This is a genomic window from Billgrantia bachuensis (genome assembly GCF_011742165.1).
Classification (GTDB): Bacteria; Pseudomonadota; Gammaproteobacteria; order Pseudomonadales; family Halomonadaceae; genus Halomonas; species Halomonas bachuensis.
Genome location: NZ_JAAQTO010000003.1, coordinates 1 through 55,741 on the forward strand (window position 1 = coordinate 1; position 55,741 = coordinate 55,741).

Sequence of the window (55,741 nt, forward strand, 5' to 3'; positions counted from 1 at the left end):
CAGGTGGCCAACGCCATCATCTCCGAGGCGGCACTCTCCTTCCTGGGGCTGGGCATGCCGGAGACCCACCCATCGCTGGGCTCGCTGATCAAGTCGGGCTTCGACTACCTACAGTCGGGCTCCTGGTGGATCACTCTGATGCCCGGGGCGGTGCTGGTGCTGCTGGTATTGGTGATCAATCTGCTCGGCGACTGGCTGCGCGACGTGCTCAACCCGCGCCTGTACAAGGGCTGACGAAGGATTCTGGAGACTCCCATGTCACTTCTCGAAGTCAACAACCTCGACGTGCGCTTCGCCCTGCGCCGCGGCGACGTCCAGGCGCTGCGCGACGTCTGCTTCAGCCTGGATCGCGGCGAGCGGCTGGGTATCGTTGGCGAATCCGGCGCCGGCAAGTCGGTGGCGGCGTTCAGTCTGCTCAACCTGATTTCCAAGCCCGGCTACATCGCCGGCGGCAGCATTCGCTTCGACGGTCAGGAACTCACCGGACTCAGCGATCGTGCGCTACGCCGGATCCGTGGGCACCGCATCTCGATGATCTTTCAAGATCCGATGATGACGCTCAATCCGGTACTTACCATCGGCGAGCAGATGATCGAATGCCTCAAGGCGCATCGCCGCATCGCTCGGCGCGAGGCGCGGGCCATCGCCCTGCGCAAGCTCGAGCAGGTGCAGATCCCCTCGCCCGAGGCACGCCTCGACCAGTACCCCCACGAACTCTCCGGCGGCATGCGGCAGCGGGTGATCATTGCCATCGCCTTGCTCCTCGATCCGGACATCATCGTCGCCGACGAGCCCACCACGGCGCTCGACGTCACCATCCAGGCCGAGATCATGGCGCTTCTGCTGGAGCTATGCGAGAAGCACAACGTCGGCCTGATCCTGATCACACACGACTTGGGAGTCGTCAGCCAGGTGACCCAGCGTATGCTGGTGATGTACGCCGGCCGGGTGATCGAGCAGGGCCCGACCCGTGAGATCATCAACGACCCTCAGCATCCCTACACGCAGGGGCTGATGAACGCGCTGCCGCAGATGGCCACGCCGGGCGAGCGGCTCAACCAGATTCCCGGCAGCATGCCCTCGCTCGACAACTTGCCGAGCGGCTGCGCCTTTCATCCACGTTGCGCCTTCACTCGGCGCCCCGACGGCAGCGAGCGTCCCAGTTGCCGCTCCCAAGTGCCCGAGTTCGTCGCCTCCGGCAACTGCCAAGTGGCCTGCCACATGGTCGCCGAGATGATCGAACGCGAACGCATACCGGCCGAGGAGACAACCCGATGACAGCGACAGCAATCGCACCCTCTCACGAGGCGCCGGCCACCGACGCCGATCGCTCTTTGCTGGAGATACGCGGCCTGGAGAAGCGCTTCTCGCTCTCCGGCGACTTCCTCGAGCAGCTCAAGTTCAAGGGCGGCAGGCTGGTGCGCGAGCAGAAATTCGTGCACGCCATCAACGGCATCGACCTGGACATCCGCCGCGGCGAGGCACTTTGCGTGGTTGGCGAATCCGGGTGTGGCAAGTCCACCGTGGCACGCATCGTGATGGGCCTGATTCACCCTTCCGGTGGCGAGATCCACTACGACGGCACGCGCATCGACGACCTGTCGACCAAGTCGTTGATGCCTTACCGCCGACGTATGCAGATGATCTTTCAGAACCCCTATGCATCGCTCAATCCGCGCATGACCATTCAACAGACGCTGGAGGAGCCGATCCGCCTGCACCATCCCGACTGGAATCGTCAGCAGGTGGCTGACAAGGTCGCCGAGGTGATGCATTCGGTAGGCATCGCGCCCGACTGGGGCAAACGCTACGGCCACGAGTTCTCCGGCGGCCAGCGGCAGCGCATCGCCATCGCCCGGGCGCTGGCCGTGGACCCGGAATTCATCGTCGCCGACGAGCCGATCTCGGCGCTCGATGTATCCATCCAGGCCCAGGTGCTCAACCTGCTGATGGATGCGCAGCAGCAACGCAACCTGACCTATCTGTTCATCACTCACGACCTCGCCGTGGTGGAGCACTTCGGTACCCGCGTAGCCGTGATGTACCTGGGTCGGGTGTGCGAGGTGGCGCCCACGGCGACGCTGTTCGCCACGCCGCGCCATCCCTACACCCGTGCGCTGCTCTCGGCGATTCCACGGCTCGAGGATGACCGCCCCCAGCACATCCGTCTCAAGGGGGAAGTGCCCACGCCGGTCAACCTGCCCTCGGGGTGCGTCTTTCACGCCCGCTGCCCGCATGCCAACGCGCGCTGCCGCGAAGAGGTGCCGGCGCTGATCGCCCGCGATGGCGGCGGCCGCGTGGCCTGCCACGCCATCGAAGAGGGACGTCTCGTCTGAGACGATGCGATGATGCCTCTGGCTACAATGTGAGTGTGGTACTCGTCCTGTCTCGGGAGACAACATGGAACTACGCTGGCTGGAAGACTTCATCGCCCTGGCCCGCACACGTCATTTTTCACGTGCCGCCGAGCAACAGAACGTCACCCAGCCGACCTTCTCGCGACGCATCAAACTGCTTGAGGAGGAGATGGGCACGACGCTGATCAACCGTCAGACGCTGCCGCTGTCACTGACACCCGCCGGTGAGGAGTTCCTGGGGCTTTGCCACGATATCACGCAGCGGATCGCCGAGAGCCGTCGGCGCCTGATCCAGCTCGCTGAACAGCAGGCCGGGCGTATTCGCCTGGCGGCACCACAGAGCCTGCTCGCCCACTTCGTGCCAGAGTGGCTCGGCCAGTGGCCGGTACCGCCATCGGTGACGCCCTACCTGCGCGCCACCAGTTGGCTGGTCGACGACTACTTTCGGGCGTTATCGCGCGAGGAGTGCGACCTGGTGCTGTGCTACTGGCCGCGCACGCCTTGTGGCATCGAGCCCGACACGGAAGGGTTCGTCTCCTGTCGGCTCGGGGAGGAGCGCCTGATTCCCGTCTCGCTGCCGGAAGCGGATGGGCGGCCGCGCTTTTCACTGGACGATGGCGCCCGGCTGCCGCTGATCGCCTATCACCCGCGCGGCTTGTTCGACGCCATGATTCGCAGCCACCTGGCCCATCTCGGCGAAACGCCAGATTTCAGCATCCTCAACGAAAGCATCCAGAGCAATAACATTCGCGAACTGGTCAGCCTGGGTTATGGCCTGGGCTGGCTACCCGGGCGCAGCGTGCGCGAGGCGCTCGCCGCAGGCACCCTGGTCGCGGCCGGTGGCGAACGCTGGCAGGTCCCGTTGGAAATCCGCCTCTACCGCCGCGCCGAAAGCAGGCACTCAGCGGTGGCCACCTTCTGGGAGAGCCTCTCGCCGGGCGTGTCCGCCTGATCTTCCGAACCGGAGTTAAATCATGACCCTCGACCTCGATGCCCTGCAGACGCGTCACTTCGACGCGCTCGAGAATCGCTACGCCGAAGTGCTCGCTGCCCAGGGCTACGACCGGCTATTGATCTACAGCGGTCGACCCGCCCGTCACTTCGGTGACGACCAGGACGCCAGCTTCCAGAGCTACGGCCACTTCCAGCACTGGACGGGACAGGCCGAACTGACGCACTGCTGGCTGCTGGTACACCCCGGCCGGCGGCCCGTCTGTTACCTGCATACTCCCGACGACTTCTGGCATTTGCCGGCGCAGCTTCCCGACGAGGCCTGGACCGAAAGGCTCGAGGTGATTCCGGGACGCTACGACGAGGCGCCACCCAGTGTCGCAGGCGGTCGCCTTGCCGTGATCGGCGATGTCTCCGCCGCGACGTCTGCCGCGCTCGGTGCGGAACTCAACCCGCCCGCCCTGCTCACCGCGCTGGACGAAGGCCGCGTACGCAAGTCAGAGTATGAGATCGCCTGTCTGAGCGAGGCCAATCGCATGGCCATTCTCGGCCATCGGGCCGCTCGGGAAGCCTTTCTGGCCGGAGGAAGCGAACTCGACATTCACCTGGCCTATCTCCAGGCCTCGCGTCAGCGTGAAAGCGAACTGCCTTACGGCAACATCGTCGGCATCGGTTCGCATGCCGCGGTTCTGCATTATCAGCATTACGACACGCAAGCGCCCCGCGAGCGATACAGCGTGCTGGTGGATGCGGGCCATCGTTATCGCGGCTACTGCGCCGACATCACCCGTACCTGGCCGGGAGCCGAAGCCGACCCGCTCTTCGCCGACCTGGTCGCCCGTATGCACGACATCAAGCAGCGCCTGATCGCGGCGGTCGCTCCCGGCGTTTCCTTCGTCGAGCTGCATGAGCGTATGCATCGCCTGCTCGGCGAGCTGCTGGTGGAGAGCGAACTGGTCAGCGGCTCCGCGGAGGCCGCCGTCGAAAGCGGCATCACGCGCGCCTTCTGCCCCCATGGTCTCGGTCACCTGCTCGGCGTTCAGGTTCACGACGTGGCCGGCCGCAACGCACGCGATGGCACTCCCCTGCCACCGCCTGTCGAGCATCCGGCACTGCGGCTGACACGGGAACTGGAAGCGGGAATGGCGGTCACCATAGAACCTGGGCTGTACGTCATTCCCATGCTGCTCGAGCCGCTAGAGACAGCTCCCGCAGGGCGATACCTGGACTGGGCCTTGATCGAACGCCTGGCTCCCCATGGTGGCATTCGCATCGAGGATAACGTGAGCGTCACGGCCAACGCAGCCCGGAATCTGACCGCAGACATCGAGTGACCCCATGCGCGAACGGCGGCAGCAGACCGGCTTCATTCCCCCGCGCGGGCTGACCAGCCCGCACGTACAGACGCTGTTGCCTCGCCTGCTGCCTCGGCCCCGAATTGCGCGCGTTGGCGAGATTCTCGAGCTACCCGACGGCGATTTCGTGGAGCTCAACTGGATCCGACCGGCCCCTGCGAAGCCGGAAGCGCCCATCTTCGTCCTGTTCCATGGTCTCGAAGGCTCGTTTCAGTCACCCTATGCCCGCTGGCTGCTGGCAACGGCCAGCGGCATGGGTTGGAGGACGCTGCTGATGCACTTCCGCGGCTGCGGCAAGCGACCGAACCGCCTGCCCCGCGCCTACCACAGCGGCGACACTGCCGATGCCTACTGGCTGATAAGCGAACTATCGCGGCGCTACCCCAAGGCGCTGAAAGTGGCTGCCGGTGTCTCGCTGGGCGGCAACATGTTGCTCAAGCTCGTCGCCGAACAGGGCGGCGGCGGCCTCGACCTGGCTGGCGCGATCGTGATCAGCGCACCGCTCGATCTCGCCACCAGTGCCGAGAGGCTGCATCGAGGCTTCTCACGGATCTATGAACGCCACCTGCTGAATGCATTGAAACGCAAGGTCGCGCCTCGGCTCGCACGTGGCGAGCTGCCTCTGGCGCTGGATAATCACGGGTTGGCGCGAATCGACAGCCTGCGCGGCTACGACGATGCGGTAACTGCGCCGCTGCATGGTTTCTGCGATGCCGCCGATTATTACCGTCGTGCCTCTGCCGGGCGCCTACTTGGCGAGGTCGAGTTACCCACCCTGATCGTGCACGCCGACGATGACCCTTTCATGCCCGCCGGCCTGTTCGAAAGGTTACCCGAGCCAGCCGATGCGGTGCGGGTGGAGATCACCCACCACGGCGGCCATGTCGGCTTCATGGAGTGGCGCAACCGGCGCCTGCAACCGTGGCTGACGCGACGCCTGGCTCACGAGCTCGCCTGCTGGGCCGATACCGGTGCTTCCTGGCAATCGGCCATGGAGCGCCACCTCAGCCGAACGGACAACTGACCCCGGTTCCCCGCAGGCCGCAGTAGCCACCCGGATTCTTGTGCAGGTACTGCTGGTGGTACTCCTCCGCCAGGTAGAAATTCTCGAGCGGCGCGATTTCCGTGGTGATACGCCCCCGCCCGGCCTGGGCCAGCGAGTATTGGTAGGCATCGCGGCTGCGCTGCGCTGCGGCGAGCTGTGCATCGCTGGTGGTATAGATCGCCGAACGATACTGGCTGCCGACATCGTTGCCCTGACGCATGCCCTGGGTCGGGTCATGCGCCTCCCAGAACACCCTGAGCAACGTCTCGACATCCACCTCCCCCGGATCGAAGATCACCCGAACCACTTCGGCATGGCCGGTGCGCCCGGTGCAGGTCTCCTCGTAGGTGGGGTTGGGCGTCACGCCGCCGGCGTAGCCCACCGCCGTAACGTATACACCAGGCAGTTGCCAGAACAGGCGCTCGGCGCCCCAGAAACAGCCGAGCCCGAAGACGATCGTCTCGCACCCCTCGGGAAAAGGCGGCAGCATCGAGCGGCCGTTGACGGCATGCACGCCCGAGACACGCACTGGCGTATCGCGACCCGGCAAGGCATGAGAAGGCTCGATGGTCATGACGATTCTCCTGTGAACGGGTACGGTTGGGCCCCCGCGATATCGGTCGTCGGGCGGTCGATCATGGCGCCTCGTCGAGCTGCGGCGGATTGCCCGGCCGGGTGAAGATATACACCAGGTCGACGGCCTGGGCAGCGCCTGAGACAGCCTGCACGTACAGGTTGCGCCACAGCGTATAGCGCAGCGTCAGTTCGGCGATCGGCGAGAAGATACCGACACCATAGCTGATGCGCAGATCCTCTGTCAGGTAGCCGCTGACCACCACTTGGCTGTCGTCACCGGCCCCCGCGGTCTCCAGCGCCAGATCGTCGATGCCGAACGCTTGCCCGATCGCCCCCACGGCGCCACCCGTGCGTCCCAGGGTGAGGCCGACCAGCGCGGAGGTCAGCGCACCATCGGCATCGCCGTCCCGAGGGGCGCGGCCCCGCAGCAGGTAGGAGAGCGCCCGCGCCTCGTCCATGGCTGGTTCGGAGAAGATCGTCAGGGTCGGCTCGGCCGCAAAGCCGGTCACGCGCAGCCCCGCCACCACGCCATCTTCGGTGGCATCGGGGTTGCGAATCGCCTCGAAGTCAAGCAGCGGCTGGTCGGGAGGGCCGCTGAACAACAGCTCCCCCTGGCGGATCAGCAGATCCTGGCCGAAGGCTCTGAAGCGTCCGTCGGCCAGGCTGACGTCACCGAACAGCTGCACCGGTCCATCCTGCTGGCGTACCTGCAGGGTGCCAAGCAGATCGGTCTCGAGCCCCATCGCTTCCAATTTCATGTCGGGCCCCAGCGAGAGGTCGATTCGCACGTCGAGGCGCATCCCCGCCTCGCGCAGGGCCACAGCAGCCGCTTCGTCGGTACCGGCAGTCGCCTCGAGCTCATCGCGCTGTTGGGCACGCTCCTCGTCACGGCGGGTGATGATGATCTCGTCGGGGCTGGGGCTGACGGCCGCCGGCGGGGCTTCGCCGATTTCCAGTCGGGCCCAGGGAACCTGGACGTCGCCACGAACCCGAAGCTCCTGCGGATTGATCCGCACGGCGATCTCGGGAGCGACGCGCAGGCGGCCGAACTGAGGCAGGCTTACCAGCAACGGGCGCCGGGTGCCGTCCAGATCCACGGCGATGCGCCACTCGTCGAGAGATGGCCAGCTGGCATTGCCATCGATGACCAGGCGTCCCTCATCACTGGCAACATAACCCATGAGCCGCGCGCTATCGCCATTGAACTCGACGCGTATGCGGCCATCCTCGACGATCAACGGAACATCGAGGCCCGAAGCCCGTAGGCCGGTGAGCTCAAGCGCACCGTCCAGGCTCGGGTTGTCCCGCGTACCCGAAATTCCGACCCGGCCGGCGACGACCCCTTCGAGCATGTCGAGTCCCTCGGTGAGAGTGCGATAGCGCGACAGGTCCAGGCCATCGAGGACCAGCACGCCACTCAGTTCACCGGCTCCCAGCGGGTCGTCCAGGCCGATATCGAGGTCGAGGCGGCCGGCGTCGCCGAGCTCCAGCTCGAGTTCGAGCGCCGTACGCGCCTGGCTGGCGTCCACCCGGGCGTTCAGGCGCGTGTCGGGCATCGACCATGGCTGGCCGTAGATGTCGACACCCTCCAGGTTCAGCTCGCTGCCCAGGTCCGCCTCGAGATTCCATTGGCTTCCACCCTGCCGCCAGCGTGCCTGAAGATCCAGCTCGGTCGCTCCGCTGGCCCGCCAATCCTCGGGGAGCCATTCAGCGAGCAGCTCCATGGGCAGCTCGCGCACCGTCAGGGCCACCTGTCCTTGTTCGGCGCTGGCCTGCAGCGGCTCCTCCAGGCACACACGGCCGCCCTGCTCGCGGCGCAGGCAGAACGGCTGTACCTGAGCCTGACCGCTCGCCAGGTCGGCATTGAAGGCGATCGGCTCGTCAAGTCGCAGCTCACCGTAATCGCTATCGACCTCCAGTGGATCGATACGCCCCGTGTAGCGCTGCTGCTCGGTGGCAAGCTCCCCCTCGAGCACCAGCGACGCTCTCGACAGCGGCATGCCTCGCCCGGCAATGACGGTGAGTTCGGCCCGATGCGACGACAAGCGCCCCGTCAGATCCAGCGACACATCGCTGAAGCGCTGCCCTCCCGCGACCAGGCGTTCAATCTCGAGATTCACGTCGAGCTCGGGATCGTCCAGGCCCTGCACGCTGCCGCTGAGCTGAAGCGTCTCGAGACGGTTGTCGGCAAAAGCCAGTTCGCGGCCTTCGAGATCGAGTTCCAATCGCGGCCTCTCGGGAGAGCCTTCGGTACGGAAACGCCCTGTCAGACTGCCGGTCAGTTCCTCGTGCAGGCTGCCAAGTTCGGTGAGCGAGATGTCTCCGCCAAGGTCCATTTGGCTGTCGGAAATTGCACCGCTCGCCGTGATGCGGTTGTTGCCCTGGCGAAAATCGAATTCCTCGACCTGCCACTGCATGTCGCTGTTCCCTGTCAGGCGCGCGCGCAACGATAGCGGCAGCTCCTGCAGTTCACCGTCGACGGCCAGCCGCGGCACGCGCAACTGCCAACCCTGGGGGGTCTGGCTGAAGGCGATGTCCAGGTTGCCGTCGAGGCGACCTTCCATGGCATCGGTAAATAGCCCCGGATCGACATTGTCGAGCCGCGCCGTGGCCTCGACGTCGAGCCCATCCCGCCACTCGACCCGACCGCGGCTGACTACCGAGGCATTGCCGAGACTCAGCGACAGCGGCGTCCAGGCGAAATGCTCGAAGTCGCCGCTCCCCGATAAGGCGACCCGGGTCAAGGGAATGTCGGGGCCTTCCAGACGCATCGACAGCGCCGCGCTGTAGTCGACCAGGCTACCCGACAAGCGCAGGTCCAGATCCTCGATCACGTAAGGCTCGGCGAGCGCCTCCTCCTGCACCGGTTCCGCGGCCATCGGCAGCGGCCAGCGCAGGAACTCGCTCTGCAGTGAGGCATTGAATGGCACACTGGGGTCCAGTACATCGGCCTGGGCCGACAGGCTCGCATCCACAGGCCCGTGAGCGTCGAGTTGCGCACTCAGCTCGCCCAGGCTGCCGTCCAGCCTCAGATCGAGGCGCTGTCCGGCAAGCCCGGGCATCAGCTCGGGCAGCCACAGGGCGGCTTCGAGCCGCGCCTCGAGCGGATAGTCATCGCGCAGTTCGATCCGAGCGGTCAACCTGGCATCGGCATCCAGGCTGGCGACATCCAGCGCGGTGATCTCGAGCTGCTGGCCGCTCGCCTCGAAGGCGAGAGTAAGATGGCGCAGGTCGTAATCCACCGGGCCACGCACTTCGATACCGTCGAGGTGAACGCGTGGCGCCGACACGGTCAGCGGCAGCACGACCTCGGGCAGCGCGATGCGTTCGCGCTCCTCGAAGGGCAGCGCAGGCTCGGTTGCCGGAGCCTGCACGGCTTCAGCGGCAGCGAGAGCCTGCTCGCTCAGAACGGCGGCGCCTGACGGTGCCTCCAAGGCCAGCCGAGCCGCTCCGGGTGGCGGAATGGCGACTTGCAGTTGAGTGAGCCGAGTAGGCAGCAGGGACAGTTTCTCCCCCTCCGCCTCGATGCCGGTATGCAGGATGTCCCAGGCAATACGCGTGCCGTCGGCGAGCCGCAGCTCGACATCCTCAACGTCGAGCTCCGGCGCTGAAATGTCGAGTGGAAAGCGGAACGACGGGGCCAATTCCTGCGGTGCTTCGTCGAGTGCTTCCAGCACGGGGCGAGAAAGCGGCTCTTCCGTTTCTCGCGTCTTTTCCGTCACCTCAGGCGCTGCCGTGGCGCCGGCCGGCAGAACCACGCGCAAGCCCTCGGCGCGTGAAGCTTCCAACTGCAGCCGGGAGCTCTCCGCCTGGGCCGCCGTAGCCAGTTGGGCAAGCTCGATACGAGTACCGTCAGCCAGGCGTAGCCGGGTATCTTCCAGCACTAGTTCACGAACTTCCATGGGAAACGGCAGGCTAAAGGGATCACTGGCTTGCGCCGGTTCGGCTGCCGGCTCGGCCGGTCCCTCTGCCTCTTGCAACAGGACTCGCCCACCCTGCATGGCCAGGCGCTCGACACATAGTCGGCCACGCAGCAGACAATCGTCCGACCAGGTCAGCTCGAGTCGTTCGGCAGCAATCTCGGCGGGGCCTGCCTCGATTTGGAAGCCATGCAGCACCAGGCGATCCAGGGGCGCCCCTTCAACGCGTTCCAGCTGATAGAAGCCGCGCTTGGCTCCCTCCTCGAGCAACAGGCTGGCGCCCCAGGGGGACAATGCGAGGCCGAGCCCTAGGATCACGACGCCGAACGTCAGCACGGGTAGCACGATCAGCAGCTTCAGGATGGCAAGGGTCAGACGCCGCATACTCAGAATTCCGGGCCGATGGCGAAATGCAGGCGCCACGAGTTCTCCTCGTCATCGAAGGGGTGGGCGATGTCGAAACGCACCGGCCCGACGGGAGAAATCCAACGTACGCCAAGTCCGGCACCGGTATTGAGAGCTTCCGGCCACCAGTTGTCGAAGGCGTCTCCGCTGTCGACGAATGCCGCTCCCCACCAGTCGCCGGTCACGCGCCGCTGGATCTCGATGCTGCCGGCCAGCATCTGCTGTCCACCACGCAGCAATCCCTCCTCGTTACGCGGCGCCAAGGTTTCGTAGCCGTATCCTCGGACCGAACGATCGCCACCGGCGAAGAAGCGCAGCGAAGGCGGCACCTGGGAGAAATCGTTGGTCTCGATGATGCCCAGGCCCAGCCGGGTGACGAAACGCAGGTCGTCACCCAACATGCGTATCCATTCAGTGTTGCCCGTCATGCGCAGGAAGTCGGCGTCAGAGCCCCATACCGTATCGGAGTACTCCAGGGTGATGCGCTGGCGGTCACCCCAGGTGGGAAAACGGGGATCGCGGGTGCGCGTTCGTGACCAGCTCACCCCCGGGTAGTAGAGGAAAACGCTCTCGTCCTCCCCGCCCTGGGTGAAGTCTTCGTAGGTGGCGCGCAGGAACAGGGTCTGCACCCAGCGGTTGTCGAACTCCCAGCGTCGTGCCAGCTCGACGGTCGCCTCGTCGGATTGCGTATCCTCGTTGTCGCGATGACGCAGGCCATACTGAAAGCGATACTGGTCGCGCAACGGGTTATCCAGTGGCATCAGGTAGGTGCCGGTCAGGTGTTGCTCCGGCTGGGAAATGAAGAAGTCGTGCTCGAGACTGTGTCCGTAGCGATTGATCCACGGCTGGTTCCAGCCGAAGTGCAGGCGCGGCCCCACATCGGTGGCGTAGCCGATACCTGTCTCGAACTGGTGGCGGTCGGCCGGGGCCAGCACCACGTCGATCGGCATGTCGGGCCGCTCGGGCACATTCAGGCTGGCGACGGCAGACAGCGCCGTCGCCGACAGCCGGGGCCCGGTGAGCCTTGCAGTTCGTGAAGACGGCGCCTGTGGAAGCGTGGCTTCGCCTTGGGTTTCAATCTGGTTCCACCAGCCCAGCGTGGGGGGCGCCAGGGCCAGTTCACGGCGGGCATCGAGACGGGGGCGCACGCTGACCGAACTGAACCAGTTGGTCTGGCCCAGGCGCTGCGCATAGAGCGCCACCTGACCGGCCCGGTAAGGCTCTCCTGGCTCGAACGGGGCCATGTTGCGCAACCGGTCCTTGACGATATGGCTACCGCGAATCGCGATATCGCCGAAATCGTAGCGTTGGCCACTATCGAGGGTGAGGTAGAGCCTGGCACTCTCGTCGAAGGGCCGCACCTCCATGCGCCGGTCGGTGAAGGACCAATCGAAATAGCCGCGCTCGAGGGCGAGATTGGCCAGCCGGCTGCGCATGCGATCCCAGGGTGCATGCACCAGGGGGTCGCCCTCCGCCAAGGGAAAGGCGTCGACGGTATCGCGAAAGGGCTCATCACTGGCAGCCTCGCCTTCGAGCCGGACATCGAGGGTCTCGATGATCACCTGCGGGCCGGGATCGATGTCGAGGCTGACGTAGCGCGGCGGATCCTGCTCATCGAGGCGTGAACGTATGCGCGGTTCATAATAGCCATACACCCGCACGGCTTCGCGCGTGCGACGTACCGCCTCGCCTTCCAGGCGACGGCGGTCGTACTGGGCAGCGTCCAGGTCGCCCAGGTAGTAGCGGACGTTGTCAGCAACATCGCCTTCCAGTCCGTCGATACGTGCCTCCAGTGCCAGCGCTCCATGCGCCATGCCGAGACACAGGGCCGCCGCCCCCATGCGTGAGATCACGCCTCTTCCCATATTCACGGCTTCCCGACTTGACTCTTGCTCGGCCCTCGGCAGGGCCAGGCAACATTACCGCAGGGCTTCCAGTCCTGCGCTGAGCGAAAGCTGCTCCTGACGCAGCTCGCGCAACTCGGCTTCCATCGACGACAAGCGCCCCCTAAGGCTGTCCACGGCCTGTGAGGCATCGTCGCGTTCGGCGGTTGCCTCGACCTCGGCGGACAGAGCCTCAAGGCGCTCCTCCAGTGCCGCTTCACGTGCTTCCATGCTCTCCTCCAAGGCTGCGAGCTCCTGCTCCATGAGCTGCTGGAGGCGCTGGTCCATGGCCTCGAGTCGCTCGTCGAACGATGCTCTCACGCTCTGCTGCCGTTGTGCCACTTCATCTTGTTGCGATTGCCATTCGGCAAGCCGCTGTCCCTGGCGCTCGTTGGCCTCGGCCAGCGTCTCGATTCTTGCGGCCAGGGCTTCGCGACCCTCGTCGCCGGCGCGTTCCAACGAGTCGAGGGAAGTGCGTATCGCTGCGAGCAGAGCGTCCCGATTCTCGGCCTCCTGCATGAGCCGCTCGAGTCTTGCCGACACGTCGTCGACACGCTCATCGAGCGCCTCGAACCGGGAGGCATCCCCTTCCCCGACCTGCTGCACCTCGACCTCCAGGCCCGCCATACGCGCCACGATCGATTCGGTATGCTCCTCCGTGGAGGTGAGGCGCGACTCGATGTTCTCGAGGCGATCGCCACGCCCCTCTTCCGCATCGAAGCGGGCATGCACGTTGGACATCTCGGCAGAGATCTGTTGCACCTGGGTCATCAAGCGGGCACGCTCCTGCCAGCCCAGCCACGATACCGCTAGCAGCATGGCCAGAAGCAGCAGCACGGCAAACTTGAGGGGCCACAGGCGGGGCTGAGGTGGTGGGCGGCGCGGCCTTGTCAGGCTGGAATCCGGATCGGGCACGATGGGACGTCGCTCGGAGGGACGCGCTTCGGGCATGTCAAACTCCTTCTAGGCAGATGCGGCAGGCGCCGGTCCATTGTAAGCAGGTCAAGCACCTGCGCGCACACTGCTGCCTCAACGCGTCGCCAGTCACGCTTGCGCGTCAGCGCGGCGACCGATACCACGATAGGTCAATCCCCAACTGGCCACGTGGCCGGGGTCGTAGATATTGCGACCATCCAGCAACAGGCGTTCACGCAGCAGTTCGGCCAGGCGTGGCCAGTCCGGGTTCCAGTAGTGCTTCCACTCGGTGACCAGCATCAGGGCATCGGCCCCATCGCAGGCGGCATAGGGATCGCCGTCGAACAGCGCCAGAAGCGGATGGTCGCCCACCGCGGCGCGCAGTGCCGGTGTCGCTGCCGGATCGTGCAGTCTCACCTGCACGCCCTGGGCCCACAGCGCCTCGAGCAGGGTAAGCACCGGCGCGTGATCGATGCGCGCCGAGCCCGGTTTGAAGGCAGCCCCCCAGATCGCCAGGGTGCGCCCCTCAAGCTGCCCATGAAAATGGGTCCAGAGCTTGCGGAAGAGCGTCTCCTTCTTCTGTTCGTTGATATCCAGCACTTGTTCGAGCAGTGCGGAATGGCGCCCGCTGGCCTCTTGCACATCGGCTAGGCGCATCAGGTCGCGGGAGAAGTGAGGCCCGCCGAAGCCACAGCCGGGATAGAGGTATTCGTAGCCGATTCGCGAATCCGCCCCCATCCCCTGGCGCACGAACTCTACGTCGACGCCCAGGCTGTCGGCAAGCCCGGCAATCTCGTTCATGTAGCTGATCCGCGTAGCGAGCATGCCGATCGTTGCCAGCTTGGTCAATTCGGCGGCCCGACGCGGCATCAGCTGGATCACGTCGCGGCGTCGGTTGAACGCCCGTAGCAGCTCGCGCACCTGGGCCTCAGCCCGTTCGTCATCGCAACCCAGCAGCCAGCGGCCCGGACGGGTGAAGCTGGCCCAGGCCCGCCCCTCCTCGATCATGTCGACCAAGGCGACCGCACGCCGCCCGTTTCCGCCGAGCCGCGCTTCCAGCCGCTCGGTTTCACCGACGGGAAAGGTGGAATTGTTGACCAGGATCAACGGACCTTGTTGCCGGGTGGCGATCTCGGCGACCAGGTCGTCGGCCTCATCGCGCTGCTCCGGCGATAGCGCAAGCCAGAGGATGTCGATTCGCTCACCAGGATTGGACCCTTCGCCGTTGGCCAGGCTCAGAGTGCCCTGCTCGAACCCCTCCTCGAGACGCTCGAGCAGATCCGGCTCCCGCCGCAACCAGTCGGCAGCCTGCAGCGCCGGCCAACGCATGCTGGCATGGGGGACCCAGCGGACCTGATGTCCGACCCAGGAGAGTGCGGCGGCGGCCGTAGCCGCCGCCAGCTCGCTGCCATGTATCTGTATCCGCATGGTATTTACTCCGCCTGGCTATAACGGGCGAGCAACTCGCGGAAACCCTCGCCGAAACGAGGATGGCGACGGCCATAGACCAGGGTAGCCTCGAGATAGCCCAGTTGGTGGCCGCAATCGTAGGTCTTGCCGCGCATGCGCCAGGCATCGACACCGTCACGCTGGCGCAGGGTCTCGATGGCATCGGTGAGCTGAATCTCATCACCTGCGCCCGGGCGCGTTTCAGCCAGTAGCGGGAATATACTGCCCGGCAGCACGTAACGACCGATCACGGCCAGATTGGAAGGTGCCTCCTCGCGAGCGGGTTTCTCCACCACCCCAGCCAGAGCACAGGAATTGCCTGCGGTCGGACTCTCGCCTTCGGGACTCACGATGCCGTACTTGTGCACCTGCTCCCAGGGCACCTCCTCGACCATCAACTGCGAACGCCCGGTCGTCTCGTAGGCCTCGAGCATGCCGGCCAGGTCATTGCGCGGAAGGTCCTCGTCGTCCACCAGCACGTCGGGCAGCAGCACGGCAAAGGGCTCGTTATCGCCAATGACGGGGCGGGCACAGAGCACCGCATGACCTAACCCCAGCGGCTCGTGCTGGCGCACGCTGATAATGTTGACATCGGCAGGCACGATGGCACGCAGTTCATCGAGCAGTTCCTGCTTGTTCTTGGCCTCGAGGGTTGATTCGAGCTCGTAGTGGGTGTCGAAGTGATTCTCGATGGCGCTCTTGCTGGCATGGGTTACCAGCACGATGTCACGGATACCCGCCTTTACTGCCTCATTGACCACGTACTGGATCACGGGACGGTCGACGATGGTGATCATTTCCTTGGGAATAGCCTTCGAAGCCGGCAGACAACGGGTGCCGAATCCGGCCACGGGCAGTACGGCCTTGCGAATCATGGTGCCTTCCTTGTCGGTTGGTGAACGATCGGTCGGTGAATGATACTCCCCGGGCCTGTCCTTAGATTCCGTCATGGGAAAGCCCGGGCAGCTACGGGTACAATATGCATGATACCGAAGGTAAAGAATGTTGCCAGGGTGCCAGACCAATTGCCACGGAGAGACCACATGAGCGCAACCCTCCACCACAACGTCGACCAGGGTGAGATCGCCAAGTTCGAGGCCCTGGCCAGCCGCTGGTGGGACCCGCACAGCGAATTCAAGCCGCTGCATGACATCAACCCGCTGCGCCTCGACTTCATCGATGCCCGCTGTGGACTGGCCGGCCGCAGGGTGCTCGACGTCGGGTGTGGCGGTGGCATCCTGGCCGAGGCCATGGCGCATCGCGGCGCCCGGGTCACCGGCATCGACATGGGCGAGGCACCGCTCGGTGTTGCGCGCCTGCATGCCCTGGAGAGCGGGGTGGAAGTGGAGTATCGCCAGGCCAGCGCCGAGGCCTTGGCCGTCGAGCAGCCCGGCGAGTACGATGTGGTGACCTGCCTCGAGATGCTCGAGCACGTACCCGATCCCGGCTCGGTCATCCAGGCCTGCGCCACGCTGGTCAAGCCGGGGGGGCACCTGTTCTTCTCGACCATCAACCGCAACCCCAAGGCCTATGCCCTGGCCATCGTCGGTGCCGAATACCTGCTGCGGATGCTGCCCCGCGGCACCCACGAGTTCCGCAAGTTCATCCGCCCCGCCGAACTGGCCGGCTGGTGTCGCGAACATGGGCTCTCCGTGCGCGAGCAGAGCGGCTTGGTCTACAACCCGCTGACGCGCCGCTATCGACTCTCGACGCGAGACGTCTCGGTCAACTATCTGATGCATTGCCGCCGAGAGACGGAGTGATGACTCAACCCCAAGCACTACTGTTCGATCTCGACGGCACGCTGGTCGACACCGCGCCGGACCTGGCGCGGGCGACCAATGCCTTGCGCGCCTACCATGGGCTCGAACCGCTCCCCTACTCGATGATCCGCGCGCAAGTCTCGAACGGCGGCAGCGCCCTGGTCGCCCTGGCGCTGGGGATCGATCAAGCGCACCAGGACCATGACGAGGCGCGCCAGTATCTGCTCGATGCCTATGGTAAGGCGCTGGCCGTGGAGAGCTGCCTGTTCCCTCATCTCGATCGTCTGCTGGGCAGTTGGGAAGCCAGGGACCGTCCTTGGGGAATCGTCACCAACAAGCCACGCGCCTATGCGGCACCTCTTGTCGAAGCGCTCGGGCTGACCCCGGGAGCGTTGTTGTGCGCCGACGACCTGCCGCAGCGCAAACCGGCGCCGGAGCCGCTATGGGCCGCCGCCGAGCAATTGGCTGTACTGCCCGCGCAGTGCTGGTACATCGGCGATCATCTGCGCGACATGCAGGCGGCCCGTGCCGCCGGCATGATCGCCGTGGCCGTCGGCTACGGCTATATCGAGGAAGGCGAAGACTACCGGGAGTGGCCGGCCGACCTCTGGTTCGAGACCTGCGAAGCGCTGGTGGAAGCACTGCTGCAGCCCGCCTAAGCCGACTCAGGCAGGCTGAAGCAAACCAGACCAACAGCCAAGCTAGCGCAAATTGGCGAGCGGGATGAAGCGCCAGGCGCCCGGAGCACAGCAATCCGAGCGTATGGGGTTATACGTGAGGAATGCGAGCATTCGGGCACCAATTCGCCGGGAGCGAATTGGAACAGCCGAAGGCTGGCCCGAAGGGTAGCCGCAGGGATGGCGGCTATAGCACAGCGATTCGTCGGGGACGCCTAGTTCGCGCAGCCATTTGTTATTTAGGCTGGGCGTCGAATCGCTCGCCGTTCCGCCCCCTGCTATCAGGTCCCATCAGCCACAGGTAGGTGGGCATGATCTCTTCCGACGTGCGCAGGGTGTTCGGATCTTCCCCCGGATAGGCGTTGACGCGCATCGCCGTACGTGTCGCCCCGGGGTTGAGCGAGTTGACGCGCAGCGTGCCCAGGTGCTCGACCTCGTCGGCCAGGACTTCCATGAAGCCCTCGGTGGCGAACTTGGACACGGCATAGGCGCCCCAGAACGCGCGCCCCTTGCGCCCGACGCTGGATGAGGTGAAAACGATCGACGCATCGGGCGAAGCCTGCAAAAGCGGCAGCAGAGCCTGCGTCATCCAGATCGGCCCGTTGATGTTGACCTGCATCACCTGATCCCACAACTCCGGGTTGTACTGCTCGAAAGGCGTGATGCGCCCCAACAACCCGGCGTTATGCAGAACTCCATCGAGACGACCGAACTCCCTGTCCAGGGTCTCGGCCATGTCGTGGTAATCCTTGTGCGTAGCGCCTTCGAAATTGAGCGGAAAAATGGCCGGTTGCGGTCCACCGGCAGCCTCGATCTCGTCATAGACCTTTTCCAGCTTGGTGATCGTGCGGCCCAGCAGAATCACCGTGGCGCCATGGCGAGCAAAGGCCAGGGCGGCCGCACGGCCGATGCCATCACCGGCCCCCGTCACGAGGACGATGCGATCGGAAAGCAGATCGGCGGGCGCCACGTAGTCGATCTTGCAGGTCATCTTGACTCCTTTGACGATACCAGCCCCCTACAGGGACTGGCGCAGGAAATCGTTGGCAAGCCCGGCAGCACTACTGTCGGGGTAATCATCACGCACGCGCTCGAGTAGCCCGCGACTCTCTTCAATTTCGCCCTGCCGCGCCTTGATCAAGCCGAGCTTGTACAGGGCATCGGGCACCTTGCTGCTCTGGGGGAAATTGTCGATGACCTGACGAAAGGCAGTTTCCGCCTGGTCCAGGCTGGCTTCCGCCGAGTGCAGCTCGCCCAGCCAATAATAGCCGTTGGCGGTCAGGCTGGTATCGGGGTAGTCCTGCACGAAGGCGTTGAAAGCCGCGATTGCCTCATCGAACTGGCGCGCCTGCACCTTGGCGAAGGCAGCCTGGTAGGCACTTTGGGCATCGGGGCTATTGCCGCTCGGCGAAGGAGTCTGCGCTACCTGCCGGGCCGACTCCTCATCGACCGACGGATTGGCCTCGATCCCGGCATTACCGGCCATCAGCCGTTCGTCGAGGTCGAGATACTGCTGGCGGGTCTGATTGCGCAGCTGCTCCAACTGATGACGCAACTCCTCGATCTGACCACGCAGCTGCTGAATCTCGCGCTGATGCTCCTGCAACTGGTTGTACATCACCAAGCTGCCACCGGCTTCTTCACGCACTTCGGCCTGATCGAGGAAACCCCGCGGCTGTGCGGTACGGTCTTCGACGATCGGACGTTGCTGTGCTTCTACAAGGCTCATCACGGACAGCGGGAGCACCAGGGCTCCCGCGCCGCACAGCCTTTTCAGACTGTGTCTCATGCTTCACTCCATTGGCGCGCGATTGCGCCAGTTCGCTCAGTAGGCAAACACAACGCGGCGATTCTGGGCACCGGCATCATCGCTGCTGCCACGCACCGCCGGACGCTCTTCGCCATAGCTGACCACCTCGAGCTGTGACGGAGAAACGCCCTGCACCTCGAGGAAGCGCTTCACCGAGTTGGCACGACGCTCACCCAAGGCCATGTTGTACTCGCGCGTGCCGCGCTCGTCGGTATGTCCCTGCAGGACAACGCGAGCATTGCCGTTGGAGCGCAGGAAGCGGGCATGGGCTACCAGTACCGACTCGAATTCCGGGCGGATACTGTCGCGGTCGAAATCGAAATAGATGGTGCGAACATCGGGGATGCGTCCATCGGTTTGCTGGCCGGCGCGATCACCGCTGACACCGGAGCCACTGACCTGGCCCGAGCCAGCGGTACCGGTACCGGCACCGCCATTGGCGCCTGTGCCATCCATGGATCCGTCACGGCTTCCCCCAGTGCTCGAACAGCCGGCAACCAGAGCCAGGGACAGGGCAATTGCCAGGGTTCTGGCATGCGACTTGAATTGCATCGTCAAACTCCTCACAGGATTCGAGTGACACGTACCGTTAGTTCAAGAATGGTGACCATGCAGGTTCGCGCACGTCACCCCGCGCCGAAGGCAACCGATAGGACGCTCGTCCATCGGCCGAAACGGCCCCCAACACCCCGCTGTTACCTTGCTGGGTGGCGAAGATTACCATGGTCCCGTTGGGCGCAACACTAGGGGATTCGTCGCCACGAGAGTCGCTGAGCACGACCAGGCGACCGGAATCCAGATCCTGTCGCGCCACCTGGTAGCCATTGTTGCTGCGGTGGATCAGGAACAGCGTCTCACCATCCGGGGAAATGCGCCCACGCGCATTGTAATTGCCCGTGAATGTCAAACGCTCGGCCTCGCCGCCACCGAAGCTGTAGCGATAGATTTGCGGCCCACCGCTGCGATCCGAGGTAAAGACAAGGCTGCGCCCATCAGGCGCCCAGGAGGGCTCGGTGTCGATGCTCGAGCTGTTGGTGATACGCTCGAGATTGCGTGACCCCACGTCCATGATATAGATGTCCGGCTGCCCATCCTTCGACAGGGTCATGGCCAGGCGACGCCCATCGGGTGACCAGGCCGGAGCCCCATTGATTCCGTCGAACGAAGTCAGCCTGGTCCGCTGCCCGGTGTTCACGTCCTGCACGTAGATTGCCGGCCGCTCGGTCTCGAAGGAGACGTAGGCCAGCCGACGGCCATCCGGCGACCAGGCCGGAGACAGGATCGGCTCGCGCGAATTAAGCACTTGCTGGCTGTTGTGGCCATCGGCATCGGCAACGTAGAGAGCGAACTGGGCGTCGTCACCGGTACCCTGCGCAGTGACATAGGCAATGCGGGTCGAGAAGGCCCCGCGGATGCCGGTGATGGCCTCGAAGATCTGGTCGCTGACGAAGTGAGCGACGGCGCGAAGCTCGTTGGCGCCACCAGTAACGTTCTCGCCGATCATGCGGCGCTGGCCACTGACGTCCATCAGCTCATAGCGGATGCGGTAACCGTCGTTCCCACGGCTGACCTGGCCCACCACCAGATAGCGCACGTCTAGCGCACTCCACTGGCCGTAGCGCACCTCGTCGCCGGAACTGGGGCGGTCGTACATGGCGTCGCGCGGCAGCGGCTCGAAGTATCCGCTGCGCTGCAGATCGTCACTGATGATCTGGGCCACGTCCTCGGGTAGTTCCCCGCCGTCAGCCGCGAACGGCACGATGGCGATGGGGGTCGCACGATCGCTGCCGCGGGTGATCTCGATGGTCAGGTCGTCCTGGGCGTGAGCGAGCGCACCGAACATCAGCAGCACGGCACTCAGCCAGGTAGTCATCAGGGCTTTCATCAGCGTACATCTCCCGGTGTGAATCGCAGATTGAACTGGCGGAAATCACGTTGCGCCATTGGCGGCAATTGACGCAGCTCGTTGAACGGTGCAGCAGCCTCCACAGCCTGAATGGCGGAGCGATCGAAGCTGCTGTCTCCGCTGCTCTGGGTAATGGTAGCGCCAAACAACTCGCCCGAGGGGCCCAGCCGCACCTGAACCGTAGCACTCAAGCCATTGCTGGCCCCGGGCGGGATTACCCAGGCCTGTTCCACCGCGCGGCGGACCAGGTTTATGAAACTGTTGGCCGCCTCCTGGCCCTGCTGGGCATTGGCGACGCTATCCGACTCGCCCTCGATGGCCCGGTCGAGCCCCTGGGACGCGGCCTCAGCCGCACGCCGCGCTTCTTCTTCGCGCTGACGCTGGGCCTCCTCCTCGCGGCGGCGCTGTTCTTCGGCCTCACGCTGGCGTTGGGCCTCGGCTTCAGCCTCACGCTGGCGTTGGGCCTCGGCTTCGGCCTCGCGCTGACGTTGGGCCTCGGCTTCGGCCTCGCGCTGACGTTGGGCCTCGGCTTCGGCCTCGCGCTGACGTTGAGCCTCGGCTTCGGCCTCGCGCTGACGTTGAGCCTCCGCTTCAGCCTCGCGTTGGCGTTGAGCCTCCGCTTCAGCCTCGCGTTGGCGTTGGGCCTCGGCTTCGGCCTCGCGCTGGCGTTGGGCCTCGGCTTCGGCCTCGCGCTGACGTTGAGCCTCGGCTTCGGCCTCGCGTTGGCGGCGTGCTTCTTCTTCGGCACGCTGCTGCGCCTCGAGCTGGCGCTGACGCTCGGCTTCCTCGGCAGCTTCTTGCTGACGCTGGCGCTCGGCTTCTTGTTCTTCACGCAGTTGGGCCTGGCGCTCGGCTTCTTCGGCACGCCGCTGCGCTTCCGCCTCGGCCTCCTGCCTGGCTTCCTGCAGGCGCCGCGCCTCCTCCTCACGCTCGGCCTGCTCCTGCTCGGCCTGGCGCGCCTGTTCCTCGGCCTCGGCCTGCCGGGCCTCTTCTTCCTGACGCGCTTCTTCCTCGGCCTGGCGTGCCTCTTCTGCCTGACGCGCCTCCTCCTCGGCCTGACGAGCCGCAGCACGCGCCCGGGCCTCCTCGGCGCGCTGGGCCTGGTCGGTGGTGGTCTCGGTGCTAACCAGCGTAGCCTGAACGATCGAGCTCGTCTCGGGCTCAGGCTGACGCTGGGGCAGGCTGACCACGCTGATCACCACGACCAGCACATGCAGGCCAACGGCCAGCAGCACAGGCACGCCATAGCCAACACGTCCGTTCTTCCGGGGGGCGGAGGAGCCCCGCTGACGTCGGGCCATCACGTCTCCTACCTTCCTGATCAAGGGGCTCCTAATCACGCGGCGGCGGCTCGGAAATCAGTCCGACATTGGCCACACCGGCCACTTGCAGGGTGCTCATCAGGGTCACGATTTCGCCATAGGGCACGAAACGGTCGCCGCGCACCATGACCGGCGTGCCGGGCTGACGCTCGAGCAGGATGATCACCCGTTCGCCAAGCTCATCGAGTTCCACGTTCATCTCTTCTCCGCCGATCGACAGGAAATATCCCCCTTCACGATCCACCGACACGATGATCGGCTCACGGTCTTCCTCGGTTTCGATCGGCTCTGACGTGACCTGGGGCAGCTCGACCTGCACGCCCTGGGTCAGCATCGGCGCCGTGATCATGAAAATGACCAACAGCACAAGCATGACGTCGATGAAAGGGACGACATTGATCTCCCCCATCGGCTTGCGGCGCCCGCCGCGATTGAACGGTCCATGCATGTCGCGACTCCCTCAGGCGGCGCCGGCTTCGCTGCGGCCCTGCAGATTGCGGTGCAGGATGGAGTGGAACTCCTCGGCGAAGTCCTCGTACTTGCCCAGCATGCGATCGGACTCGGACGACAGGCGGTTGTAGAAGATGACAGCGGGAATGGCGGCGAACAGCCCCATGGCGGTAGCGATGAGCGCCTCGGCAATCCATGGCGCCACGGTAGCCAGAGTGGCCTGCTGGGCCATAGAGAGCGACTGGAACGAACCCATGATGCCCCACACGGTACCGAACAGCCCGATGTAGGGACTCGCCGAGGCCACCGTAGCCAGGAATACCAGGTGCAGGGTCAGGCGCTCTTCTTCCCGCGACCAGGCCACCCGCATGCTGCGCTGAACGCCATCGAGAATGGCATCGGCGCTCTTGGTCTTGGCCATCAGGCGATTGAATTCACGAAAGCCGGCACGAAAGACGTGTTCGGCACCCAGGGTCTCCTGCTCCGACGGCGTTTCGCGGTAGAGTTCATTGAGATCGACCCCCGACCAGAAGCGCTCTTCGAAGGATTGGTGTGCCCGGCGTGCCCGACGCAGCACGAAGGTACGTTGAAAAATCACTACCCAGGAGAGAATAGAGCCTATCACCAGGATCAGCATGACCAGCTGCACCACGGTGCTGGCGCTCATGATCAGGTGCGGTATTGACATGGAGTCGTTCACGGGCTTCCTCGCTGATCTTGCAGTTAACCGTTGAGAACCGCGGCCAGTGCCGGCGGCCAAGGTATGGGTTTGAGACGCTGGGCATCCACACAGGCGATGTCGACCCGCGCCTCGCATAAGGGTTCCCCGCTACGCATCACCGACTGAGCGAATCTCAGCCGGCAGCGACCGCTCGATTCGACGGCCGCCGTGACCGAGAGATCGTCGTCGAGACGGGCGGGCTTGGCATAGCGACAATCCAATCGATGCACCACCAACTGGATGCCGGCGTCGAGCAGTTCGCGCTGGGTCAGGCCATGATGGCGCAGCCATTCACTGCGCGCCCGCTCCATGAACTTGAGGTAGTTGACGTAATAGACGATGCCACCGGCATCGGTATCCTCGATGTAGACCCTCAACGGCAGGCGGAACTCACTCACTGACGCACCTCGCCGGACGCATCCAGGGCCTGCTCGTGCGGCACCAGGCCGAAATGCTGCCAGGCCTGGCGGGTAACCACCCGGCCGCGAGCGGTACGCATCATCAGGCCCTGCTGGATCAGGTAGGGTTCGATCACGTCCTCGATGGTGTCGCGCTCCTCGCCGATTGCCGCCGCCAGCGAATCGATGCCGACCGGTCCGCCGTCGAACTTCTCGATCATCGCCAACAGCAGGCGGCGATCCATGTGGTCGAGGCCATGATGATCGACGTGCAGCATGTTCAGCGCCTGATCGGCTATGGCGGCATCCACCTTGCCGCTGGCGCGTACCTGAGCGTAGTCGCGCACCCGCCGCAACAGGCGGTTGGCGATACGCGGCGTACCCCGAGAACGTCGCGCCACCTCACGGGCTCCGTCGCGGTCCGCCTCGACGCCGAGTAGCCTGGCCGAGCGCGTCACGATCTCGGTGAGTTCCTCGATATCGTAGAACTCGAGGCGCTGGACGATACCGAAACGGTCACGTAGCGGCGAAGTGAGCAGGCCCGCACGGGTGGTAGCTCCCACCAGGGTAAAGGGAGGCAGGTCGAGCTTGATGGAACGCGCCGCCGGGCCTTCGCCGATGACGATGTCGAGCTGGAAGTCCTCCATGGCGGGATAGAGAATCTCTTCCACCACCGGCGAGAGGCGATGGATCTCGTCGATGAACAGCACGTCGCCCGGCTGCAGGTTGGTGAGCATGGCGGCTAGGTCGCCGGCGCGCTCGAGCACCGGACCCGAAGTGGACTTGAGTCCAACTCCCATCTCGGCGGCGATGATATTGGCCAAGGTGGTCTTGCCCAGCCCCGGCGGGCCGAACACCAGGGTATGATCGAGGCTCTCGTCGCGCCCTCTCGCAGCAGAGATGAAGATATCCAGTTGCTCGCGCACGCGCGGCTGACCGATGTACTCGGCTAGACGCTTGGGGCGAATCGCATAGTCGACGCGACTCTCGCCCTCGCGCTCGTCGGCGGCGATCAAGCGATCATCGTGCATCATGTCGAACACCCGTGACGCTCATGGAAATTTTGGATGGCCATCCCTCTATCACCGTTCAGACGACTCATAAAAGCAGGCGGAAGATCGTGCGCCATGTCGTACCCTAGCCGGCCATACGCTTGGTCAGGGCCGCCTTGATCATGGCCTCGGTCGAGAGGTTCTCGTCCAGCCCCGAGAGCATCTTGGCCGCCTCGGTGGGCTTGTAGCCCAGACTGACCAGCGCAGCTTCGGCATCGGCCAGCGGATCCTGACGCTCCTGGCCCGCGCTGGGAGCCGTCGCGGCACCGGCCAGGTCGGTCGCCCCCGGGTGCTCCCAGTGAGGAAAACGGTCGCGCATCTCGATGATCAGACGCTCGGCAGTCTTCTTGCCGACCCCGGGCAGGCGCGTCAACGACTTGGCGTCGTCCTCCATCACGCAGCGGATGAACGCCGTCTCGTCCATGCCCGAGAGAATGACCAGGGCCAGCTTGGGGCCGATACCGTTGACGCGAATCAGCGCGCGGAACAGCGCCCGCTCCTGTTCGCGAGCAAAGCCGAACAGCAGGTGGGCGTCCTCGCGCACGGTGAGATGCGTATAAAGTGAAACGGATTCCCCCACCCCGGGCAAGGCCACCAGAGTCGTCATCGAGGCTTCGAGTTCATAGCCGACCCCGGCCACGTCCACGACCAACCAGGGCGGTTGCTTATCGAGCAGGGTGCCACGCAGGCGTCCGATCATGGAGTTCAATATCCCGATCCGAAAACATCCAGGCTCAAGGCCTTCCTGGCGCCACTATACTGGTCGCTCAAGCGGCTGACCAGTCTATGGTAAACGGTGTTCGAGAATTAATCCGCCGAAGCTACGATGCGCATTCAGGGTTGGAAATCGCGCCACGAGCCTCCACGACGGCGGGAGCGATGCCCACCGAAACTGCCCTGGTTGAGCAAACCGAGCCTGGCGTGAGCGTGGGTCAGGGCAATGGCGAGCGCATCAGCGGCGTCGGCCTGGGGAGTTCCGTCGAGCCCCAGGATGGCGACTACCATGTGCTGCACCTGGATCTTCGTCGCCCCGCCGCTACCGGTCACCGCCTGCTTGATCTGGCGCGGCCCGTACTCGTTCACCGCCAGGCCGTGATTGGCGGCACAAACGATCGCCGTGCCGCGCGCCTGGCCCAGCTTGAGTGCGGAATCGGGGTTCTTGGACATGAACACTTGCTCGATGGCCATCTCCCCCGGGCGATACTGCGCAATCAGCTCGGCGATTCCGGCGTAGATGCGGGCCAGTCGTTGCGGCAGATCGACTTCCTGAAGGCGGATACAACCGCTGGCCACGTAGCGCGGATTGGGGGTGGCGACGTCGAGCACACCGTAGCCGGTAATGCGCGAACCGGGGTCGATGCCGAGGATCAGCATGACACGCGTTTCGGCGCAGAGGAAACTAGCAGAGACATGGCATGGTGTCCTTGGCTGCGTCGTAACACCGGCGCCACACGGGCGCCGGTTTCGTACATCGTTCTGCAGGCTGTCGTGCTCACTCCTGCCCTTCCACTTTGGCCTTCTGGCGCAGGCGGATATTGAGTTCGCGCAACTGCTCGCCGCTCACCTCGCCCGGTGCGTCGGTCATCAGGCAGGCCGCGCTCTGGGTCTTGGGGAAGGCGATCACCTCGCGGATGGTGCGTGAACCCGCCATCAGCATGACCAGGCGGTCGAGGCCGAAGGCCAGGCCACCATGGGGCGGCGCACCGTAGTGCAGGGCGTCGAGCAGGAAGCCGAACTTCTCGCGAGCCTCCTCTTCACCGATGCCGAGAATCTCGAACACGGTGCTCTGCATCTGCTGGTCGTGAATACGGATCGAGCCACCGCCGAGCTCGGTGCCGTTGAGCACCATGTCGTAGGCCCGCGAGAGCGCTGCGGCCGGGTTGGCCTTGAGCTCCTCGGGGCTGCACGAAGGCGAAGTGAACGGATGGTGCAGCGGGCTCAGGCGGCCATTGTCGTCGCTCTCGAACATGGGAAAGTCGACCACCCACAGCGGCGCCCAGTCACGGGTATAGAGGTTGAGGTCCTCGCCCAGCTTGACCCGCAATGCACCGAGGGCCTCGTTGACGACGTTGGTCTTGTCGGCACCGAAGAAGACGATATCGCCATCCTCGGCGCCGATGCGGTCGAGCAGCTCCTCGATCACGTTTTCCATGAATTTGACGATCGGCGACTGCAGTCCCTCGAGACCTTTGGCGCGCTCGTTGACCTTGATCCAGGCCAGACCCTTGGCACCGTAGATACCGACGAACTTGGTGTAGTCGTCGATCACCTTGCGCGACATGCTGGCCCCGCCCGGCACCTTGAGTGCCGCCACGCGGCCGTCGGCGGCGTTGGCTGGGCCGGAGAAGACCTGGAAATCTACCTGCTTCATCAGGTCGTCGACGTCGGCCAGCATCAGCGGAATGCGCAGGTCGGGCTTGTCGGAGCCGTAGCGATCCATGGCGTCGGCCCAGGTCATGCGCGGGAACTCGGGCAGTTCGACGTCGAGCACGTCCTGGAACAGCTCGCGAATCATGGTCTCGGTGACGCCCATGATGTCGCCTTCCTCGACGAAGGAGGCCTCGATGTCGATCTGGGTGAACTCCGGCTGACGGTCGGCGCGCAGGTCCTCGTCGCGGAAGCACTTGGCGATCTGGTAGTAGCGATCGAAGCCCGCCACCATCAATAGCTGCTTGAACAGCTGCGGCGACTGCGGCAGGGCGAAGAAGCTACCCGGATGGGTGCGGCTCGGCACCAGGTAATCGCGAGCACCCTCGGGCGTGGCGCGGGTCAGGATCGGCGTCTCGATGTCGAGAAACCCCTGCCCCTCCAGGAAGGCACGCACATGGTGCGAGATGCGCGAGCGCAGGCGCAGCTTCTCGATCATCTCGGGGCGGCGCAAATCGATGTAGCGGTGCTTGAGGCGCACCTCCTCGCCGACCTTGCCATGCTCGTCGAGCTGGAACGGCGGCGTGGCCGCCGTGTTCAGCACTTCGACGTCCTTGGCCAGCACTTCGATCATCCCGGTGGGCATCTTGGGGTTCTGTGTGCCCTCGGGGCGCAGCCGCACACGGCCGGAGACGCGCAGCACGAATTCGCTGCGAGCGCGGTCGGCAGTGGCAAAGGCCTCGGCGGTATCGGGGTCGACCACGACCTGGGCGATGCCGTCGCGATCGCGCATGTCGAGGAAGATCACGCCCCCGTGGTCACGGCGACGGTGAACCCAGCCGCACAGGGTGACCGTCTGGTCCACCAGGGTCTCGTTGAGCTGGCCGCAATAATGGCTGCGCATGTCGTATCCTGTTTCGTTAAGCGTTGTCAGTAAAAGTGTCGGTATCGGTCACGGTCAGGCCGCGGCGCCATCCTTCGCCGGCGCCTTGCTATCTCCGCCGCCGCTTCCCGAGTCGCCGGCCAGGTTCTTCTTGCTGCCGGACTTGAAGTCTGTTTCGTACCAGCCGCCACCGGCCAGACGGAAGCCCGCGGCGGAAACCAGGCGCCCGAGCGCCGGTGCTTCGCAGGCGGGACAGTCGGTCAGGGGGGCGGCGCTGAGCTTCTGGAGTTTCTCCAGGTGATGGCCGCAGGCCTTGCACTGATATTCATAGATGGGCATGGTTCAATTCACTCCTGATTCGACAGCGCGCAACCAACGGCGATATAGGGTCGAGCGGCGTACTTTCCAAGCCTGCCGTGAAAGCCCGATAGTATAACGTGCCTGACAAGGCCTGTCCCAGCCTTGCCGCGGCGAACCAACACAAGGAATCCAGCATGAAAGCCGTGATACTCGATGCCGCCAGCCTGGGCCCTGACGTCGATCTTGCTCCCATCCGCAGCCAGGTCGACACCCTCGAGGTCCATCAGGCCAGCACCACCGAGCAGAGTCGAGAACGCCTGGCGGGCGCCGAGGTCGCCATCGTCAACAAGGTGGTGCTGGACGCCGCCACCCTCGAATCCCTGCCCGAGCTCGAGCTGATCTGCGTGCTGGCCACGGGCACCAACAACATCGACATGGCAACGGCCGAGCGCCTGAACATTCCGGTACGCAACGTCACGGCCTACGGCACCGCCAGCGTGGCCCAGCACACGCTGATGCTGATCCTGGCCCTGGCCAACCGCTTGCCACTCTACCAGCGTGACGTGGCCGCCGGGCGCTGGAACGAAAGCCCCTTCTTCTGCCTGATGGACCACGCCACCCTGCAGCTCGAGGACAAGCACCTCGTCATCGTCGGCCAGGGCGAGCTGGGCAGCCGCGTGGCGGCCCTGGCCGAGGCCTTCGGCATGCGCGTGACTTTCGCTGCTCGCCCCGGCAACAAGGGCAACGACCGCCGCCCCGGCATCGCCGAGCTCGCCCCCGAGGCCGACGTGATCAGCCTGCACTGCCCGCTCACCGAGGCTACCCGCCACCTGGTCGACGCCGACCTGCTCGCCACGCTGAAGCCCGGCGCCCTGCTGGTGAACTGCGCCCGCGGCGGCATCATCGACGAGCAAGCGGCGCTTCTGGCCCTGCATGAAGGAAGGCTCGGCGGCCTGGGCGTCGACGTGCTGCCGGTGGAACCGCCGCGCGACGGCCATCCGCTGCTCGATGCCTTGTCCGAGCCGCTGAACCTGATCGTCACGCCGCACAGTGCCTGGATCACTCCCGAAGCGCGTCAGCGCATCGTCGCGCTCACTGCCGACAACCTGAGCGACTGGAAAGCCCAACGGACCGGAACCTGACCATGCTGCATAACCTGGGCTCGATCAATCTCGACCACTTCTATCGCGTGCCGCATCTGGTGCACCCCGGCGAGACGCTGGCCAGCCGCAGCTACCATGTCGGCCTTGGCGGCAAGGGCGCCAATCAATCATTGGCCATGGCCATGGCGGGCGGTCAGGTGTGCCACTGGGGCCGACTGGGCCGACAGGACGGCTGGGCCCGTGATCGACTGGCGCGCGCCGGTGTCGACGTCACCCATGTCGAGCTTGTCGACGAAGCCAGTGGACATGCCATCATCCAGGTGGATGATCGCGGCGAGAACGCCATCATCCTGCATCCCGGCGCCAACCACGGTTTCATCCGACGGCACCGCGAAGCCCTGTGCGATGCCGCCCGGCCCGGCGACTGGCTGCTGGTACAGAACGAGTGCAACGGCCTGCCCGAACTGCTCGAATGTGCGCGCAGCCAGGGCCTCGCCGTCGCCTTCAACCCCGCCCCGATGAGCGACACGGTCCTCGAGCTGCCGCTCGATGCCTGCGAGCTGCTGTTCGTCAACCGCGGCGAGGCCGCCTGGCTCACCGGCCTGCCCGAGGAGAGCGATGCCCAGGTGCTGCTCGAGGGTCTGCGCGAACGACGGCCGCAAACGGCGACAGTACTCACCCTGGGTAGTGAAGGAGCCTGGTACCAGTCGGGCGACGAGCGGCACTTCCAGCCTGCCCTGCCCGTCGAGCCGGCGGACACCACAGGGGCCGGTGACACCTTCATCGGCTACTTCATGGCAGCGGTGCAGGAGCAGCGCACCATTCACGACTGCCTGGCGCTTGCCGCCCATGCCGCGGCACTGGGCGTACAACGCCCCGGTGCCGCCGATAGCATTCCATCGCGCGACGAGGTCGAGCGGTATCTCACCCGACAATCCAGCACCTGACACACGAGGAGGCAACGTGTCGCATCCGATCATCTTCGATACCGACCCTGGCGTCGACGACGCCCAGGCCATCGCCATCGCCCTGCGCCACCCCGAGATCGAACTGCTGGGGCTGACCACCACCTACGGCAACGTCGACATCGAGACCGCTACTCACAACGCCCTGCTGCTGAGCGAGCTGGCCAGCCGTGACATACCGGTCGCTCAGGGCGCCGCCGGCCCCATGGTCAAGCCGCGTCATCCTGCACCCGCCCATATCCATGGCGCCAACGGACTGGGCAACATCGAGCTGCCCGATGTGAGAGGCAAGAAAGACCTGCGCAGCGCCGCGCAATTCATCGTCGATACGGTCAATGAACGCCCCGGCGAGATCACCCTGGTGGCGGTGGGGCCGGTAGGCAACCTGGCGGCTGCTCTGCAACTCGACCCTGGGCTCACCGAGAAGGTCAAGCGTGTGGTGATCATGGGTGGCTCGATACGTGAGGGCGGCAACGTGACGCCGGTGGCCGAGGCCAACATGTTCAACGACCCCCATGCCGCCCAGCGCGTACTCACCGCCGGCTGGCCGCTGGTCCTGGTAGGCCTCGACGTGACGCATCGCTGCGTACTGACACAAGAGCACATGCAGCGCATCGAAGCGGGCCAGGGCGAGCTGGGCAAGATCCTGGCCGGCAGTTACGCCTTCTACCGCGACTTCTACCGTGAATTCCTCGGCATCGACGGCTGCTGCCCCCACGACAGCTGCGCGCTGGCCTGGCTGCTACGCCCGGAGCTGTTCACCACCGCCCCGGGGCATCTATCGGTCGTCACCGACGGCATCGCCGAAGGCCAGACCCTGTTCGCTCCCGAGGGACGCGGCTTCATCCAGGAGCGCTGGTCGCAAACACCTCTGGCGGAGGTGTGCCTCGAAGTGGACGGAGAGGCCGTGGTGGAGTGGATCGCCGACACCCTGAGCTAAGGGGCTTCCCCGGCACTACAGGCAGACGAAACAATCCGGGTCGCGGCACTCGATCGATTCCAATTCGACGTGGGTGACCCGGGCATTGGGCGGGCCCTGCCACAGCCACGACGCCACCTGGTTGACCGCCTCGCCATTGCCACACAACAGCACCTCGACCTGACCGTCGGGCCGGTTCTTGGCGTGGCCGGTCAAGCCATGCTGGAGTGCCTGCTCCTGAACCGCCCGGCGATACCACACGCCCTGCACCTTGCCGGCCACCAGGGCCTTCACGCAGCGCTTGCTCATTCTTCCCTCCTCGCTCCGTCAGTTCGTGCTTGTCCTTTCAAGTCTGGCTTCTTACGTCAAACCTGGATAGTGCGCCGTATCAACGCACAAGACCATAAGCGGGATTCCAGCCGGCTGCCCATATGCTCTAATCTTGATAATAGGGATGCGGACTTGCCACAAGCAAAGATCGCCCCGGCGGACGCGGTGCCAACCACTGCGTTCCAGACCACAACAATGGATCCTCACGAGGGAGATAACGCCATGCGGGTCTACGACCACCCCGAGTTCGAGCATCACCAGCAGATCGTCTTCGGCAGCGATGAAGCCAGCGGGCTGCACGCCATCATTGCCATCCACGACACACGCCGGGGCCCCGCCCTGGGCGGCTTGCGCATCTATCCCTATGCCAGCGAAGACGATGCCCTGACCGACGTGTTGCGTCTTTCGCGCGGCATGACCTACAAGTCGGCCCTGGCCGACCTGCCCCTCGGCGGTGGCAAGGCGGTGATCATCGCCGATCCCCGGCGTGACAAGACACCCGCCATGCTGCGCGCAATGGGCCGGCTGGTGGAGTCGCTGGGTGGGCGCTACATCACCGCCGAGGACTCCGGCAGCGGCGAAGAGGACATGCGCCTCATTCGCCAGGAGACTCGTCACGTCAGCGGCCTGAGCCGCGGGGATGACTCCGGCGATCCCTCGCCTTTCACCGCCCATGGTGTGTTCTGTGCACTGAAGAGCGCCGTACGCCATCGCTTCGGTCGCGACGGGCTCGAGGGGCTGCGCGTGGCCATCCAGGGCGTTGGGCATGTCGGCGCACACCTGGCCCGCGAGCTACACGAGGCGGGCGCCAATCTGGTGCTGACCGACGTCGACCGCGACAGCCTGGGCATGCTGGTCGAGGAACTGGGGGCGCAGAGCGTGGCGCCCGAGGCAATTTTCGAGGCCGAGGTAGACGTCTTCTCGCCCTGCGCCATGGGCGCAGTGCTGACCGCGCAGGTGGCCGACCGGCTCAGGGCCAAGGTGATCTGCGGGGCGGCCAACAACCAATTGGCCACGCCCGACGTTGCGGCCCTGCTGCATGACCGCGGCATCCTCTATGCACCCGACTATGTGGCCAACGCCGGGGGCGTCATCGAAGTGGAAGCTCAACGCCACGACCGCTACGACCGCGATGCCGTGATGCGCCACGTGGAGCGAATCACGGCTACCATGGACGAGATCCTCACCCGTGCCAGAATCGAAGACAGGAACCCCGCGGAAATTGCCGACCAATTGGCCCGCGAGCGCCTTGCCATTTGAAGTGTGCCGTACCGGGCGCTAGCGCCCGGTACGATGCGATCACTCGGTGACCAGTTCGCGTTTGACGATGACGGCGCTGTTGCGTGGCACGATCTCCCGGCCCATCCCGACCAGGTAGCTGCGGGTGAAGGCGGCACCGAACAGCAGGATCAGGGAGCTGTAGTAGACCCACAACAGGATCATCACCACCGAGCCGGCGGCGCCATAGGTCGACGCGGTGGCGGTATAGGCCAGATAGGAGGCGATGGCACTGCGACCGATGGCAAACAGCAGTGCCGTGACCAGCGCTCCCAGCAACACGTCCCGCCAGCTCAGCACCACGTCGGGCAGTACTTTGAAGATGGTGGCGAACAAGGCTGCGATCACCGCCAAGGAAATCAGGAATTCTGCCCCGGCCGTCAATGGACCGACCAGCGGCGTGGCATCGCCGATGGCCTGCAGCATGGCACGCACCATCACGCCGACCAGTAACGACACGAGCAGAATGAAGCCGATGGCGAGCACCACCGCGAGCGACAACAGCCGCTGCTTGAGAAAGACCAGGATACTGTTGCGGCTGGGCTTGGCCGTTACACCCCAGATCATGTTGAGCGAGTACTGCATCTGGGCGAACACCGTGGTGGCCCCCACCAGCAGACCTCCAAACCCGAGCAGGGTCGGCACGAGGCCCGATTCCTCGATGCGCGACTGCGACACGGCCTGCTCGACTGCCTGCGCGGCATCCGTGCCCAGGGTGCCCTCGAGCTGCTCGACGATCTGGCCCTGGGCGGCATCCGCGCCGAATACCACGCCGATCACGGCGACGGCAATGATGACCGTCGGCGCAAGAGAGAAGAGGGTATAAAAAGCCAACGAGCCGGCATAACTGAAGGCATTCCTCTCCAACCACAGGCTGAACGCCTGCTGAACCGTATTCCACCAGAATTTCAGCGAGAGACTGCGCACGACACCTCCTCCATGGCAAGTTGCCTCCATTTTCAGCATACCCAATCGCAGTGCTTCTGTCGGCCAGCGGCTTGCATTGCAGCCCTGAACCGACCACGCCCATAATAGGCCCCCCGAGCCACCAGCGAAGGATGTGCCGATGAGCGATACCGATCATGATTTCGACTGTCTCGTATTCATCGGTCGTTTCCAGCCCCCGCACCTGGGGCACTTGGCTGTAATCAACGAGGCCCTGCGCCATGCGCGTCAGGTAATCGTGCTGGTGGGCTCGGCCTGGCAGGCGCGCTCGCTGCGTAATCCGTGGCGTTTCGATGAGCGCCAGGAACTGCTGCGCAGTTGCTTCGATGAGGAGGAGAACGCGCGGCTGGAGATCGTGCCGCTACTGGATGCGCTCTACAACGACGACGTCTGGGTACGTGACGTGCAGCGCAAGGTGCGGCAGATCGCCGGGCATCACCACGCCCGGCTACCACGCATCGGCCTGATCGGAGCCAGCCGCGGCCAGTCGAGCTACTACCTGTCGCTGTTTCCTCAATGGGAGTCCGTCAGCGTGCCGCTGGTCGACGGCATTTCGGCTAGCCAGATCCGCGAGCGGCTGTTTCGCTCCCCCTCCTCCACCGAGGATTACCTCAGTACCGGGGCAACCCACGACTTGCCCCCCGGCGTGTGCGAGGCGCTGCGTCGCTTCGCCGGCAGCGATGCCCACCAGCAACTGATGGAGGAGCAGAAGCTGCTCGAGCAGTATCGCCAGGCCTGGGTCAACGCGCCCTACCCGCCTATCTTCGTCACCGTCAACGCCGTGGTGGTGCAATCCGGCCACGTGCTGTTGGTACGCCGCACCGCAGCTCCCGGCAAGGGCCTGCTGGCACTGCCCGGCGGCTTCATCAACCCCCACGAGCGTCTGCTCGACGCCTGCTTGCGCGAATTGCGTGAACGGGTGCGGCTCAAGGTACCGGAACCGGTGCTGAAGGGCTCGCTGCGTGGCCAGCGACTATTCGACGAGCCCCACCGCAGCTGGCGCGGCCGCACCCTCGCGGAAGCCTTCTACTTCGCCCTGCGACCCGACCAGCAACTCCCCCAGCTCAAGCCCGTCAAGGGCGGCGATCATGCACGCTGGGTACCGCTGGCCGAACTCGAACCGGACAGCCTGTTCGAGGACCACTTCTTCATCATCCAGAATTTTCTCGGCCTGCCGGCCGATTTCGGCGGGATCTGATATCCAAGCCAGGGATCGATAAAACTTTTGTTTGGAAAAGAACGGGATTTCCGTCGCGAGCGAAGGCAGGCCGGTCACCGCCGGAGCGGAGCTACCGGAGTGTAGTGGCCTACATGAGGATAGCGACGAACCGCCGGGGGCCGGCCTGTCGAGCGCAGCAGGAAAGCCATACTTTTTCAGGCTTGGAGGAAGTCGCGCGGTAACTTCATCATCTGCCGCCACAGCTTCTCGACGCCCGGCTTGTGCACCAGCGAGCAGCGATAGAGACGGATCTCCAGCGGCACATCCCACTTCTCGCCGCCGGCTCGCACCAGCCTGCCGCTCTTGAGCTCTTCACGCACGCAGAAATCGGGAATCCAGGCCAGTCCGACTCCTTGCAGCACCATGCCCTTGAGCCCTTCGGCCATGGCGGTTTCATAGACGGTGCGCAAGCGCAACCGCAGCGGGTCGTTCTTGAGCAGCATGCGTACGCTGCGCCCGAGAAAGGCGCCCTGGGTATAGGACAGGTAGGGTATGGTGTCCTTGCTCTCGAGGCTGAAGCGCGGCTTGCCCTTGGGGTCGGGAAGGCTGACCGGCAGCATCTTGACCTGGCCGATGGAGAACGAGGGAAACACTTCGGCGTCCAACTGCATGGTGGCGTACGGGTCGTGGTAGGCCAGCATCAAGTCACAGTTGCCCTCGCGCAGCACGTGGATCGCCTCACCCACGTTCATGGCCACCAGGCGCGTCGGCAGCTCGCCCAACCCTTCCTGAAGCCGCGAGATCCACTCGGGGTAGAAGCTCAGCGCCAGAGAATGGGCGGCAACGATGTCCAGCGCCTCACGTGCCATGGACACGCCGCGCAGGTGGCCCAGACACTCGTTGAGCTGCTCCACCAGATTACGCGCCGTGATCAGAAAGAGCTGCCCTTCGGGCGTGAGATTGATCGGTGTCGTGGAACGATCGACGAGGGTCACTCCCACCGCTTGTTCGAGCGCCCGAATACGACGACTGAAGGCGGGCTGGGTGACATGACGCTGCCGGGCGGAGGCAGAGAAGCTGCGGGTATTGGCCAGGGCCACGAAATCTTCCAGCCACTTTGTCTCGAGGTTCACCGGGACTCCCGCTGACAGCAATAGAGCGAATAAAAAAGCGTTCTTTGGCGTTGCCTAATTTACCCCAGCTGCCCGTCGAACCCAAGTGACTTCGCCGCCTACTGGATCGGTGCAGTGAGATAGGCGGCACGCGACACGAGCTTTCGCCATAGCGGACGACGCTGCAGCTCGTCATAGCTGATCTGGCGACAGACGGCGAAGTCGCGCTCGAGCATCTGGCATACCTCTGCCGCAAAGTGCCGATCGGGAATGAAGGCGGTGATCTCGAAGTTGAGGCGGAACGAGCGGTTGTCGAGGTTGACCGTGCCGACGGCCGCTGCGCTATCGTCGATCAGGATCACCTTCTGGTGCAGGAAACCCGGCTGGTAACGATAGACCTTGATACCTGCCCGCACCATGTCGGGCAGGAACGAAAAGGCCGAGATATAGATCAGCAGATGATCGGGATGTTCGGGCATCATGATCCGTACGTCGACCCCGCGCATGGCGGCCAGGCGCAGGGCGTCCTGCACACCCTGATCGGGAACGAAATACGGGCTGGTGACCCACAACCGTTCGCGGGCGCTGTGGATGGCCTGTTGCACCATCAGGCTGGCAGTCTCCTGTCGATCCGCGGGCCCCGACGGCACGATGACCACATTCTGGCACTCTTCGCAGGTCACCTGCGGCTCCCAGCACAGATTGATGACTTCGCCGGTAGCCCAATGCCAATCCTCCCAGAAGGCCTCCTGCAACCCCAACACACTGGGACCGGTGAGTTTCAGATGGGTATCGCGCCACGGGCCATGGCGGGGGTGCTGCCCAAGGTACTCGACCCCGACGTTGAAGCCGCCGAGCCAACCTTCACAACCGTCGACCACCAGGATCTTGCGGTGGTTGCGAAAGTTGAGCTGGAAGCGGTGCTTGAACCCTCGGGACGAACGAAACGGGTTCACCTCTACCCCGGCGTCGGCGAGCTCGCGCAGATAGCCCTCGGCAAGCTTGCGACTGCCGACCTCGTCGAACAGGAAGTAGACCCGTACGCCACGCCGCACGGCACGCAGCAGATGCTCCTTCAATTGCTGACCCAGAGCATCGTGGCGCACGATGAAGAACTGCACCAGCACGTACTCGCGCGCAGCATCGATGCCGGCGAAGATACTGTCGAACGTGGCTTTGCCATCGATCAGCAACTCCGCATGATTGCCGCTGGTCAGCGGCATCATGGCCAGCCGCTCCACCGCCTTCACGTCGGGATTGTGGGCATCGGCCAGGTAGGGCTCGAGACGGACACGGTAGTCGGAGAGAATACGCCGCAGCACGGAGTCGCGTTCGCCACGAGCCGAGACATAACCGTAAAAGCGCGGCCGTCCGAAAATCCAGTACGCAGGGACCGCCAGGTAGGGAATGGCAACCAAAGAGATGATCCAGGCCACGGCCCCCTGTGAGGTCCGGCTGGAGAGCAGCGCCAGGATCGCCGAGAGAAAGCCCAACAGATGAACCACGAAGATGGCCAAGCCGAACAGCCAGGATGCCATGATCTCTCCCTGAAAAAACAGCAAGCTGCAGCATACCCCAGACGAGAGCGACCCCGCCAGAAGGCGAGGCCGCGGGTATCGAGATCAGGCGAGGAGAGATCAGGCGCGCTCGGCGATGATCTCCTTCCACTTGGCCGGGCCGGTCTGGTGCACCGAGGTGCCTTGGCTGTCGACCGCTACGGTGACCGGCATGTCCTCCACTTCGAACTCGTAGATCGCTTCCATGCCCAGGTCGGCGAAGCCCACCACGCGTGACTTCTTGATTGCCTGCGCCACCAGGTAGGCCGAGCCGCCCACCGCCATCAGGTAGACCGCCTTGTTGTCGCGGATTGCCTCGATGGCCGCCGGGCCCCGCTCGGCCTTGCCCACCATGCCCAGCAGACCGGTCTCTTCCAGCATGGTGCGCGTGAACTTGTCCATGCGCGTAGCGGTGGTCGGGCCAGCCGGGCCAACCACCTCGTCGCGCACGGGATCCACCGGCCCCACGTAGTAAATGAAGCGGCCCTTCAGATCGACCGGCAGCTGCTCGCCCTTGGCGATCATGTCGACCATGCGCTTGTGGGCGGCATCACGGCCGGTGAGCAGCTTGCCGTTGAGCAGCAGGGTGTCGCCCGGCTGCCATGTCTGCACTTCCGCCGGTGTTACGCTATCGAGATCGACGCGCTTGACGTTGTCACCCATCTCGCGAGTGATTTCCGGCCAATCCTCGAGCTTGGGTGCCGGCAACGCCGCAGGGCCGGAGCCGTCCAGGGTGAAGTGGGCATGCCGCGTGGCGGCGCAGTTGGGGATGATCGCCACCGGCTTGTTGGCGGCGTGGGTCGGGTAATCCTTGACCTTGATGTCGAGCACGGTGGTCAAGCCACCCAGGCCCTGGGCACCGATCCCGCTCTTGTTGACCCTGTCGAACAGCTCCAGGCGCAGCTCCTCGGCACGATTCGAGGCCCCACGGGCTTGCAACTCCTGAATGTCGATGGGATCGAGCAGTGCCTCCTTGGCGATCTCCATGGCCTTTTCGGCAGTACCGCCGATGCCGATGCCGAGCATTCCGGGCGGGCACCAACCGGCCCCCATCTTGGGCAGTTGCTCCATCACCCAGTCGGCAACGCTATCGGAGGGGTTGAGCATGGCGAACTTGCTCTTGGCCTCGCTGCCGCCGCCCTTGGCCGCCACATGCACCTCGACGGTATCGCCCGGTACCAACTTGTGGTGGATCACCGCCGGCGTGTTGTCACCGGTATTCTTGCGCTTGCCGTCCGGGTCGGCCAGCACCGAGGCCCGCAGTATGTTGTCCGGCAATTGGTAGGCACGGCGCACGCCCTCGTTGATCATGTCATCGAGGCTCATGTCGGCTTCGAAGCGTACGTTCATGCCCACATGCACGAAGACGGTGACGATGCCGGTATCCTGGCAGATGGGACGATGCCCCATGGCACACATGCGCGAATTGATCAGGATCTGGGCGATGGCATCCTTTGCCGCCGGGTTCTCCTCCCGCTCGTACGCCGCCGCCATGGCGTCGATGAAATCCTTGGGGTGGTAATAAGAGATGTACTGCAGGGCGTCGGCGACGCTCTGGATCAGATCGTCCTGGCGGATCACGGTCATGTGCAAGGAACTCCTCGGCAGTGTCGGCATGCCCGCTTCTGGATTCGCAGAGCGAAGCGGCGGGCTCGAACGGTGGCGAATTATACCGTATCGGGTCCTGCCCGACAGGGTTGTGCCGCCAAGGTCGAATGAGTGGTAGTGCGGGCACGAAAGATAACGGTATAAACTCACCCAACATCAACCTGCCTGGCAGCACGGACAACGATACAGCCGGCGCGAGGCGACGTTCTCCCGCGTTATCAAACTGCCGCAATCATGGCACGGCAAGCCATCGCGCTCGTAAACGGCGAAGCGACACAATCGACGGCTTTCGCCTCGCCGGCGCGCGGCTGCAGCCCACTCGTCGCGATTGGTCACGCCCGCCGGGTCACGTCGAGAATTGCACGCGCCAGCAGCGCCAGGCGCTCCTCCCCCAGCTCTGCGGGCTTAACGCTGGGTGAGGCACCGGCGAAGAACAGGATCTCGGATCGCAGGTAATTACCGATGCCGGCGAAGAGTGCCTGATCGAGCAATAGCCCGCCTAGGCGGCGACGCGCGAAACGCGGCTCGGCCAGGCGCGCCATGACCTGCTCCGGCGTGACCCCATGGGTCAACAGATCGGGGCCGAGCCGGGAAAGGAATGGATGCTCATCGAGCCTGTCGGCCGGCCACAGCGAGACATCCGAGGCGCTGTAGAGACTGGCCGAGCGCCCTTCCGCGGTGAGTCGCACCCGCAGCGAACGTTGGGTGTCCGGCTCACGCTCGGCGTCATGTAGCTTCCAGATGCCGTAGAGCTGATTATGAGAGTAGAGCACGCGACCGTCGTCGAAGCGGGTCAGCATTGCCTTGCCCCAGCTGTCGACCGCCGTGACCTCACGCCCCACCAGCGAAACGGCCTCGGCGGCCAGCTCGGGGAAGGCGAACCACACGGCTTCCAGCCGCCTGCCGGCGAGTTGCTCGTGCAGGCGGTCGGCGGCACGGCGAATCTCGGGGCCTTCAGGCATGCAGGGTTCCTTCTACCCCAGCGCCAACTGACGCTCCTTGAGTTCATGCAACCGGTCGCGCAGTCGCGCCGCTTCCTCGAACTCCAGGTTCTGGGCCGCCTCGAACATGGCGTCCTCGACCCGCGAGACCTCCTTGACCAGGTCCATCGGCGACAACTCGGAGAGGTCGTAGATCGCTGCCCCTTCGGCCACCTTGCGCTCGCCGCGCCGACCCTTGCCCTTGCGCCCCGGCGCCTGGGCCGCCTCCATGATGTCGGCCACCGAGCGGGTGACGGTGGTCGGCGTGATGCCGTGCTTCTCGTTGTGAGCGACCTGCTTGGCCCGGCGCCGCTCGGTCTCGTCGATGGCGCGGCGCATGGAGTCGGTGACCCGGTCGGCGTAGAGAATCGCCTTGCCGTGGGCGTTGCGCGCCGCCCGGCCGATGGTCTGGATCAGCGAGCGCTCGTTGCGCAGGAAGCCCTCCTTGTCGGCATCGAGAATCGCCACCAGCGAAACCTCGGGAATGTCGAGGCCCTCGCGCAGCAGGTTGATGCCCACCAGCACGTCGAACTTGCCCAGGCGCAGGTCGCGAATGATCTCCACCCGCTCCACGGTGTCGATATCGGAGTGCAGGTAGCGCACCCGCACGTCGTGCTCGTCGAAGTATTCGGTAAGGTCCTCCGCCATGCGCTTGGTCAGGGTGGTGACGAGCACTCGCTCCCCCACCCCGGCACGCAGGCGAATCTCGGAGAGCAGGTCGTCGACCTGGGTCGAGGCCGGACGCACCTCGATCTCGGGATCGACCAGCCCCGTGGGCCGTACCACCTGCTCTACCACCTGCCCGGCGTGCGCGGCCTCGTAGGGGCCGGGCGTCGCCGAGACGAATATCGTCTGAGGACAGATACTTTCCCACTCCTCGAAGGTCATCGGGCGGTTGTCCAATGCCGATGGCAGGCGGAAGCCGTACTCGACCAGCGTCTCCTTGCGCGAACGGTCGCCCTTGTACATACCGCCCACCTGGGGAACGCTGACGTGGGACTCGTCGATGAACAGCAGGGCATCGTCGGGCAGGTAATCGAAGAATGTGGGCGGCGGTTCACCGGGGTTGCGCCCGGAGAGGTAGCGCGAGTAGTTCTCGATACCGTTGCAGTAGCCCAGTTCGTTCATCATTTCGAGATCGTAGAGAGTGCGCTGCTCGAGCCGCTGGGCCTCCACCAGCCGATCGTTCCTGCGTAGCCACTCCAGGCGCTCGACCAGCTCGGCCTTGATCCGCTCGGCAGCCGAGATGATCGTCTCCCGCGGCGTCACGTAGTGACTCTTGGGGTAGATGGTCATGCGCGGCACGTGGCCGCGCACCTCGCCGGTGAGCGGATCGAACAAGCGGATCGAGTCGATCTCGTCGCCGAACAACTCGACCCGCACCGCCTCCTCGTCGGAATCCGCCGGGTAGATGTCGATCACGTCGCCGCGCACGCGGTAGGTACCACGCTTGAAGTCCATGTCGTTGCGCGTGTACTGCAATTCCGCCAGGCGGCGCAGGAACGAGCGCTGGTCGATCAGCTCGCCGCGGGTGAAGTGCAGGCGCATCTTCAGGTACTGGTCGGGATCGCCGAGACCGTAGATCGCCGAGACCGAGACCACGATCAGCGCATCGCGCCTCTCGAGTAGCGCCTTGGTCGCCGACAGCCGCATCTGCTCGATGTGGTCATTGATCGAAGCATCCTTCTCGATGAAGGTGTCCGACGAAGGTACGTAGGCTTCCGGCTGGTAGTAGTCGTAGTAGGAGACAAAATATTCGATGGCGTTATCGGGAAAGAACGACTTGAACTCGCCGTAGAGCTGCGCTGCCAGCGTCTTGTTGGGCGCCATGACGATGGTCGGCCGCTGCAGCCGCTCGACCACGTTGGCCATGGTGAAGGTCTTGCCCGACCCGGTCACGCCGAGCAGCGTCTGGTGGGCCAGCCCGGACTCGAGCCCGCTGATCAGGCTCTCTATCGCGGCAGGCTGGTCACCGGCGGGCTCGAAATTGGCATTGAGGCGAAACGGCTTGCTCATGGCGACTCCAGACGAGCTACAGGCGCCATACGGCGCCTGGGCGGAACGTACCGATAGCGGAAAAATAGTATAAGACCGATTCCCGGCCTACGCTTCGGCAACAGTGGCGGTACGCGTGGTGACCTCCACGGTGGCGCTGGTCATCAGGCGGTGAATGGGACACTTGTGGCTGATCTCCTCGAGCCGGGCCCGCTGCGCCTCGTCCTCGATGCCGTGGAAAGTCATCACCACTTCGAGTCGGTAAGTGCCCTTGCGTTCCTCGCTGTCGTCGCGATTGACCCTGACGCTGATTCCCTCGAGCGGCCACTGCTTGCGCTGGGCGTACATCTGCGCGGTGATGGCCTTGCAGGCGCCGAGGGAAAGATCGAAGTAGTCGTGCGGGTCCGGTGCACTGCCCTCACCGCCGAAGGTCTTGGGCACGTCGACGTGAAGATCCTCGAAGCCCGCTATCCGGACCCGCTGACGAAAGACACTGCTGCGCTCGCTGACGATCTCGATGGTCTTGTTCATGAGGATTCCGCTGGTTTACTTGACGTCGATGGGGAGCTTGAGGGCCTGGACGGCACGAATCAGCGCCTCGCGGCTGACTCGCCCCTCCACGTCCGCCCCATGGCGACCCACTTCGGCGCTCTCCACGCCATCCACCATCATCAGGGCCGTGGTGATGCGGTTGACCTGATCGGCGCTTTCCACGCCGCTGAAACTGAGCGACTGCTGTGGCATGCATGACTCCCTGGGCATGGAACAAGGAAAAACCAAGTCTAGCATGGCCCTGTGGGGGCGACACCGCTTGCAATCGGTCGCTTGCGCCCGCATACCTGACTACAGTATTTCCCCACGACGACCCGGAGCCAGACAGGCATGAGCGATTGGACAACCGCCCTGGGAGGGCGACGCGTGAGCGATGAACGGGTGGCATTCGATACGCCCGAGCCCGCCCGTCAGGCCAAGGAGCGCACCGTAGTCACTCCTCTCGTTCACTTTGGCGTACTCGACGTGACCGGGCCCGGTGCCAGCAAGCTGCTGCAAGGCCAGACCAGTGCCCAGGTCGATCTCGCCGATGGCGACTACGCCCCGTTGACCTGCTTCTGCAGCGCCAAGGGGCGCATGCTGGCCAACGCCCAGCTATTGCGAATCGACACTGAGCGTTACCGCTTGATCCTGCATCGCGGCCTGCTGGAGCCGCTGCGTGACCACCTCAAGAAGTTTGCTCCATTCTACAAGAGCGAGCTTTCCATTCGGGACGACCTGGCGCTGCTGGGGCTGACCGGCAAGGAAGCCCACGCTCTGGCAGAGGTACACTTCGACGTTACGCCGCCCGCGCTGTGGCATCAGGTCGGCGACGAAGAGTTTCAGCTACTGGCCCATCCCGGCCCGCAGCAACGGCTGCTGGCCTGCCTGCCGCTGACCCGGGCCGAAGCGATTGCCAGCCGGCTCGCCGAGCAGGCACTCCTGGTCGGCAATGCCGTGTGGTGCCTGCAGGACATTCAAGCCGGGCTCGCCTGGCTCACCCCCGCCCATCAGGATGCCCTGCTGCCGCAGATGATCAATTGGGAGGCGCTGGGCGGTGTCAGTTTCAAGAAGGGCTGCTACACCGGCCAGGAAGTCGTGGCACGTGCGCACTTTCGCGGCCAGGTGAAGAAGCGCCTGGCGCGGGCCCAGCTCGAAGGCGACCGCCTGCCCGAGCTGGGTACGGCGGTGGTCGACGAGAACGGCAAGAGCCAAGGCGAGGTCGTGGCTGCGGAACTCGACGCCTATGGCCAGGTCGAGGTGCTGGCCGTACTCTCCACCAAGGAGGAAATCGGACCGCTGAGCGTAGACGGCCAGGCCGTCAAGCTATTGAAGCTGCCCTACCCCATCGAACGCCTCGATCCGGAGAGCCTGGCGCAGGCGGCCGGCTGAAGCGGCTCGAAGCCCTTAGTCGATGCCGAACACGCGTTTCGCGGTCGCCGTGCTCTGTGCGGCGATCGCCTCGGAGCTCTCCCCCCGCAGTTTCGCCACCGTCTCGCATACCTGGGCGATACGTGCCGGCTCGTTGCGCTGCCCCTGGTGGCCACACAGTGGCATATCGGGGCTATCGGTCTCCAGCACGAAGCCGTCCTCGGGCAGGCTTTTCACCGCGCGCCATAGACGCTGGGCGCGCTCGTAGGTGACCGCGCCGCCCAGCCCCACTACGAAACCGAGGTCGAGGAACTTCCACGCCTGGTCCGGCGAACCGGCGAAGGCGTGAATCAGCCCTCCCGCCGGCAGGTCGAGCTGACGCAGTCGCTGGGAGACCTTGTCGTTGGCGTGCACGCAATGGATCACCACCGGCAGCCGGCGCGACTTGGCCAGACGCAGTTGAGCGTTGAAAAGCTCCCACTGGTCGTCCAAGGTCTCCTCGAAGCGAGCGTCGATGCCGCACTCGCCCAGCGCCTTCACCTCGTCGTGCTCGTCGAGCATGCGGGCCAAGGCCTCGACATCGCCGCGGCCGTGCTCATGCATGAAATAGGGGTGCAGGCCGAGGCTGACGTGAACGTCGCTACGCTCGCCCAGCGCCAGCACCGCCGGCCAGCGCTCGCGGGTGGTGCCAGGCACCATGAACAGGTCTACGCCGGCTGCCCGGGCGCGCTCGAACATCGCCCCGCGGTCGTCGTCGAAGGCTTCGAAATCCAGGTGGCAGTGAGCGTCTATCAACATCCGTGTCGTGCTCCCTTGCGTGGCAGCGGCCACGCCGTCGAATCACTCGGCTTCGGGCTGGGGTGCAGGCAACTGCGAGGTACAGGCCGGACAGCGGGTGGCCGGGATGGGAATCTTGCTAAGACAGTACGGGCAATCCTTGACCGTGGGCGCCGCTGCCGGCTCGGGGCGATAGGCAAGGTTCTTGAGCCGGTTGATATTGCGAATCAGCAGGAAAGTGGCGAAGGCCACGATCACGAACGACAGCAGCGCATTGAGGAACAGACCGTAATTGAGAGTCACCGCCCCGGCCGCCTGGGCCTGTTCCAGGGTGTGGTAGATCTCGTCGCCAGGGCCGTCGCGCAGTACAAGAAACTGGTTGGTGAAGTTCATTCCGCCCGTCGCCAGACCGATCAACGGAGTAAAGACATCCTTCACCAGGCTGTTGACGATGGAGGTGAAAGCGGCACCGATGATAATGCCCACCGCCATATCGACGACATTGCCCTTGACCGCGAATTCGCGGAACTCCTTCAGCATCTTCGATGCCATCTCCCCCCTCCTCCTTCAACTCCGCAACATGCCCGGCGTGCCCGCGTCAGTGCTCGCGAGTGGCGGCGAAGCGAATCTCCGGCCAGCGCTCCTGGGTCATCTGCAGGTTGACCCTCGTGGGAGCAATGTAGGTCAGGTAGCCGCCGCCATCCAGCGCCAGGTTGGCGCTCGCCTTGCGCTTGAACTCATCGAGCTTCTTGGCATCGTCGCAATAGATCCAGCGCGCGGTCTGCACGTTGACCGGCTCATAGACGCAGTCGACCTTGTACTCTTCCTTGAGGCGATGGGCGACCAGATCGAACTGCAGCGTGCCCACGGCACCAAGGATCAGGTCGTTGTTGTCCAGCGGCTGGAACAGCTGCGTGGCGCCCTCCTCGGAGAGCTGCTGCAAGCCCTTCTGCAGCGCCTTGAGCTTGAGCGGGTCCTTCAGTTGCACGCGCTTGAACAGCTCCGGGGCGAAGTGCGGGATACCGGTGAAGCGCATGTCCTCACCCATGGTGAAGGTATCGCCGATCTGGATGGTGCCGTGGTTGTGCAGGCCGATGATATCGCCGGGCCAGGCCTCCTCGACGTGAGCCCGGTCGGAGGCCATGAAGGTCAGGGCATCGGCAATCTTGACGTCCTTGCCGAGGCGCACGTGGCGCATCTTCATGTTCTTCTCGTACTTGCCCGAGCAGACCCGCAGGAAGGCAATACGATCGCGATGCTTGGGGTCCATGTTGGCCTGGATCTTGAACACGAAACCGGTGAAGCGCGAATCCTCGGCCTCGACGCTGCGCGCATCGGTCTCCCGCGGCTGGGGCGGCGGCGCATACTCGACGAATCCGTCGAGCATCTCGCGCACGCCGAAGTTACCCATGGCGGTACCGAAGTAGACTGGAGTCAGTTCGCCGCGAAGATAGGCGTCGAGGTCGAACTCATGCGAGGCGCCACGCACCAGTTCCACCTCCATGCGCAACTCCTCGGCCTGCTCCGCACCGAGCACCTTGTCGACCTCGGGATTGTCGAGCCCCTCGATGCGCTTGTCGTCGGGGATGCGGCTGCCCTGGCCCTGGGTATAGAGGTGGATCACGTCGTTGTAGAGGTGATACACCCCCTTGAAGTGGCGCCCCATGCCGATCGGCCAGGTCATCGGCGCACACTCGATGTTCAGCACCGTCTCGACCTCGTCCATCACCTCGATGGGATCGCGAATGTCGCGGTCCATCTTGTTGATGAAGGTGAGGATCGGCGTGGTGCGCAGGCGGCACACTTCCATCAGCTTGATCGTGCGCGCCTCGACGCCCTTGGCACCGTCGATCACCATCAATGCCGAGTCCACCGCCGTCAGCGTGCGGTAGGTATCCTCGGAGAAGTCCTCGTGCCCCGGAGTGTCGAGCAGGTTGACGATACGCCCGCCGTAGGGGAACTGCATCACCGAGGTGGTCACCGAGATGCCCCGTTCCTGCTCCATCTTCATCCAGTCGGAGGTGGCGTGGCGGTCGTTACGCTTGCTCTTCACCGAGCCGGCGAGCTGGATGGCGTTTCCGAACAGCAGCATCTTCTCGGTGATGGTGGTCTTGCCCGCATCGGGGTGCGAGATAATGGCAAAGGTTCTGCGCAGCCCGACTTCCCGGGCCAGATCGGCATCAGACATCAGTCTCGAATTCGTCGTATGGCACCCATGCGGGTGCGTGAGTGTGGAATGGCACGCATTCTACGGCTTTGCCCCGCACAGTTGTAGGGCAGCGGCGAGAAAGGGCACGAGACGGTATCATGGCGACACGCTCGCTCCTGGAGATGTCATGCCTACCGCCCTTCCTCTGCCGCTATCGACCCCCAGCCGCAACCTGGTTCGCCTGACCATCGTGCGTGGCATCACCTGGACCGGTTTCCTGGCGGCGGTCATCGTCGGGATCGAACTGCTTCACTTCGAACTCGAGGTTACCGCGGTAATCGGCGTCATCGTCGGCATGGGGCTGGTCAATCTCTTCACCTGGTGGCGGCTCGGCCGCCAATGGGCGGTCAACCATATCGAATACGTGATTCACCTGCTCGTCGACGTGTTCGGCCTGACGCTACTCTTCTACCTCACCGGCGGCGCCACCAACCCGTTCATCAACTACTACCTGGTACCGGTCACCATTGCCGCCGCCACCCTGCCCTGGCGCTACGCCTGGATCGTTGCCGTCTCCGCCATGGCGTCCTACACCTTGTTGATGGGGGACTACCATCCGGTCCCGCAGTTGACCCACGATCAAGGCAACGAGGTGCTCAACCTGCATGTGCTGGGCATGTGGATCAACTTCGGCCTCTCGGCCGGGCTGGTGACCTTCTTCATCTACAAGATGGCCCATGCCCTGCGCAGCCGGGAGCGAGCCCTTTCCCAGACCCGCGAGTCGGCGCTGCGTAACGAGCAGATCGTCGCCGTGGCCACCCAGGCCGCCGGTACTGCACATGAACTGGGCACGCCCCTGTCGACCATGGCGGTCCTGCTCAGCGAAATGCGCCAGGACGCTCGCAACAATCCCGAGCTGCTCGAGGACATCGAACTGCTGCGGCGCCAGGTCGACATATGCAAGTCGCGGCTGCGTAACCTGGTCGAGAGTGCCGACCGGCGGCGCATGGCCGAGCCGGAAGTCCGCGATGCCCGCGACTGGCTGCAGGGCGTGGTGCAGCGCTGGCTGGTGCTGCGCCCCGACGTCAGCCATCGCCTCGAGATCGCCAATCAGCGCGGCACCCCCTGGCTCAAGGTCGACACGACCCTCGATCAGGCAATTACCAACCTGCTCAACAACGCAGCCGATGCCAACCCCGACGACATCAATATCGGCCTGGACTGGAACGCTCAGGATGTGGTGATCGACATCCGCGATCACGGCCCCGGGGTCACCCTGGACATCGCCGACCAACTGGGCGAAACCTTCGTCTCGACCAAAAGCAAGGGGCTCGGCATCGGGCTGTTCCTGACCCATGCCACGATCAACCGCTTCGGCGGCGGCGTGAGCCTGTATAATCATCCGGACGGGGGGACGCTGACCGAAGTGATCCTGCCGCACAGTGAGCCCTGAGCGACGCGACGAGGTTGCCATGCAAGACGCCGATACCCGCCTGTTGATCATCGATGACGACGAAATGTTCTGCCATGTGCTTTCTCGCGCCATGGCCAGACGCGGCTACGAAGTGCTGGTGGCGAATGACGCGGAGCAGGCTCTGTCGCTGGCTCGACGTCACCGACCGGAACTGGCCACTCTCGATCTCAAGCTGGAGCACAGCTCGGGGCTGAAGCTGCTGCCGGAGCTGCTCGAGGTGGTACCGAACTGTCGCATCGTGGTGCTGACCGGCTACTCGAGCATTGCCACCGCCGTCGAAGCGATCAAGCTCGGTGCCGTCAATTACCTGTGCAAGCCCGCCGACGCGGAGGAGATCCTGGTGGCGCTGGGCCGCGAAGAGGGCAATCCGGAAGCCGAGGTGGCCGACAACCCACCGTCGATCAACCGCATCGCCTGGGAGCATATCCAGAAGGTGCTACAGGAGCACGACGGCAACATCTCCGCCACCGCCCGTGCCCTGGGCATGCATCGCCGCACCCTTCAGCGCAAGCTGCAGAAGCGACCGGTGCGGCGCTGATCAGAGACGCAAGAAGGAAGATTGAAGAGAGAAGAAGGGATGGAGTTCTTTCTTCCCTCTTCCAGGTGCGTAGCGCCGCTCTGCCCTCTTCGAGCGGCGTAGCCGCGTCTTATTGTGCCGTCCAGCCCAAGTCTATATTCCAGCTCGAGCCGGTGACCGCTCCCGCCGCATCGGACGCCAGGTAGGCCACCAGCCCCGACACCTCCTCAGGGTCGATCAGTCGCTTGACCGCGGCGTTCTTGAGCATGATCTGCTCCACCACGTCCTGTTCGTTCATGCCGTGCAGCCGGGCCTGGTCGGCGATCTGGTTCTCCACCAGCGGTGTCTTGACGTAGGCCGGACAGATGGCATTGGCGGTGATTCCCTGGGGGCCGCCCTCCAGCGCCGCCGTCTTGGTCAGCCCGATCATGCCGTGCTTGGCGCTGATGTAGGCCGACTTACCCGGCGAGGCGACCTGGGCGTGCACCGAGGCGATGTTGACGATCCGCCCCCAGCCATTCTGGCGCATCGAGGGCCACGCCGCCTGGGTCAGAAGGAAAGGCGCCGTCAGCATCAGCTCGATGATCTGGCGCCATTTGGCCTCGGGAAAATCCTCGATCGGCGACACGTGCTGGATGCCGGCATTGTTGACCAGGATATCGACCCGGCCAAAGCGTTTGATGGCCTCCGCCACGGCGGCCTTGCATGCCTCTCCGTCGGTGAGATCGGCCTGGAAGAACGCCGCGCCGACGTCATCGGCCTTCTCCTTGGCCTGGGCGTTGAAATCGACGGCCAGCACCTGATGACCGAGTTCGCGAAACTGGCGTACCACCGCCTCACCGATACCGCTGGCGGTTCCCGTCACCAGGGCGACACGTGGCACGGGGGTCGTTGCGTTGGGCATGGGTAAATCCTTCTACACGACGTTGGGAAAAGAGTGCTTCCAGCATAAGCCCGAGGTGGCAATCAGAGCCAGCCGGGACAAGGCATCACGCCGGCGCCATTACCCTGTCCATCAGGCGCTGGGCCAGGCGACTTCCCTCCTCTCGGTTTTCAAGATCGGAAAGGTCGTCGAGCAACTCGCAGCGCCACAGCCAAATGTCCTCTTCCAGGATTTCGGCCACGAAGGGATAACGGCCCGAGGGTAGCTCGAAAGCTCGACGCTCACCCTCGGCTGGTGCCGTCATACTGCCAAAAATCGGGAACAGCACCAGCGACAGCGAGACTGGGCTGATCAGCGCACCGACCAGGTAGTCACGCCCCGTCGATGCCACGCCAGCGTCGGGACAGGCTTGAAAACACAAGGCGTCGACATCGAGATGAGGGTTACGTTCGGGTGCTGCCTCGAGTGCGCCGGCCTGGCGGCGTTTCCAGGCCTGGGCCATCTCGTTCAGGCGCCGGTACTGCTCGGGCGTCGGGGCCAGCATGGCACACTCTCCTTTTACGAAAATGATCGGGGTCCCGTTCGGCAGGATGCCTCGCGGCTGCTATTCTGGCAGTTCCATGCGCGACGAGGAATGCCCATGCTTCCCCAGCAACGCCTAGAGCTGGCCGTCTCCATCGCCCGGGAGGCAGGCGAACGGATCGTGGCGGCCAGGCACAGCCAGACTTTCAATCAGCAGCTCAAGCACGGTCAGGAACTGGTCACCGATGTGGACGTGGCCGTCGATACCCTGATCAGCGAACGCCTGGATGCCGGCCTGCCGGGCGAGCAGCGGCTCAGCGAAGAGCTCGCACCGGACCGCGAGGTAATGCGTACGGCCGATGCCCTATGGGTCATCGACCCCATCGACGGCACCGTCAATTTCGCCCACGGCCTGTATCATGTCGCGGTTTCCATCGCCTGGGTCAGCGAGGGCAAGACCCGCCTGGGTGTCGTCCATGCCCCCTTCCTCGGCGAGACTTTTACCGCGCTTTGCGGCCAGGGCGCCTGGTGCAACGGCAAGCCGATTCACGCCAGTCGCACTACCAACCTGCAGCGCTGCCTGGTGGGCACCGGATTTCCCTACCGGCGCGACAGCCGCCCTCCGCTCATGCGCCGCCTGCTGGCCATCCTGGAGCACTGCCAGGACGTGCGCCGCAACGGCTCTGCCGCTCTCGATCTATGCGACGTGGCCTGCGGTCGCCTGGATGCCTACTACGAGAGCGTATCGCCTTGGGACTTCGCCGCCGGAGTGCTGATCGCTCGTGAGGCCGGTGCCCGCACCGGACACCTTTATCCCTGTCCAGAGGGCATTCCCGAAGATCTCTACGGCGAAAACCTGCTGGTCAGTACCCCCGAGATTCATGCCGAGCTCGGCGACCTGCTGCGCGCAGCCGATGCCAACGAACTCAGGACGTACTGAGGATTTCACCCGCAACAGTGCGATAGCATCCTCCAATCGGGCCCCTAGCAGCCTGCTATTGGCCCCCTGTCCTTCCATCCGTCACAATGCCACCCAGGAAATTATCTTCAGGAGAGCTTTTTATGTTCGTGGTCATCTTCGGTCGTCCCGGTTGCCCCTTCTGCGTTCGTGCTCAGCAGCTCGCCCAGAGCCTGGAAAGTGCCAATGTGATAGAAGGGCATCGCTACGTGGATATTTGGGCCGAAGGCATCAGCAAGGCCGATCTGGAGAAGACCATCGGCAAGCCGGTCTCGACCGTACCACAGGTGTTCATCGACCAGACCCACGTCGGCGGCTTCACCGAGTTCGACCGATACGTGCGCGAAAATGCCCTGATGGCATGACGGCCAGCGCCGGGACAGTGTCCCGGCCTGCCTTCTGCGTTCAATTCACGTTTAACGTTCTTCCCGCGTTGAAAGCCGTTCCTGACCAGCCCCTATACTGAGGTCTAATGCGCAAGCGCATCTGGACAATAGGAACGGCACGATGCAAAGGGAAGAATTCCTCCAGCAGCTCTGGCTCGACTACATTCATCATCATCCGGATGTGGGGATGCTGCGTCTGTGGCCAACGGATGCGCCGGTCGAGTACTTGACGCTTCTCACCCTCAACCAACCTCCCTTCGCTGCCGATGACTTGCTGCCGACGCTGGGTCATCTCGGCTATCGTCCCGTGCATCGCTACGCCATGGCGGATCGTGGCCTGCTGGTGTCCCTGCTGGCACCGCCGGACAACGGCACCTGGCTGGTGCTGGCAGAATTCCAGCTCAGCAGCCTATCGCGTGTGCCGCGTGACGAGCTTGCCGGATTGGTCAGCCACGCGCATCCTCAGGATACCCGCGGCAAGAATCTGCTGAGCCGGGGCCGCCCCTGGGCCATGCCCAGTTGGGATATGTATCGAACGCTGCACGACGCACACCCCCTGGCAGCCTGGATTGCCGCCATGGGGCCGAGCGTGCATCACGCCGGCTTCGATTGCGAACGTCTCGGCAGCAGTTTTGAAGCCCTCGACGCCGCCTTGTTCGAGGCTGGCCTCTCGGGAAGTGAAGATCGCCACCATGGTGTCTTCCCCGTATCACCGCTGCTCCAGTATCGCTTCTACCCCACCTGCTCGCGGCGCCTTGCCTTCGCCGAGGGTGACGAGCATCGCATCTGCCTGGGTGGCTTGGCCCTGATCCAGAAACGTCTGAGCAGCGACCATGAGCGCAGCGTGGAATTGCTGCTACCCCACCACACGCGTTGCGAGCTTACCTGAGCCAGTGACCGTCGCGTTATCCACAGAATCTGTGGATAACGCTGTGCAAGACGCTGTGACAAGCACCCGCGGCCCAAGAATGACGCGTGTCGCTCACACTGATCATAAAATCATCACGTATTGAAACGAAAAGGCCCAGGCAAATTGCCCAGGCCTTTGCGCTACCGCTCATGCCTCAATCGAAGGTCATTTCCGGCACGTGATCGGGCACGATCAGCTTGCCGGCGGTCTTCTCGACAATCTCCTCGACGCTGACGCCGGGAGCGCGCTCCTTGAGGATGAAGCTGCCGTTCTCGATCTCCAGATAGGCGAGGTCGGTGAGTACCCGGTTGATGCAGCCGGCGCCGGTCAGCGGCAGTGTGCACTTCTCGAGCAGCTTGGATTCGCCATGCTTGGAAGCATGGGTCATGGTGCAGATGATGTTCTCGGCGCCAGCCACCAGGTCCATGGCGCCGCCCATGCCCTTGATCAGCTTGCCGGGAACCATCCAGGAGGCGATGTTGCCTTCCTGGTCGACCTCGAAGGCGCCAAGCACGGTCAGGTCGACATGGCCGCCGCGGATCATGGCGAAGGATTCCGCCGAATCGAAGATTGCCGCCCCGGGCCGGGCCGTCACGGTCTGCTTGCCGGCATTGATCATGTCGGGGTCGACTTCGTCCTCGGTGGGGAAGCGTCCCATACCGAGCAGGCCATTCTCCGACTGCAGCATTACGTCGATACCCTCCGGGACATAGTTGGCCACCAGAGTCGGGATGCCGATTCCCAGGTTGACGTAGAAGCCGTCCTTCAATTCTTGCGCCACGCGCTGTGCCATCTGTTCACGAGTCAGTGCCATCTTGTTTGCCTCTTGTGTTCGGTGGAGAAGCGATACCGGCCGCAGCCGGCCTGGAAGCGGTGGCGGGCTCAGCCCTCGCGCACGGTGCGCTTCTCGATGCGCTTCTCGAAGGTGCCCTGAATGATACGGTCGACGTAGATACCCGGCGTATGGATCTGGTCGGGGCGCAGCTCACCCGGCTCGACGATCTCCTCAACCTCCACCACGGTGACCTTGCCGCAGGTGGCGGCCAGCGGGTTGAAGTTCTGGGCGGTGTCGCGGTACACCACGTTGCCGTAACGGTCGGCCTTCCAGCCCTTGACGATGGCAAAATCGGCGTGGAATGCCTCTTCGAGGATGTAATGCCGCCCATTGAATTCGCGCACTTCCTTGCCCTCGCCGATCGGTGTGCCGTAGCCCGTGGCGGTATAGAAGGCAGGAATGCCCGCACCGCCGGCACGCATCTTCTCGGCCAGGGTACCCTGCGGAGTCAGGATCACCTCGATCTCTTCGTTGAGCATCTGCTGTTCGAACAGGGCATTTTCGCCCACATAGGAAGCATAGAAACGCTTGATCTGTTTATCTTCCAGCAACACGCCCAAGCCGAAGCCATCGACGCCACAATTGTTGGAGATGACGGTCAGGTCCTTGACCCCGCGGCGCTTGACCTCGGCGATCAGGTTTTCGGGGATCCCGCACAGGCCGAAGCCCCCGGCAACCAGTGTCATGCCACTTTCGATGCCTGCCATTGCCTCTTCGTAGGAGTACACTCGCTTATCGAATCCGGACATCGCAAAGCCTCGTCTTGTTGTGAAATGGAATACAGAAATGACGGTACATGATCAGTGTTGATCCGCCCAATATATTTGTTAAGTTTGTTTTTTTTATCAATTGATATGAATTATTTATAAAATGGGCCATCCGTCATGACCGTCAAGCAGCTTCGCGCCTTTCTCGCCGTCGCCCAGACCCTCAGCTTCACTCAAGCCTGCGAGCGGTTGCACCTGTCGCAACCGGCGCTGAGCCTTGCCATCAAGGGGCTCGAGGAAACTTTGGGCGGCGCACTGCTGATTCGCAGCACACGCAGCGTCCGTCTCACACCGGAAGGCGAAGTACTGGTACCACTGGCCAAGCGCTTGTTGGCCGACTGGGACAATACCGAGGAGCTGCTGCGGCAACGCTTCACTCTCCAGCTCGGCCGCGTGGCTCTGGCCGCCATGCCCTCCATCGCCTGCAACCGGTTGCCTCGTGCGCTGAGACGTTTTCGCGAGCGTTTTCCCCGGGTCAACGTAACGGTGCACGACGTGATCAACGAGCAAGTGATCGACATGGTGCGCCATCAGCAGGTCGAGCTAGGCATCGCCTTCGAGCCGGAAACCCGTGAAGGCATCGATTTTCTGCCGCTGTTCGACGATACCTTCGTTGCCGTGCTGCCCCCCGATTCGCCCCTCGTCGAGGCCGAATCGATCGACTGGAAGGCTCTGCTCAGACACGACTTCATCACCCTGCAGCGCCCATCCATGGTGCGCATCCTGCTGGAACAGGCGCTGGCGCGCCAACAAACGGAGCTTCCGGTGGCTTTCGAGAGCCATCAGCTCGCCACCGTCGGGCGTATGGTGGCTAGCGGCCTGGGCGCCAGCGCCGTACCTTCGCTGTGTCGCGAACAGATGCATGAACTCGGCGCACGCTGCGTACCGCTCTACGCTCCACAGATCCGCCGTACCGTGGGTGTGGTGCTCGGTGCGGGCCAGGAGCTGTCAACCGCAGCGCGAGCGCTTCGCGAGGTGCTGCAGACGACCCTGTGCGAACCGCCTGCGTGAAACGAGGTGCTGGGCAGCCTGAGCCCGATCCATTAGCATGTGCGGCTATCGCCCAAAAGAGCAAAGGCGCAACGATTAAGGAGTCAGGCATGTCGACCCTGAAAGGGCTCGTCAGCGTTCTGCTATTGGTGGTCAATACCCTGTTCTGGACGGTTCCCCTGATCCTGTTGACGGCGCTCAAGCTGGTCACCCCGA

At 64.3% G+C, this 55,741-nt stretch carries 55 protein-coding genes and 1 pseudogene (1 of these 56 cut by a window edge); 21 read left to right on the forward strand and 35 right to left on the reverse strand.

The genetic code is table 11. The features are described from left to right. The 6 genes from HBJ55_RS00930 to HBJ55_RS00955 all read left to right on the forward strand — a co-directional run. Positions 1–234: ABC transporter permease subunit (locus HBJ55_RS00930; RefSeq protein WP_167110125.1), on the forward strand; the 234-nt coding region annotated here is incomplete at its 5' end. Between the two features lie 21 nt (positions 235–255). Next, positions 256–1,278 carry an ABC transporter ATP-binding protein gene (locus HBJ55_RS00935; protein ID WP_167110127.1) on the forward strand — a complete coding sequence of 341 codons (1,023 nt, stop codon included), beginning with the start codon at positions 256–258 and terminating at the stop codon, positions 1,276–1,278. After that, complete coding sequence (locus tag HBJ55_RS00940) at positions 1,275–2,336, forward strand: ABC transporter ATP-binding protein (protein ID WP_167110129.1); 1,062 nt, start codon at positions 1,275–1,277, stop codon at positions 2,334–2,336. Before HBJ55_RS00935 ends, HBJ55_RS00940 begins: the two co-directional genes overlap by 4 nt. 64 nt (positions 2,337–2,400) lie before the next feature. Beyond that, positions 2,401–3,309, forward strand: a complete 909-nt coding sequence (locus HBJ55_RS00945) for a LysR family transcriptional regulator (protein WP_167110131.1) — start codon at positions 2,401–2,403, stop codon at positions 3,307–3,309. A gap of 22 nt (positions 3,310–3,331) precedes the next feature. Continuing rightward, on the forward strand, positions 3,332–4,642 hold the full coding sequence (pepQ, locus tag HBJ55_RS00950; RefSeq protein WP_167110133.1) for a Xaa-Pro dipeptidase: 1,311 nt from the start codon (positions 3,332–3,334) through the stop codon (positions 4,640–4,642). Between the two features lie 4 nt (positions 4,643–4,646). Further along, positions 4,647–5,687 carry a hydrolase gene (locus HBJ55_RS00955; RefSeq protein WP_167110135.1) on the forward strand — a complete coding sequence of 347 codons (1,041 nt, stop codon included), beginning with the start codon at positions 4,647–4,649 and terminating at the stop codon, positions 5,685–5,687. Here the strand turns inward: HBJ55_RS00955 and msrA are convergent. The 6 genes from msrA to galU form a co-directional block, all read right to left on the reverse strand. Further along, positions 5,668–6,282 carry a peptide-methionine (S)-S-oxide reductase MsrA gene (gene msrA / locus HBJ55_RS00960; RefSeq protein ID WP_167110137.1) on the reverse strand — a complete coding sequence of 205 codons (615 nt, stop codon included), beginning with the start codon at positions 6,280–6,282 and terminating at the stop codon, positions 5,668–5,670. The two genes, HBJ55_RS00955 and msrA, sit on opposite strands and share 20 nt — an antisense overlap. Positions 6,283–6,343: 61 nt before the next feature. Continuing rightward, a complete protein-coding gene (gene tamB, locus HBJ55_RS00965; protein WP_167110139.1) occupies positions 6,344–10,588 on the reverse strand; it encodes an autotransporter assembly complex protein TamB in 4,245 nt (1,414 codons plus the stop codon). 2 nt (positions 10,589–10,590) lie between these two features. Next, entirely contained in the window at positions 10,591–12,462 is a 1,872-nt protein-coding gene (gene tamA, locus HBJ55_RS00970) for an autotransporter assembly complex protein TamA (protein WP_338071947.1), read from the reverse strand. Positions 12,463–12,528: 66 nt separating this feature from the next. Continuing rightward, a complete protein-coding gene (locus tag HBJ55_RS00975) occupies positions 12,529–13,443 on the reverse strand; it encodes a coiled-coil domain-containing protein (protein ID WP_167110141.1) in 915 nt (304 codons plus the stop codon). A gap of 93 nt (positions 13,444–13,536) precedes the next feature. Further along, the gene (locus tag HBJ55_RS00980; protein WP_167110143.1) at positions 13,537–14,835 is read right to left on the reverse strand and encodes a UDP-glucose/GDP-mannose dehydrogenase family protein; all 1,299 of its coding nucleotides are present in this window, start codon (positions 14,833–14,835) and stop codon (positions 13,537–13,539) included. A gap of 5 nt (positions 14,836–14,840) precedes the next feature. Beyond that, positions 14,841–15,731, reverse strand: a complete 891-nt coding sequence (gene galU / locus HBJ55_RS00985) for a UTP--glucose-1-phosphate uridylyltransferase GalU (RefSeq protein ID WP_167110145.1) — start codon at positions 15,729–15,731, stop codon at positions 14,841–14,843. Between the two features lie 168 nt (positions 15,732–15,899). Here galU and ubiG point away from each other — a divergent pair, with 168 nt between their 5' ends. Together ubiG and HBJ55_RS00995 are read left to right on the forward strand one after the other, a co-directional pair. Further along, on the forward strand, positions 15,900–16,619 hold the full coding sequence (ubiG, locus tag HBJ55_RS00990; RefSeq protein WP_167110147.1) for a bifunctional 2-polyprenyl-6-hydroxyphenol methylase/3-demethylubiquinol 3-O-methyltransferase UbiG: 720 nt from the start codon (positions 15,900–15,902) through the stop codon (positions 16,617–16,619). Beyond that, entirely contained in the window at positions 16,619–17,278 is a 660-nt protein-coding gene (locus tag HBJ55_RS00995) for an HAD-IA family hydrolase (RefSeq protein ID WP_167110149.1), read from the forward strand. The genes ubiG and HBJ55_RS00995 overlap by 1 nt, the downstream gene beginning before the upstream one ends. Before the next feature lie 253 nt (positions 17,279–17,531). Here the strand turns inward: HBJ55_RS00995 and HBJ55_RS01000 are convergent, their stop codons facing one another. The 13 genes from HBJ55_RS01000 to HBJ55_RS01060 form a co-directional block, all read right to left on the reverse strand. Next, a complete protein-coding gene (locus tag HBJ55_RS01000; protein WP_167110151.1) occupies positions 17,532–18,287 on the reverse strand; it encodes a YciK family oxidoreductase in 756 nt (251 codons plus the stop codon). A 27-nt stretch (positions 18,288–18,314) separates the two neighbouring features. After that, positions 18,315–19,085: a tol-pal system protein YbgF gene (ybgF, locus tag HBJ55_RS01005; protein WP_167110153.1), complete on the reverse strand. Its 771-nt coding sequence runs from the start codon at positions 19,083–19,085 to the stop codon at positions 18,315–18,317. 36 nt (positions 19,086–19,121) lie between these two features. After that, the gene (gene pal, locus HBJ55_RS01010; protein ID WP_167110155.1) at positions 19,122–19,658 is read right to left on the reverse strand and encodes a peptidoglycan-associated lipoprotein Pal; all 537 of its coding nucleotides are present in this window, start codon (positions 19,656–19,658) and stop codon (positions 19,122–19,124) included. A 37-nt stretch (positions 19,659–19,695) separates the two neighbouring features. Then, positions 19,696–20,991, reverse strand: a complete 1,296-nt coding sequence (tolB, locus tag HBJ55_RS01015) for a Tol-Pal system beta propeller repeat protein TolB (protein ID WP_167110157.1) — start codon at positions 20,989–20,991, stop codon at positions 19,696–19,698. After that, entirely contained in the window at positions 20,991–22,313 is a 1,323-nt protein-coding gene (tolA, locus tag HBJ55_RS01020) for a cell envelope integrity protein TolA (RefSeq protein ID WP_167110159.1), read from the reverse strand. Before tolA ends, tolB begins: the two co-directional genes overlap by 1 nt. 31 nt (positions 22,314–22,344) lie before the next feature. After that, positions 22,345–22,782 carry a protein TolR gene (gene tolR, locus HBJ55_RS01025; protein ID WP_167110161.1) on the reverse strand — a complete coding sequence of 146 codons (438 nt, stop codon included), beginning with the start codon at positions 22,780–22,782 and terminating at the stop codon, positions 22,345–22,347. A 12-nt stretch (positions 22,783–22,794) separates the two neighbouring features. After that, a complete protein-coding gene (tolQ, locus tag HBJ55_RS01030; protein WP_206022128.1) occupies positions 22,795–23,472 on the reverse strand; it encodes a protein TolQ in 678 nt (225 codons plus the stop codon). A gap of 35 nt (positions 23,473–23,507) precedes the next feature. Further along, complete coding sequence (ybgC, locus tag HBJ55_RS01035; protein WP_167110165.1) at positions 23,508–23,903, reverse strand: tol-pal system-associated acyl-CoA thioesterase; 396 nt, start codon at positions 23,901–23,903, stop codon at positions 23,508–23,510. Beyond that, complete coding sequence (ruvB, locus tag HBJ55_RS01040) at positions 23,900–24,937, reverse strand: Holliday junction branch migration DNA helicase RuvB (protein WP_167110167.1); 1,038 nt, start codon at positions 24,935–24,937, stop codon at positions 23,900–23,902. Before ruvB ends, ybgC begins: the two co-directional genes overlap by 4 nt. Before the next feature lie 103 nt (positions 24,938–25,040). Next, positions 25,041–25,655 (reverse strand): Holliday junction branch migration protein RuvA, encoded by a 615-nt coding sequence (ruvA, locus tag HBJ55_RS01045; protein WP_167110170.1) that lies wholly within the window; start codon positions 25,653–25,655, stop codon positions 25,041–25,043. 134 nt (positions 25,656–25,789) lie between these two features. Beyond that, the gene (gene ruvC / locus HBJ55_RS01050) at positions 25,790–26,329 is read right to left on the reverse strand and encodes a crossover junction endodeoxyribonuclease RuvC (RefSeq protein ID WP_167110172.1); all 540 of its coding nucleotides are present in this window, start codon (positions 26,327–26,329) and stop codon (positions 25,790–25,792) included. Between the two features lie 118 nt (positions 26,330–26,447). Further along, entirely contained in the window at positions 26,448–28,226 is a 1,779-nt protein-coding gene (aspS, locus tag HBJ55_RS01055) for an aspartate--tRNA ligase (RefSeq protein ID WP_167110174.1), read from the reverse strand. 54 nt (positions 28,227–28,280) lie between these two features. Further along, positions 28,281–28,544, reverse strand: a complete 264-nt coding sequence (locus HBJ55_RS01060; protein WP_167110176.1) for an FmdB family zinc ribbon protein — start codon at positions 28,542–28,544, stop codon at positions 28,281–28,283. 155 nt (positions 28,545–28,699) lie between these two features. Between HBJ55_RS01060 and HBJ55_RS01065 the strand changes: the two genes are divergently transcribed. From HBJ55_RS01065 to HBJ55_RS01075, 3 genes are read left to right on the forward strand one after another with little or no spacing between them, the layout of a single operon-like run. After that, complete coding sequence (locus tag HBJ55_RS01065; RefSeq protein ID WP_167110178.1) at positions 28,700–29,647, forward strand: D-2-hydroxyacid dehydrogenase; 948 nt, start codon at positions 28,700–28,702, stop codon at positions 29,645–29,647. Between the two features lie 2 nt (positions 29,648–29,649). Beyond that, positions 29,650–30,555, forward strand: coding sequence for a ribokinase (locus tag HBJ55_RS01070; protein ID WP_167110180.1), 906 nt, complete (start codon positions 29,650–29,652; stop codon positions 30,553–30,555). Between the two features lie 16 nt (positions 30,556–30,571). Continuing rightward, positions 30,572–31,513, forward strand: a complete 942-nt coding sequence (locus HBJ55_RS01075; protein WP_167110182.1) for a nucleoside hydrolase — start codon at positions 30,572–30,574, stop codon at positions 31,511–31,513. Positions 31,514–31,528: 15 nt separating this feature from the next. On the opposite strand, the gene HBJ55_RS01080 is transcribed toward HBJ55_RS01075, so the two are convergent. Further along, positions 31,529–31,801 (reverse strand): acylphosphatase, encoded by a 273-nt coding sequence (locus tag HBJ55_RS01080; RefSeq protein ID WP_167110184.1) that lies wholly within the window; start codon positions 31,799–31,801, stop codon positions 31,529–31,531. A gap of 243 nt (positions 31,802–32,044) precedes the next feature. On the opposite strand from HBJ55_RS01080, the gene HBJ55_RS01085 reads away from it, so the two are divergent. Then, complete coding sequence (locus HBJ55_RS01085; RefSeq protein WP_167110185.1) at positions 32,045–33,082, forward strand: Glu/Leu/Phe/Val family dehydrogenase; 1,038 nt, start codon at positions 32,045–32,047, stop codon at positions 33,080–33,082. Positions 33,083–33,121: 39 nt separating this feature from the next. Here the strand turns inward: HBJ55_RS01085 and HBJ55_RS01090 are convergent, their stop codons facing one another. Next, the gene (locus HBJ55_RS01090; RefSeq protein WP_422674161.1) at positions 33,122–34,057 is read right to left on the reverse strand and encodes a YihY/virulence factor BrkB family protein; all 936 of its coding nucleotides are present in this window, start codon (positions 34,055–34,057) and stop codon (positions 33,122–33,124) included. A 109-nt stretch (positions 34,058–34,166) separates the two neighbouring features. Here HBJ55_RS01090 and HBJ55_RS01095 point away from each other — a divergent pair, with 109 nt between their 5' ends. Continuing rightward, positions 34,167–35,243: a bifunctional nicotinamide-nucleotide adenylyltransferase/Nudix hydroxylase gene (locus HBJ55_RS01095; RefSeq protein ID WP_167110189.1), complete on the forward strand. Its 1,077-nt coding sequence runs from the start codon at positions 34,167–34,169 to the stop codon at positions 35,241–35,243. 176 nt (positions 35,244–35,419) lie between these two features. On the opposite strand, the gene HBJ55_RS01100 is transcribed toward HBJ55_RS01095, so the two are convergent. From HBJ55_RS01100 to HBJ55_RS01130, 7 genes and pseudogenes are all read right to left on the reverse strand, one after another. Further along, complete coding sequence (locus HBJ55_RS01100) at positions 35,420–36,337, reverse strand: LysR substrate-binding domain-containing protein (RefSeq protein ID WP_167110191.1); 918 nt, start codon at positions 36,335–36,337, stop codon at positions 35,420–35,422. 98 nt (positions 36,338–36,435) lie between these two features. Further along, positions 36,436–37,854, reverse strand: coding sequence for a cardiolipin synthase (gene cls, locus HBJ55_RS01105; protein ID WP_167110193.1), 1,419 nt, complete (start codon positions 37,852–37,854; stop codon positions 36,436–36,438). Positions 37,855–37,953: 99 nt separating this feature from the next. After that, positions 37,954–39,459, reverse strand: coding sequence for a fumarate hydratase (locus tag HBJ55_RS01110; RefSeq protein ID WP_167110195.1), 1,506 nt, complete (start codon positions 39,457–39,459; stop codon positions 37,954–37,956). Positions 39,460–39,636: 177 nt separating this feature from the next. Next, positions 39,637–40,442 (reverse strand): annotated as a pseudogene (nei, locus tag HBJ55_RS01115) (endonuclease VIII). 12 nt (positions 40,443–40,454) lie between these two features. Continuing rightward, positions 40,455–42,476, reverse strand: coding sequence for an excinuclease ABC subunit UvrB (gene uvrB, locus HBJ55_RS01120; protein WP_167110197.1), 2,022 nt, complete (start codon positions 42,474–42,476; stop codon positions 40,455–40,457). 87 nt (positions 42,477–42,563) lie between these two features. Next, on the reverse strand, positions 42,564–42,986 hold the full coding sequence (locus HBJ55_RS01125; RefSeq protein WP_167110199.1) for an OsmC family protein: 423 nt from the start codon (positions 42,984–42,986) through the stop codon (positions 42,564–42,566). 15 nt (positions 42,987–43,001) lie between these two features. Then, the gene (locus tag HBJ55_RS01130) at positions 43,002–43,199 is read right to left on the reverse strand and encodes a hypothetical protein (RefSeq protein ID WP_167110201.1); all 198 of its coding nucleotides are present in this window, start codon (positions 43,197–43,199) and stop codon (positions 43,002–43,004) included. A gap of 138 nt (positions 43,200–43,337) precedes the next feature. Between HBJ55_RS01130 and ygfZ the strand changes: the two genes are divergently transcribed. Continuing rightward, positions 43,338–44,378, forward strand: coding sequence for a CAF17-like 4Fe-4S cluster assembly/insertion protein YgfZ (ygfZ, locus tag HBJ55_RS01135; RefSeq protein WP_167110203.1), 1,041 nt, complete (start codon positions 43,338–43,340; stop codon positions 44,376–44,378). A 15-nt stretch (positions 44,379–44,393) separates the two neighbouring features. Here ygfZ and HBJ55_RS01140 read toward each other — a convergent pair whose 3' ends face one another. The 3 genes from HBJ55_RS01140 to HBJ55_RS01150 are packed head-to-tail and all read right to left on the reverse strand — an operon-like array spanning position 44,394 to position 47,322. Then, on the reverse strand, positions 44,394–45,155 hold the full coding sequence (locus HBJ55_RS01140) for a TatD family hydrolase (RefSeq protein WP_167110205.1): 762 nt from the start codon (positions 45,153–45,155) through the stop codon (positions 44,394–44,396). Between the two features lie 42 nt (positions 45,156–45,197). Then, positions 45,198–45,686: a large conductance mechanosensitive channel protein MscL gene (gene mscL, locus HBJ55_RS01145; protein ID WP_206022129.1), complete on the reverse strand. Its 489-nt coding sequence runs from the start codon at positions 45,684–45,686 to the stop codon at positions 45,198–45,200. A 46-nt stretch (positions 45,687–45,732) separates the two neighbouring features. Further along, positions 45,733–47,322 carry a peptide chain release factor 3 gene (locus tag HBJ55_RS01150; protein WP_167110207.1) on the reverse strand — a complete coding sequence of 530 codons (1,590 nt, stop codon included), beginning with the start codon at positions 47,320–47,322 and terminating at the stop codon, positions 45,733–45,735. Between the two features lie 148 nt (positions 47,323–47,470). Here HBJ55_RS01150 and HBJ55_RS01155 point away from each other — a divergent pair, with 148 nt between their 5' ends. Continuing rightward, positions 47,471–48,736, forward strand: coding sequence for an ATP-binding protein (locus HBJ55_RS01155; protein ID WP_167110209.1), 1,266 nt, complete (start codon positions 47,471–47,473; stop codon positions 48,734–48,736). A 19-nt stretch (positions 48,737–48,755) separates the two neighbouring features. Continuing rightward, entirely contained in the window at positions 48,756–49,295 is a 540-nt protein-coding gene (locus HBJ55_RS01160) for a response regulator transcription factor (RefSeq protein WP_167110212.1), read from the forward strand. 109 nt (positions 49,296–49,404) lie between these two features. Here HBJ55_RS01160 and HBJ55_RS01165 read toward each other — a convergent pair whose 3' ends face one another. Both HBJ55_RS01165 and hybE read right to left on the reverse strand, forming a co-directional pair. Continuing rightward, complete coding sequence (locus tag HBJ55_RS01165; protein WP_167110214.1) at positions 49,405–50,178, reverse strand: 3-hydroxybutyrate dehydrogenase; 774 nt, start codon at positions 50,176–50,178, stop codon at positions 49,405–49,407. An 85-nt stretch (positions 50,179–50,263) separates the two neighbouring features. Continuing rightward, positions 50,264–50,701 (reverse strand): [NiFe]-hydrogenase assembly chaperone HybE, encoded by a 438-nt coding sequence (gene hybE / locus HBJ55_RS01170; RefSeq protein ID WP_167110216.1) that lies wholly within the window; start codon positions 50,699–50,701, stop codon positions 50,264–50,266. 96 nt (positions 50,702–50,797) lie between these two features. Here hybE and HBJ55_RS01175 point away from each other — a divergent pair, with 96 nt between their 5' ends. The 3 genes from HBJ55_RS01175 to HBJ55_RS01185 all read left to right on the forward strand — a co-directional run bounded on the left by HBJ55_RS01175 (position 50,798) and on the right by HBJ55_RS01185 (position 52,912). Continuing rightward, positions 50,798–51,619: an inositol monophosphatase family protein gene (locus tag HBJ55_RS01175; protein WP_167110218.1), complete on the forward strand. Its 822-nt coding sequence runs from the start codon at positions 50,798–50,800 to the stop codon at positions 51,617–51,619. 122 nt (positions 51,620–51,741) lie between these two features. After that, positions 51,742–52,002, forward strand: coding sequence for a GrxA family glutaredoxin (locus HBJ55_RS01180; RefSeq protein WP_167110220.1), 261 nt, complete (start codon positions 51,742–51,744; stop codon positions 52,000–52,002). Positions 52,003–52,144: 142 nt separating this feature from the next. Beyond that, the gene (locus HBJ55_RS01185) at positions 52,145–52,912 is read left to right on the forward strand and encodes a VOC family protein (protein ID WP_167110222.1); all 768 of its coding nucleotides are present in this window, start codon (positions 52,145–52,147) and stop codon (positions 52,910–52,912) included. A 175-nt stretch (positions 52,913–53,087) separates the two neighbouring features. Here the strand turns inward: HBJ55_RS01185 and HBJ55_RS01190 are convergent, their stop codons facing one another. Next, the gene (locus HBJ55_RS01190) at positions 53,088–53,747 is read right to left on the reverse strand and encodes a CoA transferase subunit B (protein ID WP_167110224.1); all 660 of its coding nucleotides are present in this window, start codon (positions 53,745–53,747) and stop codon (positions 53,088–53,090) included. A gap of 68 nt (positions 53,748–53,815) precedes the next feature. Then, complete coding sequence (locus tag HBJ55_RS01195) at positions 53,816–54,517, reverse strand: CoA transferase subunit A (RefSeq protein ID WP_167110226.1); 702 nt, start codon at positions 54,515–54,517, stop codon at positions 53,816–53,818. A 135-nt stretch (positions 54,518–54,652) separates the two neighbouring features. On the opposite strand from HBJ55_RS01195, the gene HBJ55_RS01200 reads away from it, so the two are divergent. Together HBJ55_RS01200 and yihG are read left to right on the forward strand one after the other, a co-directional pair. Then, positions 54,653–55,546, forward strand: coding sequence for a LysR family transcriptional regulator (locus HBJ55_RS01200; protein WP_167110228.1), 894 nt, complete (start codon positions 54,653–54,655; stop codon positions 55,544–55,546). Positions 55,547–55,635: 89 nt separating this feature from the next. After that, positions 55,636–55,741: the 5' end (the start) of a 1-acylglycerol-3-phosphate O-acyltransferase, YihG family gene (gene yihG, locus HBJ55_RS01205; protein ID WP_167110230.1), read on the forward strand. The gene runs 764 nt beyond the window's last position; only the first 106 of its 870 coding nucleotides appear in the window; it begins with the start codon at positions 55,636–55,638; its stop codon lies off the right edge, out of view.

Coding starts and splice junctions, on each gene's coding strand:
- HBJ55_RS00935 (WP_167110127.1), top strand. CDS start 256: ATGTCACTTCTCGAAGTCAACAACCTCGACGTGCGCTTCGCCCTGCGC.
- HBJ55_RS00940 (WP_167110129.1), top strand. CDS start 1,275: ATGACAGCGACAGCAATCGCACCCTCTCACGAGGCGCCGGCCACCGAC.
- HBJ55_RS00945 (WP_167110131.1), top strand. CDS start 2,401: ATGGAACTACGCTGGCTGGAAGACTTCATCGCCCTGGCCCGCACACGT.
- pepQ (WP_167110133.1), top strand. CDS start 3,332: ATGACCCTCGACCTCGATGCCCTGCAGACGCGTCACTTCGACGCGCTC.
- HBJ55_RS00955 (WP_167110135.1), top strand. CDS start 4,647: ATGCGCGAACGGCGGCAGCAGACCGGCTTCATTCCCCCGCGCGGGCTG.
- msrA (WP_167110137.1), bottom strand. CDS start 6,282: ATGACCATCGAGCCTTCTCATGCCTTGCCGGGTCGCGATACGCCAGTG.
- tamB (WP_167110139.1), bottom strand. CDS start 10,588: ATGCGGCGTCTGACCCTTGCCATCCTGAAGCTGCTGATCGTGCTACCC.
- HBJ55_RS00975 (WP_167110141.1), bottom strand. CDS start 13,443: ATGCCCGAAGCGCGTCCCTCCGAGCGACGTCCCATCGTGCCCGATCCG.
- HBJ55_RS00980 (WP_167110143.1), bottom strand. CDS start 14,835: ATGCGGATACAGATACATGGCAGCGAGCTGGCGGCGGCTACGGCCGCC.
- galU (WP_167110145.1), bottom strand. CDS start 15,731: ATGATTCGCAAGGCCGTACTGCCCGTGGCCGGATTCGGCACCCGTTGT.
- ubiG (WP_167110147.1), top strand. CDS start 15,900: ATGAGCGCAACCCTCCACCACAACGTCGACCAGGGTGAGATCGCCAAG.
- HBJ55_RS00995 (WP_167110149.1), top strand. CDS start 16,619: ATGACTCAACCCCAAGCACTACTGTTCGATCTCGACGGCACGCTGGTC.
- HBJ55_RS01000 (WP_167110151.1), bottom strand. CDS start 18,287: ATGACCTGCAAGATCGACTACGTGGCGCCCGCCGATCTGCTTTCCGAT.
- ybgF (WP_167110153.1), bottom strand. CDS start 19,085: ATGAGACACAGTCTGAAAAGGCTGTGCGGCGCGGGAGCCCTGGTGCTC.
- pal (WP_167110155.1), bottom strand. CDS start 19,658: ATGCAATTCAAGTCGCATGCCAGAACCCTGGCAATTGCCCTGTCCCTG.
- tolB (WP_167110157.1), bottom strand. CDS start 20,991: ATGAAAGCCCTGATGACTACCTGGCTGAGTGCCGTGCTGCTGATGTTC.
- tolA (WP_167110159.1), bottom strand. CDS start 22,313: ATGGCCCGACGTCAGCGGGGCTCCTCCGCCCCCCGGAAGAACGGACGT.
- tolR (WP_167110161.1), bottom strand. CDS start 22,782: ATGCATGGACCGTTCAATCGCGGCGGGCGCCGCAAGCCGATGGGGGAG.
- tolQ (WP_206022128.1), bottom strand. CDS start 23,472: ATGTCAATACCGCACCTGATCATGAGCGCCAGCACCGTGGTGCAGCTG.
- ruvB (WP_167110167.1), bottom strand. CDS start 24,937: ATGATGCACGATGATCGCTTGATCGCCGCCGACGAGCGCGAGGGCGAG.
- ruvA (WP_167110170.1), bottom strand. CDS start 25,655: ATGATCGGACGCCTGCGTGGCACCCTGCTCGATAAGCAACCGCCCTGG.
- ruvC (WP_167110172.1), bottom strand. CDS start 26,329: ATGCTGATCCTCGGCATCGACCCCGGTTCGCGCATTACCGGCTACGGT.
- aspS (WP_167110174.1), bottom strand. CDS start 28,226: ATGCGCAGCCATTATTGCGGCCAGCTCAACGAGACCCTGGTGGACCAG.
- HBJ55_RS01060 (WP_167110176.1), bottom strand. CDS start 28,544: ATGCCCATCTATGAATATCAGTGCAAGGCCTGCGGCCATCACCTGGAG.
- HBJ55_RS01065 (WP_167110178.1), top strand. CDS start 28,700: ATGAAAGCCGTGATACTCGATGCCGCCAGCCTGGGCCCTGACGTCGAT.
- HBJ55_RS01070 (WP_167110180.1), top strand. CDS start 29,650: ATGCTGCATAACCTGGGCTCGATCAATCTCGACCACTTCTATCGCGTG.
- HBJ55_RS01080 (WP_167110184.1), bottom strand. CDS start 31,801: ATGAGCAAGCGCTGCGTGAAGGCCCTGGTGGCCGGCAAGGTGCAGGGC.
- HBJ55_RS01085 (WP_167110185.1), top strand. CDS start 32,045: ATGCGGGTCTACGACCACCCCGAGTTCGAGCATCACCAGCAGATCGTC.
- HBJ55_RS01090 (WP_422674161.1), bottom strand. CDS start 34,057: ATGGAGGCAACTTGCCATGGAGGAGGTGTCGTGCGCAGTCTCTCGCTG.
- HBJ55_RS01095 (WP_167110189.1), top strand. CDS start 34,167: ATGAGCGATACCGATCATGATTTCGACTGTCTCGTATTCATCGGTCGT.
- cls (WP_167110193.1), bottom strand. CDS start 37,854: ATGGCATCCTGGCTGTTCGGCTTGGCCATCTTCGTGGTTCATCTGTTG.
- HBJ55_RS01110 (WP_167110195.1), bottom strand. CDS start 39,459: ATGACCGTGATCCGCCAGGACGATCTGATCCAGAGCGTCGCCGACGCC.
- uvrB (WP_167110197.1), bottom strand. CDS start 42,476: ATGAGCAAGCCGTTTCGCCTCAATGCCAATTTCGAGCCCGCCGGTGAC.
- HBJ55_RS01125 (WP_167110199.1), bottom strand. CDS start 42,986: ATGAACAAGACCATCGAGATCGTCAGCGAGCGCAGCAGTGTCTTTCGT.
- HBJ55_RS01130 (WP_167110201.1), bottom strand. CDS start 43,199: ATGCCACAGCAGTCGCTCAGTTTCAGCGGCGTGGAAAGCGCCGATCAG.
- ygfZ (WP_167110203.1), top strand. CDS start 43,338: ATGAGCGATTGGACAACCGCCCTGGGAGGGCGACGCGTGAGCGATGAA.
- HBJ55_RS01140 (WP_167110205.1), bottom strand. CDS start 45,155: ATGTTGATAGACGCTCACTGCCACCTGGATTTCGAAGCCTTCGACGAC.
- mscL (WP_206022129.1), bottom strand. CDS start 45,686: ATGGCATCGAAGATGCTGAAGGAGTTCCGCGAATTCGCGGTCAAGGGC.
- HBJ55_RS01150 (WP_167110207.1), bottom strand. CDS start 47,322: ATGTCTGATGCCGATCTGGCCCGGGAAGTCGGGCTGCGCAGAACCTTT.
- HBJ55_RS01155 (WP_167110209.1), top strand. CDS start 47,471: ATGCCTACCGCCCTTCCTCTGCCGCTATCGACCCCCAGCCGCAACCTG.
- HBJ55_RS01160 (WP_167110212.1), top strand. CDS start 48,756: ATGCAAGACGCCGATACCCGCCTGTTGATCATCGATGACGACGAAATG.
- HBJ55_RS01165 (WP_167110214.1), bottom strand. CDS start 50,178: ATGCCCAACGCAACGACCCCCGTGCCACGTGTCGCCCTGGTGACGGGA.
- hybE (WP_167110216.1), bottom strand. CDS start 50,701: ATGCTGGCCCCGACGCCCGAGCAGTACCGGCGCCTGAACGAGATGGCC.
- HBJ55_RS01175 (WP_167110218.1), top strand. CDS start 50,798: ATGCTTCCCCAGCAACGCCTAGAGCTGGCCGTCTCCATCGCCCGGGAG.
- HBJ55_RS01180 (WP_167110220.1), top strand. CDS start 51,742: ATGTTCGTGGTCATCTTCGGTCGTCCCGGTTGCCCCTTCTGCGTTCGT.
- HBJ55_RS01185 (WP_167110222.1), top strand. CDS start 52,145: ATGCAAAGGGAAGAATTCCTCCAGCAGCTCTGGCTCGACTACATTCAT.
- HBJ55_RS01190 (WP_167110224.1), bottom strand. CDS start 53,747: ATGGCACTGACTCGTGAACAGATGGCACAGCGCGTGGCGCAAGAATTG.
- HBJ55_RS01195 (WP_167110226.1), bottom strand. CDS start 54,517: ATGTCCGGATTCGATAAGCGAGTGTACTCCTACGAAGAGGCAATGGCA.
- HBJ55_RS01200 (WP_167110228.1), top strand. CDS start 54,653: ATGACCGTCAAGCAGCTTCGCGCCTTTCTCGCCGTCGCCCAGACCCTC.